Source organism: Corallibacter sp., assembly GCF_048381695.1.
Taxonomy (GTDB): Bacteria; Bacteroidota; Bacteroidia; order Flavobacteriales; family Flavobacteriaceae; genus Corallibacter; species Corallibacter vietnamensis.
The window spans coordinates 158,573-216,243 of the sequence record NZ_JBLXHI010000002.1 but is presented as its reverse complement, the minus strand read 5'-3'; the positions used below and the strand labels follow the sequence as shown (position 1 = coordinate 216,243).

The 57,671-nt window shown below is 32.7% G+C and carries 48 protein-coding genes and 2 tRNA genes (1 of these 50 cut by a window edge); 33 read left to right on the top strand and 17 right to left on the bottom strand.

The window, feature by feature from the left end:
• Window positions 1-3,553, bottom strand: partial view of a GreA/GreB family elongation factor gene (locus ACN5J3_RS04790; RefSeq protein ID WP_418510954.1) — the 5' portion only. It extends 1,274 nt beyond the left edge of the window; 3,553 of the gene's 4,827 nt are visible here — the first part of the coding sequence; the start codon lies at window positions 3,551-3,553; the stop codon falls past the left edge of the window.
• Window positions 3,554-3,848: 295 nt separating this feature from the next.
• On the opposite strand from ACN5J3_RS04790, the gene ACN5J3_RS04785 reads away from it, so the two are divergent.
• The 3 genes from ACN5J3_RS04785 to ACN5J3_RS04775 are packed head-to-tail and all read left to right on the top strand — an operon-like array spanning window position 3,849 to window position 6,298.
• Window positions 3,849-5,114 (top strand): Y-family DNA polymerase, encoded by a 1,266-nt coding sequence (locus ACN5J3_RS04785; RefSeq protein ID WP_418510953.1) that lies wholly within the window; start codon window positions 3,849-3,851, stop codon window positions 5,112-5,114.
• Window positions 5,111-5,560 (top strand): hypothetical protein, encoded by a 450-nt coding sequence (locus ACN5J3_RS04780; RefSeq protein WP_418510952.1) that lies wholly within the window; start codon window positions 5,111-5,113, stop codon window positions 5,558-5,560. Before ACN5J3_RS04785 ends, ACN5J3_RS04780 begins: the two co-directional genes overlap by 4 nt.
• Entirely contained in the window at window positions 5,561-6,298 is a 738-nt protein-coding gene (locus tag ACN5J3_RS04775; protein WP_418510951.1) for an SOS response-associated peptidase, read from the top strand. It abuts the gene before it with no gap.
• Between the two features lie 70 nt (window positions 6,299-6,368).
• Here ACN5J3_RS04775 and ACN5J3_RS04770 read toward each other — a convergent pair.
• Window positions 6,369-6,444 (bottom strand) — tRNA-Phe (locus ACN5J3_RS04770).
• Between the two features lie 100 nt (window positions 6,445-6,544).
• On the opposite strand from ACN5J3_RS04770, the gene ACN5J3_RS04765 reads away from it, so the two are divergent.
• The 7 genes from ACN5J3_RS04765 (at window position 6,545) to ACN5J3_RS04735 (ending at window position 14,346) form a co-directional block, all read left to right on the top strand.
• Window positions 6,545-7,276 (top strand): type III pantothenate kinase, encoded by a 732-nt coding sequence (locus ACN5J3_RS04765; RefSeq protein ID WP_418510950.1) that lies wholly within the window; start codon window positions 6,545-6,547, stop codon window positions 7,274-7,276.
• Window positions 7,273-8,580 carry an outer membrane protein transport protein gene (locus ACN5J3_RS04760; protein ID WP_417290364.1) on the top strand — a complete coding sequence of 436 codons (1,308 nt, stop codon included), beginning with the start codon at window positions 7,273-7,275 and terminating at the stop codon, window positions 8,578-8,580. The genes ACN5J3_RS04765 and ACN5J3_RS04760 overlap by 4 nt, the downstream gene beginning before the upstream one ends.
• Before the next feature lie 19 nt (window positions 8,581-8,599).
• On the top strand, window positions 8,600-9,979 hold the full coding sequence (locus ACN5J3_RS04755) for a hypothetical protein (RefSeq protein WP_418510949.1): 1,380 nt from the start codon (window positions 8,600-8,602) through the stop codon (window positions 9,977-9,979).
• Window positions 9,979-10,536, top strand: coding sequence for an LPS export ABC transporter periplasmic protein LptC (gene lptC / locus ACN5J3_RS04750; RefSeq protein ID WP_417290362.1), 558 nt, complete (start codon window positions 9,979-9,981; stop codon window positions 10,534-10,536). Before ACN5J3_RS04755 ends, lptC begins: the two co-directional genes overlap by 1 nt.
• 105 nt (window positions 10,537-10,641) lie before the next feature.
• Window positions 10,642-10,827: a hypothetical protein gene (locus ACN5J3_RS04745; protein ID WP_417290361.1), complete on the top strand. Its 186-nt coding sequence runs from the start codon at window positions 10,642-10,644 to the stop codon at window positions 10,825-10,827.
• 9 nt (window positions 10,828-10,836) lie between these two features.
• Window positions 10,837-12,126 (top strand): hemolysin family protein, encoded by a 1,290-nt coding sequence (locus tag ACN5J3_RS04740; RefSeq protein WP_417290360.1) that lies wholly within the window; start codon window positions 10,837-10,839, stop codon window positions 12,124-12,126.
• A 99-nt stretch (window positions 12,127-12,225) separates the two neighbouring features.
• The gene (locus tag ACN5J3_RS04735) at window positions 12,226-14,346 is read left to right on the top strand and encodes a peptidylprolyl isomerase (protein ID WP_417290359.1); all 2,121 of its coding nucleotides are present in this window, start codon (window positions 12,226-12,228) and stop codon (window positions 14,344-14,346) included.
• Window positions 14,347-14,404: 58 nt separating this feature from the next.
• Here the strand turns inward: ACN5J3_RS04735 and ACN5J3_RS04730 are convergent, their stop codons facing one another.
• Together ACN5J3_RS04730 and ACN5J3_RS04725 are read right to left on the bottom strand one after the other, a co-directional pair.
• Complete coding sequence (locus ACN5J3_RS04730; RefSeq protein WP_418510948.1) at window positions 14,405-15,316, bottom strand: GYDIA family GHMP kinase; 912 nt, start codon at window positions 15,314-15,316, stop codon at window positions 14,405-14,407.
• The gene (locus ACN5J3_RS04725; protein WP_418510947.1) at window positions 15,316-16,632 is read right to left on the bottom strand and encodes a hydroxymethylglutaryl-CoA reductase, degradative; all 1,317 of its coding nucleotides are present in this window, start codon (window positions 16,630-16,632) and stop codon (window positions 15,316-15,318) included. Before ACN5J3_RS04725 ends, ACN5J3_RS04730 begins: the two co-directional genes overlap by 1 nt.
• A 137-nt stretch (window positions 16,633-16,769) precedes the next feature.
• Here ACN5J3_RS04725 and ACN5J3_RS04720 point away from each other — a divergent pair, with 137 nt between their 5' ends.
• From ACN5J3_RS04720 to ACN5J3_RS04705, 4 genes are all read left to right on the top strand, one after another.
• Window positions 16,770-19,001 (top strand): S9 family peptidase, encoded by a 2,232-nt coding sequence (locus tag ACN5J3_RS04720; protein WP_418510946.1) that lies wholly within the window; start codon window positions 16,770-16,772, stop codon window positions 18,999-19,001.
• Between the two features lie 20 nt (window positions 19,002-19,021).
• The gene (locus tag ACN5J3_RS04715; RefSeq protein ID WP_417290355.1) at window positions 19,022-20,386 is read left to right on the top strand and encodes a peptide MFS transporter; all 1,365 of its coding nucleotides are present in this window, start codon (window positions 19,022-19,024) and stop codon (window positions 20,384-20,386) included.
• A 46-nt stretch (window positions 20,387-20,432) separates the two neighbouring features.
• Complete coding sequence (locus tag ACN5J3_RS04710) at window positions 20,433-22,214, top strand: peptide MFS transporter (RefSeq protein ID WP_418510945.1); 1,782 nt, start codon at window positions 20,433-20,435, stop codon at window positions 22,212-22,214.
• A 125-nt stretch (window positions 22,215-22,339) separates the two neighbouring features.
• On the top strand, window positions 22,340-22,888 hold the full coding sequence (locus ACN5J3_RS04705) for a thioredoxin family protein (RefSeq protein ID WP_418510944.1): 549 nt from the start codon (window positions 22,340-22,342) through the stop codon (window positions 22,886-22,888).
• 4 nt (window positions 22,889-22,892) lie between these two features.
• Here ACN5J3_RS04705 and ACN5J3_RS04700 read toward each other — a convergent pair whose 3' ends face one another.
• Window positions 22,893-24,935, bottom strand: a complete 2,043-nt coding sequence (locus ACN5J3_RS04700; RefSeq protein ID WP_418510943.1) for a ComEC/Rec2 family competence protein — start codon at window positions 24,933-24,935, stop codon at window positions 22,893-22,895.
• A 22-nt stretch (window positions 24,936-24,957) separates the two neighbouring features.
• Complete coding sequence (locus ACN5J3_RS04695) at window positions 24,958-25,479, bottom strand: C40 family peptidase (RefSeq protein WP_417290351.1); 522 nt, start codon at window positions 25,477-25,479, stop codon at window positions 24,958-24,960.
• Between the two features lie 110 nt (window positions 25,480-25,589).
• On the opposite strand from ACN5J3_RS04695, the gene ACN5J3_RS04690 reads away from it, so the two are divergent.
• The gene (locus ACN5J3_RS04690; RefSeq protein WP_418510942.1) at window positions 25,590-26,774 is read left to right on the top strand and encodes a DNA cytosine methyltransferase; all 1,185 of its coding nucleotides are present in this window, start codon (window positions 25,590-25,592) and stop codon (window positions 26,772-26,774) included.
• Here the strand turns inward: ACN5J3_RS04690 and lpxB are convergent.
• From lpxB to surE, 3 genes are read right to left on the bottom strand one after another with little or no spacing between them, the layout of a single operon-like run.
• Window positions 26,751-27,860 carry a lipid-A-disaccharide synthase gene (gene lpxB / locus ACN5J3_RS04685; RefSeq protein ID WP_417290349.1) on the bottom strand — a complete coding sequence of 370 codons (1,110 nt, stop codon included), beginning with the start codon at window positions 27,858-27,860 and terminating at the stop codon, window positions 26,751-26,753. The genes ACN5J3_RS04690 and lpxB overlap by 24 nt on opposite strands.
• Before the next feature lie 14 nt (window positions 27,861-27,874).
• Window positions 27,875-28,159, bottom strand: a complete 285-nt coding sequence (locus ACN5J3_RS04680) for a hypothetical protein (protein ID WP_418508483.1) — start codon at window positions 28,157-28,159, stop codon at window positions 27,875-27,877.
• Window positions 28,152-28,928 (bottom strand): 5'/3'-nucleotidase SurE, encoded by a 777-nt coding sequence (surE, locus tag ACN5J3_RS04675; RefSeq protein ID WP_344726120.1) that lies wholly within the window; start codon window positions 28,926-28,928, stop codon window positions 28,152-28,154. Before surE ends, ACN5J3_RS04680 begins: the two co-directional genes overlap by 8 nt.
• 154 nt (window positions 28,929-29,082) lie before the next feature.
• On the opposite strand from surE, the gene ACN5J3_RS04670 reads away from it, so the two are divergent.
• A complete protein-coding gene (locus tag ACN5J3_RS04670; RefSeq protein WP_418510941.1) occupies window positions 29,083-31,233 on the top strand; it encodes a carboxy terminal-processing peptidase in 2,151 nt (716 codons plus the stop codon).
• Between the two features lie 8 nt (window positions 31,234-31,241).
• Window positions 31,242-32,330 carry an ABC transporter permease gene (locus ACN5J3_RS04665; RefSeq protein WP_418510940.1) on the top strand — a complete coding sequence of 363 codons (1,089 nt, stop codon included), beginning with the start codon at window positions 31,242-31,244 and terminating at the stop codon, window positions 32,328-32,330.
• 48 nt (window positions 32,331-32,378) lie between these two features.
• Here ACN5J3_RS04665 and yihA read toward each other — a convergent pair whose 3' ends face one another.
• Both yihA and ACN5J3_RS04655 read right to left on the bottom strand, forming a co-directional pair.
• Window positions 32,379-32,978 (bottom strand): ribosome biogenesis GTP-binding protein YihA/YsxC, encoded by a 600-nt coding sequence (gene yihA, locus ACN5J3_RS04660; RefSeq protein WP_417290345.1) that lies wholly within the window; start codon window positions 32,976-32,978, stop codon window positions 32,379-32,381.
• Window positions 32,979-33,000: 22 nt separating this feature from the next.
• Entirely contained in the window at window positions 33,001-33,765 is a 765-nt protein-coding gene (locus tag ACN5J3_RS04655) for an alpha/beta fold hydrolase (RefSeq protein ID WP_418510939.1), read from the bottom strand.
• A 296-nt stretch (window positions 33,766-34,061) separates the two neighbouring features.
• On the opposite strand from ACN5J3_RS04655, the gene mraZ reads away from it, so the two are divergent.
• The 16 genes from mraZ (at window position 34,062) to ACN5J3_RS04575 (ending at window position 51,088) form a co-directional block, all read left to right on the top strand.
• Window positions 34,062-34,529 carry a division/cell wall cluster transcriptional repressor MraZ gene (gene mraZ / locus ACN5J3_RS04650; protein ID WP_418510938.1) on the top strand — a complete coding sequence of 156 codons (468 nt, stop codon included), beginning with the start codon at window positions 34,062-34,064 and terminating at the stop codon, window positions 34,527-34,529.
• Complete coding sequence (gene rsmH, locus ACN5J3_RS04645; protein WP_418510937.1) at window positions 34,516-35,412, top strand: 16S rRNA (cytosine(1402)-N(4))-methyltransferase RsmH; 897 nt, start codon at window positions 34,516-34,518, stop codon at window positions 35,410-35,412. Before mraZ ends, rsmH begins: the two co-directional genes overlap by 14 nt.
• Complete coding sequence (locus ACN5J3_RS04640; RefSeq protein ID WP_417290341.1) at window positions 35,413-35,730, top strand: FtsL-like putative cell division protein; 318 nt, start codon at window positions 35,413-35,415, stop codon at window positions 35,728-35,730.
• A 61-nt stretch (window positions 35,731-35,791) separates the two neighbouring features.
• Window positions 35,792-37,750: a penicillin-binding protein gene (locus ACN5J3_RS04635; protein WP_417290456.1), complete on the top strand. Its 1,959-nt coding sequence runs from the start codon at window positions 35,792-35,794 to the stop codon at window positions 37,748-37,750.
• On the top strand, window positions 37,747-39,210 hold the full coding sequence (locus tag ACN5J3_RS04630; RefSeq protein ID WP_418510936.1) for a UDP-N-acetylmuramoyl-L-alanyl-D-glutamate--2,6-diaminopimelate ligase: 1,464 nt from the start codon (window positions 37,747-37,749) through the stop codon (window positions 39,208-39,210). The genes ACN5J3_RS04635 and ACN5J3_RS04630 overlap by 4 nt, the downstream gene beginning before the upstream one ends.
• Window position 39,211: 1 nt before the next feature.
• Window positions 39,212-40,453 carry a phospho-N-acetylmuramoyl-pentapeptide-transferase gene (mraY, locus tag ACN5J3_RS04625; protein ID WP_417290339.1) on the top strand — a complete coding sequence of 414 codons (1,242 nt, stop codon included), beginning with the start codon at window positions 39,212-39,214 and terminating at the stop codon, window positions 40,451-40,453.
• Window positions 40,454-41,785 carry a UDP-N-acetylmuramoyl-L-alanine--D-glutamate ligase gene (gene murD / locus ACN5J3_RS04620; RefSeq protein WP_418510935.1) on the top strand — a complete coding sequence of 444 codons (1,332 nt, stop codon included), beginning with the start codon at window positions 40,454-40,456 and terminating at the stop codon, window positions 41,783-41,785.
• A gap of 14 nt (window positions 41,786-41,799) precedes the next feature.
• The gene (locus tag ACN5J3_RS04615) at window positions 41,800-42,993 is read left to right on the top strand and encodes an FtsW/RodA/SpoVE family cell cycle protein (RefSeq protein WP_418510934.1); all 1,194 of its coding nucleotides are present in this window, start codon (window positions 41,800-41,802) and stop codon (window positions 42,991-42,993) included.
• Window positions 42,993-44,087: an undecaprenyldiphospho-muramoylpentapeptide beta-N-acetylglucosaminyltransferase gene (murG, locus tag ACN5J3_RS04610; protein ID WP_418510933.1), complete on the top strand. Its 1,095-nt coding sequence runs from the start codon at window positions 42,993-42,995 to the stop codon at window positions 44,085-44,087. Before ACN5J3_RS04615 ends, murG begins: the two co-directional genes overlap by 1 nt.
• Window positions 44,088-45,440, top strand: a complete 1,353-nt coding sequence (gene murC / locus ACN5J3_RS04605; protein ID WP_418510932.1) for a UDP-N-acetylmuramate--L-alanine ligase — start codon at window positions 44,088-44,090, stop codon at window positions 45,438-45,440.
• 16 nt (window positions 45,441-45,456) lie between these two features.
• Window positions 45,457-46,149, top strand: coding sequence for a cell division protein FtsQ/DivIB (locus ACN5J3_RS04600; RefSeq protein ID WP_418510931.1), 693 nt, complete (start codon window positions 45,457-45,459; stop codon window positions 46,147-46,149).
• Between the two features lie 3 nt (window positions 46,150-46,152).
• Window positions 46,153-47,481, top strand: coding sequence for a cell division protein FtsA (ftsA, locus tag ACN5J3_RS04595; RefSeq protein ID WP_418510930.1), 1,329 nt, complete (start codon window positions 46,153-46,155; stop codon window positions 47,479-47,481).
• A 41-nt stretch (window positions 47,482-47,522) separates the two neighbouring features.
• Window positions 47,523-49,487: a cell division protein FtsZ gene (ftsZ, locus tag ACN5J3_RS04590; RefSeq protein ID WP_418510929.1), complete on the top strand. Its 1,965-nt coding sequence runs from the start codon at window positions 47,523-47,525 to the stop codon at window positions 49,485-49,487.
• A 103-nt stretch (window positions 49,488-49,590) separates the two neighbouring features.
• On the top strand, window positions 49,591-50,040 hold the full coding sequence (locus tag ACN5J3_RS04585; RefSeq protein ID WP_418510928.1) for a GatB/YqeY domain-containing protein: 450 nt from the start codon (window positions 49,591-49,593) through the stop codon (window positions 50,038-50,040).
• A gap of 40 nt (window positions 50,041-50,080) precedes the next feature.
• Window positions 50,081-50,154, top strand: a tRNA-Arg gene (locus ACN5J3_RS04580).
• A gap of 91 nt (window positions 50,155-50,245) precedes the next feature.
• Window positions 50,246-51,088: a zinc-dependent peptidase gene (locus ACN5J3_RS04575; RefSeq protein ID WP_418510927.1), complete on the top strand. Its 843-nt coding sequence runs from the start codon at window positions 50,246-50,248 to the stop codon at window positions 51,086-51,088.
• Window positions 51,089-51,091: 3 nt separating this feature from the next.
• On the opposite strand, the gene rpe is transcribed toward ACN5J3_RS04575, so the two are convergent.
• The 6 genes from rpe to ACN5J3_RS04545 form a co-directional block, all read right to left on the bottom strand.
• Window positions 51,092-51,751: a ribulose-phosphate 3-epimerase gene (gene rpe, locus ACN5J3_RS04570; RefSeq protein ID WP_418510926.1), complete on the bottom strand. Its 660-nt coding sequence runs from the start codon at window positions 51,749-51,751 to the stop codon at window positions 51,092-51,094.
• A gap of 232 nt (window positions 51,752-51,983) precedes the next feature.
• Complete coding sequence (locus ACN5J3_RS04565) at window positions 51,984-52,847, bottom strand: sigma-70 family RNA polymerase sigma factor (RefSeq protein WP_053971370.1); 864 nt, start codon at window positions 52,845-52,847, stop codon at window positions 51,984-51,986.
• A gap of 202 nt (window positions 52,848-53,049) precedes the next feature.
• Window positions 53,050-54,249 (bottom strand): glutamate-5-semialdehyde dehydrogenase, encoded by a 1,200-nt coding sequence (locus tag ACN5J3_RS04560; RefSeq protein ID WP_418510925.1) that lies wholly within the window; start codon window positions 54,247-54,249, stop codon window positions 53,050-53,052.
• A gap of 10 nt (window positions 54,250-54,259) precedes the next feature.
• On the bottom strand, window positions 54,260-55,036 hold the full coding sequence (proB, locus tag ACN5J3_RS04555; RefSeq protein WP_417290313.1) for a glutamate 5-kinase: 777 nt from the start codon (window positions 55,034-55,036) through the stop codon (window positions 54,260-54,262).
• Window position 55,037: 1 nt separating this feature from the next.
• Window positions 55,038-55,844, bottom strand: a complete 807-nt coding sequence (proC, locus tag ACN5J3_RS04550; protein ID WP_418510924.1) for a pyrroline-5-carboxylate reductase — start codon at window positions 55,842-55,844, stop codon at window positions 55,038-55,040.
• 288 nt (window positions 55,845-56,132) lie between these two features.
• Window positions 56,133-57,671 (bottom strand): polyribonucleotide nucleotidyltransferase (locus ACN5J3_RS04545; protein WP_418510923.1); only part of this gene is annotated, 1,539 nt, incomplete at its 5' end.

Here is a 57,671-nt window from a genome sequence, read left to right as displayed (position 1 = left end):
TTTTTTCAATAATTGATAAAATAGTCTCTGCTTCTGAATCGTTTGAAGTGTTAGAATAAGTGCCATTTACATTAATATATTTTATTGGAACGTAGTCAAATTTATTTGGAAGCGGTTTAAGTCTTTGATTATAAAAAGCATAATTCGAGTAATCAATCAAATAAGGATGACACGAACGATAGTGAAAATCTAAATGTCTTTTGTCAAATCCAAGCTCAGAAGCAAAATCTAATAACGACTCACAATCTAATAACGAATTACTAGCATCACTTTTAATTCTGTCTATCTCATCTTCAAATTCATCTTCGTCATCAATTGTACCGTCAAAAATTTTGCTGAAATAGTTTGAAGGTGGCATTTGGTGTTCATCACCTGCAATGACAATTTGTTTACCTTTTAGTAAGGCAGGAAGGTTATCTTCAAGCTTTAATTGACTTGCTTCATCAAACATTACAATATCAAAATATTTGTTTTTTCCTTTAAAAAGATTACTTGCAACATCTGGTGTTGTTAAGATTATAGGGAAAAACGTAGTAAATAATTCAATATCCAACTTCACGATTTCGCGTAAGGAAAGCCTTTTATGTTTTTTACTAGCTCTTTTGTTATAAAGGTTTTCTACTGCAATATTTGGATTATTAATATCAAAATTTCTTGTTGCATCAATTTGTTTTGAAAACCAATATTCTCTTATGTATTTAATTTGTTCTTTTTCGAGTTGTGATAATGATTGAGTTAATTCAATATGGTCTTTATCATCTGTAGGTAAATCTATATTAGCAGAATTAACAAGTAATGAATTTAGATAGTAAATTAAAAATGTTTTACGCCAATCTTTTCTTGAGCTTAATTGCTCAATAATCTCCTTTTCACCTTTTGATAAAGAATTATAAAATTGAAACCATTTAAATTCTATTGAAAATAAGTCATTATCATTGTTAAAATAGGTGTTTTTAGTTTTGAATAAATTTGATATTGATTCTCTAAAAACTTGTTCGCTATTGTATTTTATTCTTTTTTGAATCCAGTTATCCTTATTAACCTTTAGACTTAATTCTAAAGATTCTTCCTTTAGTGTTTTATAGGTTTTAGTTATGTATTTATCCTCAACAGACTTTAAAATATCTATGTTTTCAATTTCATTTTTGATAGCATCAATAAAACCTTTATGTGACTGTTCTAAGAACTCAAAATAATTATCAAAGTCGTTTCTAATAGAATTCAAAGTATTTGATAAAGTTAGAGAAGGTAAATCGTTACTAGATTCTATGAATTCAACAACTTTATTTCTTTTATTTTTTAGGTCAGATTGAACTTCAATTAAATTGTATATAATTGAAGCAATTAAACTGTTAAATTCATTTGTACGAGAAGAACTAATGTTTTTAAGTCTATCGACACACATTTGAGAATCAATGTTTTCAGTTGTAAATGTATCTAGTTGTAATTCGTTTAGTTCATTAGTTATTTTGTCATTGAACTTTTGATTTGTCTGAATAAGTGATTCTTTTAAGCCAAAAAATGTTTTTTTATTATCCTTAATATCTGAATTGAATTCGATTTTAGGTAAATCTTTACATTCAATTAGGATAGATTCAATTTCTAAAAGTCTTTTAGATACTGTATTTCTTTCGTTTTTCAGTTTCTTTAAGCCTTTTGAAAAAAGCGATTTTAGTTTAAAACTAAATGAGTTAATGGTTTCATTATCTAAAAACAAGTTGTTAGATGAATATTCTTTGAATATTAAGTCAGCTTCATCTACTTTATTTTTAATTTTATCTAGTTCATTTTGGTATTCTGTTGTTCTAACATCTTTGTAGTTTTGTTTAAACTGTGTTAGGATGGTTTGAATTAAATCTAACGAAGAATTATAATCATTAGCTAACTCACCACAATGTTCAATTTCGTCGGCTATTTCATTTTTTCTTATATCAAAATATTCTTTGTGATAGGTTTCGGTTTTTTTCTCAATTCTTGAATAAGCCTCTTCATATTGCTTAAAATCTTCATTAATTTGTTGTTCTATTAAAAAAGGATTATCACCAACTAATTTTGAAGGGTTAAGAAATGATAACTCTTTGAAAGGTAAATAATCAGTATTTAGATTTTGTCCTTTTCTAATTATTTCTAGTAAGTTAGTTAGTTCAGATGATTTATAAGAAAAGATGTCTTTCCTTAAGTTTAGATTATAATCTTCTGAATTATCTTTTAATTCAGCTAAAAGCGAACCTACAACATTTGTCCAATTTTTATTTCCGATGAGTTTCTCGTCTAATTTTTGATGTTTTTTATTTATTGAATCAATTAATGTTTTTGATTTTTCAATAATGTTGTCTAAAGTCTCTTTTGAATGCGTATATCTATATCTTCGATATGCAGAGTTATCTATGCGTTCACGTACTGAATAAACAGCATCATGTCGTCCTTTTTTCTGAACATCAAATAATAAAACATTAAGAAAATTTAGTCCTCTTTTATCTAGTGCTTTCTTCAAAACATCTAATGCGGTTTTCTTTTCACAAACAACTATAGTTTTCTTTTTGTTTTCTAGAGCATTTACAAGAATAGCGGTAAGTGATTGGCTTTTTCCTGTTCCTGGTGGACCTTGAATTAGTATATTTCTTGAAGAATTTAACGAGTGTAAAATACCTTGTTGTGAAGGGTCTGTTTCTACTGAGGATATTGGTTGGAAAGAATGTTCTTCCATATCATCAAGGTCAATTTCAGTTCCTTTTAATTCTAAAAGATTACCGTAATCATTGATGATATTTTGCTTTTGCACCTCAAATATTGAAAATAAACCACCAAAATCAATAAAGGAATTGTTAGATGTTAATGGCAATTTTTCGTAGTGTTTCTTGTCTGAAATTGGTTTTATTTCATCCAATTTCTTTTCAAATGTTTCTCTAAGGTCACTTGGTATAGAAGTGTTAATGGATTCTATAAGATTAACACAAATATCTAAAAGCTCGTTTTTATCTATTAAACCATCATCCATATATTCACTCGAAACTTGGTTGATTTCGATTTTAGAATCGCTTTGTAAATGGTTAATTAATACTTCGTTGATGTAAATTGGGTCTTCATCATTTCTTAGAATCTCCCAAGTGTTAAAATCCTTTGTTCTTTTGATACGTAGTGACCAAATCAGAATTGGTGCAACTGTCAATTTGTTGTCAGATTGGTCTCTACGAACAAGAACTGGGAAACCGAAGCCAAAAGTATTTATTCCTTTCTCCGATTCAATTGCATCTGTTTGGTTGATTAGATTTTCGAATGATTTTGTAATCTTTACTAATTGTGTTTGGTCTTCTTCAAACAAAGAATTTAGGTCAGGAACGTTGTCTTTCCAACTTACTTTAAATTTTAATGGAAGTTCAGAAAGCAAAGAATTGATGAAATTTTGAGGAAGGTTTTCGTCAATATGCGAAAGTCTAGTTATGTCAAATTTGTATCTTGAACGACCTGTAATTGCATTTAAGTGAACACCTCTTCGGCTACCAACTTTTAGTCGGTTTTGTAATTCGGTTAGTAGCTTTTCGGTTATCTTCATATTCTATGTTTGTTTTTCCGTTTAAAATACTCCCTTTGTTTTAATTTCAGTTACGGTTTTCCTTATTTAATTCAATTTAAAAAAAACAACTTTTATACTTTTTCATTTACAGAATTTTAAAAATAAGAACTAAATTACAGTTTATACCGTTGTCTATGTGAGCTCTAATATACATCCTTTTAAGAATATTTGAATGTATTTGAATTTTTTTATCTTGTTATTAAGGTTTTAATTTTGTTAAAAAGTTTCGTTAATCTATGAAATCAGGTAAGTATTTATGAGATAATTTTGCTTCATGTTCGCACTTGTAGACTGCAATAACTTTTACGCTTCCTGTGAGCGTGTTTTTAATCCATCGTTAAACAATAAACCTATTGTAGTATTGTCCAATAATGATGGCTGTGTAATTGCGCGTTCTAATGAAGCAAAGGCATTAGGTGTTCCAATGGGTGCGCCAGCATTTGAATATGCTAAAACATTTGAAAAACAAAACGTAAACGTTTTTTCTTCAAATTACGCTTTATATGGAGATATGAGTAGTAGAGTGATGAATCTACTTTCAGAGTTTACACCAGAAGTAGAAATATACAGTATCGACGAAGCATTTTTAAAGTTTATAGGTTTTGAACTTTTTAGCCTTCAAGAAATTGGAGAAACAATGCGTAATCGTGTAACAAAAGGTACAGGTATTCCAATTAGTATTGGCTTTGCACCAACAAAAGCATTATCTAAAGTAGCCAATAAAATAGCAAAGAAGTTTCCAGAACGTACAAACAATGTTTATGTGATAAATAATGAAGAAAAGCGCATAAAAGCCTTAAAGTGGTTACCAATCGAAGATGTTTGGGGTATTGGTAGGCAACATACCAAAAGATTAAAAAACTTAAATATTCATAATGCTTATCAATTTTCTCAACTTTCAGATGATTGGGTGCGTAAAAATATGTCTGTTGTTGGTTTACGTCTAAAACACGATTTAGAGGGTAAACCTACTTTAGATTTAGAAACTACTGCAAACAAGAAAGTGATAGCAACAACACGCTCATTTGAAGGTATGCTAACATCATACCAAGATATTAGAGAACGTGTATCTACGTTTGCTGTGTCTTGTGCAGAAAAACTTCGTAATCAAAAATCACAATGCAATATGCTTATGGTATTTTTGCATACCAACGGTTTCCGAAAAGATTTACCTCAATATGGTAGAAACATAGTTGTAAAAACGCACTATCCAACCAATTCGAGCATAGATTTAGTTAAATATGCAGAAGCAGGGTTGCAAGCAATTTATAGAGATGGATTTCATTATAAAAAAGCAGGTGTTATTGTAATGGGATTGACACCAAGCAACCAAAAGCAGTTTACCATGTTTACAGCCGAAAACCCCAAGCATAAACCGATAATGGATATTGTAGATAGGCTCAATATGGCTTATGGGAACAATAAGCTTAAATTTGGGAGTCAGTCATTGGGCAGACAATGGAAGATGAAACAAGAACGATTATCTCCACGTTATTCAACAAACATAAATGAAATAATTAGTGTAAATTGTAAAACATGAAAATTAAGCAATTGAATATTCTGATTGTTGTGTTGCTCTTAAGCGCGCAGTTTAGCTTTTCTCAAATCAGAGAGAAAATCACGGTTAATGGTATTGACTTGGATTTACCACCAAGATATTTAACAGAAGTTGTTGAAATGGATGACAAGTCCAATTATTTAAGGTATGTATATTTCATGGATCTTGCACGAGAATCACTATTGAAAAAAGAATACCATAAAACACTTTATTACTTACAATATACAAGAAATCTTGATTCACCTGAATATTGGTTTTATTTGGGTATAACAGTTTTGCATGAAGGAAGTGAGGATGCTTGTAAAAAATACTTAAAAAAAGGTTTTATGGATTTAGGTTGTTGGGAATGTGGGGAAGCTCACGAAAAGCTATTTGGAGAGAAACTTAAGTTTATGAATAAATTAGAGAATGATTTTAAAATAGATTAAATGTGTTTCCATACTTCTCAAACTAAAAAAACAACTGAATTAGAAAACAGGTTCGATGTAAGTCTTGTAGATGATTCAATACGTGAATACTTCGATGTACCACGCTATCATATGAATGGTTTTTCTCACCCAAATATGTTAGTTATACCTCAAGAGAAATCCAATGTTTTAGCACCAGGCGTATGGGGTATCGTTCCAAATAATAAATCTAAAGAGGAAATTAAACCTTATTTTAAAGAGGCTGTTAAATATGGTGGTGGTTTAAATGCGCGTTCAGAGAAGGTATTTCAACATTTTATTTATAGAAGCTCTATAATGGAAAATAGATGTATTATTCCAGTTTCAGGTTTTTTTGAGCCACACGACTACAAGGGTGTTAAATATCCTTTCCATTTCAAGGATAAAGAAAACAAGCCTTTAGCTTTAGCAGGTCTGTATACAGTAATAGATGCATTTATTACGTTTACAATTTTAACAAAAGACGCATCCCCATTATTTGCTAAAGTTCACAATAAAAAAAACAGACAACCTGTAATTCTTGATGATGAGAATACCCATAATTGGCTATCAACAGATTTAAACGAAAACGACATTAAAGACATTTTGAAATTTACATACCCTGAAGACTCATTAGATGCATATTCTGTTAGTAGAGATTTATTTAGTCCAAAAGTTGATAGTAATGTTCCGGGTATAATTGAGCGAGAGGTCTATGATGATTTACAGTTTAAAATATAAACTCGGTTGTCCCTTTTGTTGTCCCTATAAAAAACAAAAACCCTGAAAAACAGTGTTTTGCAGGGTTTTCTGGTGGTGCCTCCAGGAATCGAACCAGGGACACAAGGATTTTCAGTCCTTTGCTCTACCAACTGAGCTAAGGCACCAGTCGCTTAATTGCGGATGCAAATATATATTCATTTTTATTATCCGCCAAAGAAAATTTATAAAAAATCGTTTTGTAAATTTATCGCTCAAATTAAAATTATGAATTTAATCATAGATGCAGGAAATACTTTTGTGAAACTAGCTGTTTTTCAAGGTGATGAAATGGTGAGTAAAATATCGTGCGAGATTAAAGATTTTGAAAAAAAATTTAATTCAATCTTAAAATCGCATAAAAAAATTAATAAATCTATTATTTCATCGGTTGGATTTCTTAATTCAAAGCAATTTGATTTAGTAAAAAAAGCTTTGCCAACATTAATTTTAGACTCAAAAACTAAATTGCCTTTTGATAATTTGTATAAAACACCTAAAACATTAGGTGTAGATCGCATAGCTTTAGTGTGTGCCTCTGTAAAAGAATATCCTAATAATGATGTGCTTATTATAGATGCAGGTACTTGTATAACCTACGATTTTATTACTCAAAAAAATGAATATTTAGGTGGAGCCATTTCTCCTGGTATTAGGTTGCGATATAAAACGTTGAATAATTTAACGGCCAACTTACCGTTATTAGAAACAGAACAACCCGAAAACATAATTGGAGATTCAACAAATAATGCAATTCATTCTGGAGTTGTTAATGGTGTTTTAGCTGAAATTGATGGTGTTATCAGCCAATACAAGTTAAAATTTCCACATTTAACAATTATTTTAACAGGAGGAGACGCCAATTTTTTGTCTAAACAATTAAAAAGTAGCATATTTGCCAACTCTAATTTCCTTTTGTTAGGATTGAATTATATTTTACAATTTAACTTAAACGAATGATTAAAAAACTTGTATTAGTTTTTATTGCTGTATTTGCAATTCAAAGTTACGCTCAAGAAGGTTCTGCTTCACCATATTCTTTCTACGGAATAGGTAGTTTAAAATTTAAAGGAACTGTTGAGAATCAAAGTATGGGAGGAATAGGAGTTTATATGGATAGTATTCACGTAAACTTAAAAAACCCAGCATCATACGGAGGTGATAATTTAGCTCTATATAATAATGAAGGAAGACCTGTAAAGTTTTCTGTTGGAGGCTCTCACTCAAGAACAACATTAAAAAGTAACACGAGCTCTGATAAAGTATCGTCATCAACATTTGATTACATAGCGTTATCTATACCTATGGGTAAATTAGGTATTGGTGTTGGACTTATTCCTTACACTTCTGTAGGGTACAAGTTAGAAACACTAAATGCAGCTGGAGCTTTAAGTGATAGATTTAGAGGTGAAGGCGGCGTTAATAGAACATATTTATCTGCAGGATATAAAATAAACGATAATTTTAGTGTAGGTGTTGATGCAAGGTATAACTTCGGTAAAATAAAAAATAGCACTATAGAGTTTTTATATAATAATGACGAAGCTCTTACACAATATCAATCTCGAGAAAATAACATATCAGATTTAAGTGGTTTATCATTTAATTTAGGTTTGTCTTACAAAAAAATGATTACTGATAAGTTAGAGTTAATGTCATCATTAACATACTCGCCAAAAAGTAACCTTAACTCCAGAAACGAAAGATATTTCAATACAATTGTTATTGATGCATCAGGAAGAGAATTAATTGTAAATACATTAAATGCAAATCTAGAAGCTCGCGGATTGAAAGAAACAGAGTTGACACTTCCGTCTACTTGGTCTTTAGGAGCAGGCGTTGGACAACCTAGAAAATGGTTTGTAGGTGCAGAATACACAGCGCAAAAAACAAGTGACTTTTCAAATGCATTATATGCATCAACAAACACAAAATTTGAAGATGCTACAACCTTTTCTTTAGGAGGTTTTTTTATACCTAATTACAATTCCTTTAGTTACTTAAGTCGTGTGGTTTACAGGGCTGGAGTACGTTTTGAAAAGACAGGCTTAAATATAAACAATCAGTCTATAAAAGAGTTTGGCATATCTTTTGGAGTAGGAATACCAGTTGGAAGTTTAAGAGCTTTTTCAAATGCTAATTTTGGTGTAGAAATTGGTAACAGAGGAACAACAAATAGTAACTTAATACAAGAGAATTTTGTTAATTTCAACTTAAGTTTGTCGTTAAACGATAGATGGTTTCAAAAACAAAAATATGATTAAACGCGAAAAATTTAATATTATGAAAACGAGAATTACATTAGCAGCTTTAATGCTATTTTTAGGCTTTAATTTATCACATGCTCAAAATGAACAAGATATAAATTCATTGTCTTTAATGACTGAAGCGGCTAAAGCAGATAAATGTGACGAAGGTTATAAGCACTTTATGGAGCTTAGACAAAGAAACCCAAAATTTCACTTAGGTATATATAAATACGGAGAAGATATTTTAGAATGTAAAATTGATAAATCTTCTGGAGCTGAAAAAACAGCTTTTATAAATGATTTAGTAAAGCTTTGGGAAGAAAGAGCTATTCATTTTGCAAGTAAAACTCCAAAAGGCGAATATGCTGCAAAAGCTTGCCAGTTACAATATGATAATAGAGAGTTGTTAAATAAATCTACAGAAGAATTATACGCTTGCTTTGATGCAGCTTATAAGTTAGATTCAGAAACATTTACAAACCCTAAATCATTATATACGTACTTTTCTTTAATGGTAGATTTATATGATGCAGATAAAAAACCAGCAGAAGATTTATTTAATAAGTATGATGATGTTGTAGAAAAAGTAGAATCTGAAGTAGGTAACTATTCTGAAAAATTAAACAAGCTTATTGAAAAAGAAGATGCAGGAACAGCATTGACTAAAAAAGATAATAGCTACAAGAAATATTATGAAAGTTATTTAAAAGCTTATGATCAAATTTTAGGAGGTATCGATCAAAAATTAGGTGAGCGTGCAAATTGCGAGACTTTAATTCCTCTTTACCAAAAAGGATTTGAGCAGAACAAAGGAAACGCAGAATGGTTACAACGTGCAGCTGGTAAAATGTCTTCTAAAGAATGTACAGACGACCCGTTATTCTTTAAGTTGGTAAATGCTTACCATGAGTTAAGCCCATCTGCTAATTCAGCTTACTATTTAGGTATCTTAAAAGATAAAGAAGGTAAATCTTCTGAAGCAATTAAGTTTTACGAGCAAGCAATTAGTTTAGAAACTGATAACATCAAAAAAGCTAGGCTTAATGAGAAAATTGGTGATAAACTAAAAGGAAGAGGAAGTTATGGTAGTGCAAGAAATTTCTATTCTCAAGCATTAAAATTAAACCCATCAAACGGAAGACCTCACTTAAGAATAGCAGCAATGTATAATGCTAGTGCAAATAACTGTGGAGATTCTAACTTTAATAAGCGTGCTGTTTTCTGGTTAGCTGCTAGTGAAGCTGAAAAAGCAGGACGTGTGGATCCTACTTTAACGAAAGTTGCAGCTCAAACGGCTGCTAGCTATAGAGCAAAAGCTCCAACTAAAACAGAGATTTTCCAAGCTGGTAAGCAAGGTCAAACTATTAGCGTTGGATGTTGGATAAGCAGAAGCGTTTCTGTACCAAAAATATAATGAGAAAAACGTTTTTACATAATATATCAAACATAGTCACAGTTATTACTGTGGCTATGTTTTTTTCATGTAACAACAATTACAATGAAGTAAAAAAAATAGGCATTTCTGAAAATGAACCTATTGGAGAAGCTGAACAAATAGATTTAAAATATACCGATTCAGGACGAGTAACAGCCAATCTTATTAGTCCTAAAATGATTGACTACACAAATAGATCTTTCGCATTTAGAGAGTTTCCTAATGGTGTGCACTTAAACTTATTTGATAAGCAGAACAAAAAAAGTACAATCATTGCCGATTATGCTATAGTATATGAGAAAACAGGTCTCATAGATTTACAAGGAAACGTAGTGCTTGCTTCTCATGAAAAAGATACACTTTTTGCAGAGCAACTATATTTTGATGAAGCAAACGAGTGGCTTTTTACTAACAAACCAGTTACTTTCAAATCTAAAGGCGATTTAGCTAAAGGAAACGTTTTTGATACCGATAAAGATTTTTCTCAAGTAAGCCTTATAGAGATGAACAACTCTGTAATGACAGTAAAAGAATAATAAACCTAGATTTTTATTCTTGCTAAATTCTTTCAAAATAAAATAAAAAAGAATACCCTCTTTTTTTTATTTATCTTTACCTAATTAATTTTTTAGATTTTTTTAATGAAACTATTTAAGTTTTTCCAATACGCCTATTTAATTTTTGGTGTTGTATTTGCTTTTGACGCAGTAAACAGGTATATACAAACCGAAACAATTGCTTACACATCTATTCTTCTTGCAGCTACAGCTATATTTATGTTTTTCTTCAGAAGAAAATTCAATAAAAGATTTGATAATAAAGACTAGCAAAGACAAATGAGTTTAGAGCTGCTTATCATAATTTTATCCTTATTGCTATCAGCCTTTTTCTCGGGTATGGAAATTGCCTATGTCTCATCAAACAAAATACACATTGAGATAGAGAAAAAACAGAGCGGTATTTTAGCAAAAGTTTTATCAAAACTAACGGCAAGACCATCAAAGTTTATTGCAACCATGCTTATTGGTAACAATATAGCATTGGTAATTTATGGCTTGTTTATGGGTGAGCTTTTGGTAGCTTGGTTTTTATCAATGTTGCCTTCAAATTATGACATGGTAAATTACCTTTTGGTAGATTTAAGCTTGCTTTCTCAAACTATTATATCAACATTAGTAATACTTATTACAGCCGAGTTTTTACCTAAAGTGTTTTTTCAAATTTATGCAAACACTTTACTTAAGCTTTTAGCTATTCCAGCATATATGTTTTATATGCTGTTTACCTTTATTTCAGACTTTGTAATCTGGATTTCAGACTTTGTGTTAAAAAAGTTTTTTAAAACCGAAGGAGATCAAATTCAATTAGCATTTACCAAAGTAGAATTAGGTAACTACATAAGTGAGCAAATGGAGTCTGTTGAAGAGCATGATGATATTGATAGCGAAATACAAATATTTCAAAATGCGCTAGAGTTTTCTGAAGTAAAAGCGCGTGAAGTAATGGTTCCTAGAACAGAAATTATAGCTGTTGAGATTAAAGAAACTACAAAAACACTTAATGCCTTGTTTACAGAAACAGGTTGTTCAAAAATATTGGTTTATAAAGAAAATATAGATGATATTTTAGGTTATGTGCACTCATTTGAGTTGTTTAAAAAGCCTAAAACAATAAAATCTGTAGTCATGCCGGTTGAGTTTGTTCCCGAAACAATGCTTATAAAAGATGTTTTAAATATTTTAACCAAAAAGCGTAAAAGTATAGCAGTTGTTCTTGATGAATATGGTGGTACTTCAGGAATTATGACCGTTGAAGATATCATGGAGGAACTCTTTGGTGAAATTGAAGATGAGCATGATACAGTAGTACTTCATGAAGAAAAAATAGATGATGAAACCTACTTGTTATCAGCTAGACTGGAAGTAGACTATCTAAATGAAACCTATAAATTAAACCTACCTGAAAATGAAAATTATGAAACTTTAGGAGGCTTAATAGTCGATCAAACCGAAGGTATTCCTGAACAAAATGAAGTTATTGTAGCAGACGGATATCAATACACTATTATTGAAGTGTCTAACACAAAAATAGATTTAGTAAAACTAAAAATCCTACAAGAAGATTAATTTCCTAATAATTAAACTAATTAATGCGACTATCTACTTTTATTATTAAATAGAAAATGGTATTTTCGCGCACTATATTGTAAAAAATTTAAATGACAGATGGCAGTTTTAAATAAAATTAGACAACGCTCACTTTTCTTAATCCTAATCATTGCATTAGCTTTATTTTCATTCGTATTAGCCGATTTATTTAGAAATGGAAGTGCGCTTACATCAAAATCTCAAAACATTGTAGCAACAATCAATGGTAAAGATATTACCAGAGAAGACTTTATGCAAAAAGTTGAAATTGCTCAACAACAAACACCTTCAGCAACTAGCAACCAAATCATGAATCGTGTTTGGGATCAAGAGGTTAGACAAGCTGTAATGCAAACACAATTTGACCATCTTGAAATATCTATTGAGAAAGATCAGGTAAAAGAGTTGCTTAAAGGAGCGCTTTCAAACAACCCTAACTTTTTAAATGAAGATGGTATTTTTGATGAAGCAAAATTATCAGAATACATTGCTAATCTAAAAGCGACTTCAGCTCAAGCGTACCAACAATGGAAAGACTATGAAAACAGCTTGGCATTAAACGCTATGCAACAAGATTATTTTAATATGGTAAAGTCAGGAATGACTGGAACATTGGCAGAAGGAGAATTAGAGCATAAACTAGAAGGAGACAAAGTAGATATAAAGTTTGTACAAATACCTTACACATCTATTCCTGATAGTACAGTCACTGTATCAAAATCTGAAATAAACAATTACATAAACGCTCACAAAAAACAATACGAAGTTGAAGCTTCAAGAAGTATTCGTTATGTAGAGTTTAAAGAAGTAGCATCTGTTGAAGATGAAAATGCAATCAAAAACGAATTAGCAGAGCTGTTAAAAGATCGTGTTGTTTACAATGAGGTTGCAAAAACAAATGATACTATCATTGGTTTTCAAAAAGTAACAAACTACCAAGAATATATAAATGCTAATTCTGATCAAAAATTTGATGACCGTTTTGTTTTCAAATCAAGCTTACCATCTGTAGCTGCTGATAGCATTTTTAACTTAAATGTAGGTGAAGTTTATGGTCCTTATAAAGATAATAACCAGTTTAAAATAACAAAAATGGCAGCTGTAACACAGCTACCAGATTCTGTTAAAGCTAGACATATTTTAATACCTTTTGTAGGAGCTTCTAGCGCACCAGAAGATGCGCAAGTTAAAACTGATGCTAAAAAAACAGCTGATAGCTTATTGGCAATACTTAAAAACGATACATCAAAATTTGGTGAGTTTGTAACAGAATTTTCATCAGACCAAGGAAGTGTAAACAATGGTGGTAGTTATGATTATTTTCCATACAACAGAATGGTTCCAGCATTTAGAGACTTCACGTTTGAAAATAACACAGGAGATTTAGGTGTTGTTGAAACGCCTTACGGATTTCATATCATAGAAATTGAAGGTCAGAAAAACAAGCAACGCGCTGTAAAGGTAGCTACTATAGCAAGAACAATAGAGCCTTCAGACGCAACAATAGATAACGTGTTTAGAGACGCATCAAGTTTTGAAATAGCTGTTGAAAAATCTGAATTTCCAACAGTAGCTGAAGAAAAAGGATATGTAATTCGTCCAGTTAGTAAAATGAAAGTATTAGACGAAAACATACCAGGTTTAGGAAACCAAAGAGGTATTGTTCGTTGGGCTTTTGAAGAAGGTACAGATATAGGTGATGTAAAACGTTTTACGACACCAACAGGTTATGCAATTGTGCAATTAACTGAAATAAATGTAGCAGGTATGATGAATACTGAAGATGCTTCAGTAACAGCATTACCAATTATCAGAAAACAGAAAAAAGCTGAAATAATAAAGAATAGAGTTTCTGCTACAACATTAGATGCTTTGGCTTCAGCTGAAGGACAAACAGTAAGATCATCATTAGCAATTAACATGAAAAACCCAACAATATCTGGAGCAGGAAAAGAAGGCGTTGTTGTTGGTACTGCTTTTGGTCTTGAAGAAGGTGAAACTTCTGGTCTTATTGAAGGAGAAAAAGGCGTATATATGGTTCAAGTAACTAAAAAGACTCCAGCAACTGCACTTGATAACTATCAAGGTTTTGCAAATCAAGTGTCAAATACTAAAGCAACTACAGTAAATAGTAAGTTATATAACGCACTTAAAGATGCTGCAGAAATAGAAGATAATAGAGCTGCTACAGTTCAATAAAGTTAACTTAACTAACCAAAGAAATTAGCCTCGCATTTTGTGAGGCTTTTTTTATGAATTACATTAGCATGTCTTGATACGAAACAATAGTATTAAAACCTTTTGAGCTAAAATAAGAAGCAGGATTTTCTTTTGAAGTAACTAAAATAAAATCACCGCCCCAAGCACCAAGACTTTTTATTTGTCCGTTAAAATCAGAAAACAACTTTTCCTTAATAGGAACTTGTTGTGTTACCTTTGAAATAATAGTTTCGTGTTGTAAAATAAGAGATTCAAAATCACTTAATGTGTTACTGTTTATAATCTCTGAAGTAAGTTTGCTAATCGCTAAAACAGCGTTTGGGATGTTTACTGCGTTAGCTTTGTAATGAGCAATACCTTCACGGCTATTTTGTTTTTTGTTGAGGTAAACAAAATACAGACAGTCTTTATATGTGGGGTTAAAATTGATTTGTTTAACGTGTCTTTTTGTGTCTTCGTTCTTTAATAATTTATAGGTTATTGCAGTGCTGTTTTGAGCACAGGCAATATCATAGCCGCTTCCTCCAAAAGTTAGTTCTAAAAGCTCATAAGCATCAACTTTAGCCCAATTGGCAATATTGTTTATTAACGTAGATGATGTTCCTAATCCCCAGTTTTTTGGGAATGTTAATGTATTTTTTACATCAAATCCGGTAGTTAAAAAATCAGGATTAAGATTTTTTGTAGCTTTTAGTATTTGTATTAATTTTTGAGTTATAGGGTTGTCAAGGTCACCTTTGTTTATAGTTTTTAGGGTGTTTACATCAATACTTGTGTCATACCAGATATTGCCATTTTCATCAAAATTCTTCCAGTTTAGTCTAGATTCGTTATTGCCCTCTGTAGAAAGTGATTGTCCAAACTTGGTAGGTATTGATAATGCTAAAGCACCATCAAGAACAACATATTCTCCTGTAATTAATAATTTACCATGACTAAAAGTATTCATTAAGCTCTTATTTTTTCTATGGCTTCAACCACAGCGCTATGTGTTACGGTGTGAGTTTTAAAATGATTAACCAGAAGTTCTTTCTCTTTATTAGTGGCTTCAAATTGATTTAAAATATTCATTAAATGCATTTTCATGTGACCTTCTTGAATGCCAGTGGTTGTTAATGAACGTAATGCTGCAAAATTTTGTGCTAAACCAGCAACAGCAACTATTTGCATAAGTTCTTTAGCTGTAGGTTTATGTAATAATTCTAATGCCAATTTTACCAATGGGTGTAAACTGGTTAAACCGCCAACGGTTCCTAGTGCTAGAGGAATTTCAATCCAAAATTTAAAAATACCATCGTTTATAGAAGCATGCGTTAAGCTAGAGTATTTGCCTTTTTTTGAGGCGTATGCATGAACACCAGCTTCAACAGCCCTAAAATCATTTCCTGTAGCCAAAACAACAGCATCAATACCATTCATGATTCCTTTGTTATGCGTTACAGCTCTATAAGGTTCTACTTCGGCAATATTAACAGCTTGAACAAATTTTCTAGCAAATTCATCGGCGTTCATATTATCATTTTCTGTCAAATCAGTAACAGGGCAACTTACTTCAGCACGAACTAGACATTCAGGAACATAGTTAGAGAGTATGCTCATAACAACATCTATTTGTTTTTCAGATTCAGAAAAATCTTTAAATACAAGAGCTTCTTCTTTAAATGTTTTAGCAAACTGCTCTAAACATGAATTTATAAAATTGGCACCCATGGCGTCAAGCGTTTCAAAAGTGGCATGAAGCTGATAATATCCTTCAATATCGTGAGATTTGTCACGTAGTTCAATATCTATAATGCCACCACCACGTTTTTCCATGTTTTTAGTGATAGGCTTCGCGTCTTCAATAAGTTTAGATTTTATTGTAGAAAAGAAGTTTTTAAGTGACTCAAAACTACCTTGAAACATAAAATGTACTTGTCCTATTTTGGTAGTCGATAAAACTTCTGCTTTAAAACCACCACGATCCATCCAGAATTTTGCAGCCTTGCTAGCTGCAGCAACAACAGAACTTTCCTCAATAGCCATTGGTATTGTGTACAGTTTATCATTGATTAAAAAATTAGGGGCAACACCTAGTGGTAAATAATAATTGGTAATAGTATTCTCTATAAACTCGTCATGAAGTTGTTGAAGTTTATCATCAGAATTCCAATATTGTTTAAGTATGTGTTTCGCGTTTTTATTATTAGAAAAATATGTATCTACAATCCAATCAATTTTTTTGGATTTAGACAGTTTTGAAAAACCAGAAATAGATTTACTCATACAATATAATTTAAAAAAGCAAAGATACTATTCTTGATTGCAATGTCCTACAAATGCTTATTTAACTGTTAATAAATACGGTTTTTTGCATAATTTTTAGTAAACTTGACATCATTTTGTATAAAAGATATTATTTAATGAAAATTATAAAACACATCTTCATCTTTTGCTTTTTAGCAACTACTTTAACATCAGCTCAAAATAAAGAAATTACATTAGAAGATATATGGCAAGGAGCCTTTAGAACAGAACGTATGGATGCATTGCATTCTATGAAAAATGGCCAACAATATTCTGTTTTAAACTTTGACAGAGCTTCAGGCTCAACAACGGTTGACGTATATGATTACAAAACTTTGAAAAAAGTAAAAACATTAGTTAGTTCAAAAGATATTGAAGCTATAAAATATTTCACGGACTATACATTTAGTAATGATGAAACTCAAATATTACTAGCTACAGATGTTGAGTCTATTTTCAGACGCTCAACACTTGGTAAATACTACATTTATAACACAAAAAATAATCAAGTTACACTGGTTGCAGAAGAGAAAATTCAAGAGCCAACCTTTTCTCCTGATGGCACAAAAGTAGCTTACGGTTATGATAATAATTTGTTTGTAAAAGATTTAGAGTCAGGAAAGACTACGCAAATTACATCAGACGGAGAGAAGAATAAAATAATCAATGGTATTACAGACTGGGTTTACGAAGAAGAATTTGGTTTTGTTCGTGCTTTTGAATGGAATGCAGCAAGCAATAAAATAGCCTTTATACGCTTTGATGAAACAAATGTACCAGAGTTTTCTATGGATGTTTACGGTGAGGCTTTATACCAGACGCAACATGTTTTCAAATACCCAAAGGCAGGAGAAGCTAATGCGGTTGTTTCGTTACATATATACGATGTGAAATCTGATAAATCTGCCGAAGTAAAAGTAGATAAAGCTTATAATGATTTTTACATTCCTAGAATAAAATGGACAAATGATGCTGATGTATTAAGTGCTCATTACATGAATCGTCATCAAAATGCATTAGATTTATGGATGATAAATGCTAATACCAATACTGCAAAATTAGCTTTAGCCGAAACCGATAAAGCCTATATTGATGTTACAGATAATTTAACCTTCTTAAAGGATAATAGCTTTATTTGGACAAGTGAAAAAGATGGTTACAATCACATATACCATTATGATAAAGATGGTGAGTTAATTAATCAGGTTACCAAAGGTAACTGGGAAGTAACTAGCTACTATGGTTATGATGATAAATCACACAGAATTTTTTATCAATCTACAGAAAACGGTTCTATAAACAGAGATGTTTACTCTATAAAACTAAATGGACGTGACAAAGAGCGTTTAACAAAAAGTGACGGAACCAATAGAGCATCTTTTAGTGCTGATTTCTCTTATTTTATAAATACATTTTCAAGTGCTTCAACACCACCAGAATATACTTTAAACAGTGCTAAATCAGGTAACTTAATAAAGAGTATAAAAGACAACGATAAGCTGTCAGAGAAATTATTAGACTACAATACATCAAAAAAAGAGTTTAGTACCATTCATGTAAACGGAAACGATTTAAATATGTGGATGATTAAACCAGCTGATTTTGACGAATCAAAGCAGTATCCATTGTTCATGTACCAATACTCTGGTCCAGGCTCTCAAAGTGTTGCAAATAGTTGGAATAGTGCAAACGATTATTGGTATCAATATTTAGCTCAAAAAGGTTATGTTGTAGTGTGTGTAGATGGCCGCGGAACAGGATTTAAAGGTGCTGACTTTAAAAAAGTAACACAAAAAGAATTAGGAAAATACGAAGTAGAAGATCAAATACAAGCTGCAAAACAATTAGGAGAGCTTCCTTACATTGATGCTTCTAGAATTGGAATTTGGGGTTGGAGCTATGGTGGCTTTATGAGTAGTAACGCTTTGTTTAAAGGTAATGATGTTTTTAAAATGGCTATCGCTGTAGCGCCGGTAACAAGCTGGAGATTTTATGACTCTATTTACACAGAACGATACATGACTACGCCACAAGAAAACCCGAGTGGTTATGATGAAAATTCACCAATTAATCATGTTGATAAATTAAAAGGAGATTTTTTACTAATTCATGGTACAGGTGATGATAACGTACACTTACAAAATACTATGCGAATGGTTGAGGCTTTAATTCAAGCTGATAAACAATTTGAGTGGATGATTTACCCAGATAAAAATCACGGTATTTACGGAGGTAACACAAGATTACATTTGTATAAAAAAATGTCAAATTTTATAGATAAAACTTTAGGTGATAAAATAGAAAAACCTAAAACGAAAGAATCTGTAAAATCTCAAATAAAAGGATAATACTAACTAATAATTAACTTATGTCGACAACTGTTAAACAAGCGCACCAAAGAGAACTATTTGGTCATCCTGTAGGATTATTTATTCTATTTTTTACTGAAATGTGGGAACGATTCTCCTACTATGGAATGCGAGCTATTTTAGTTTTATATCTAGTAGCGCAAGCAAAAGGAGAAAATGCAGGATTAGGTTGGAGTAACGCTGATGCCTTATCGCTTTACGGAACTTACACAATGTTAGTTTACGTAATGTCAATTCCTGGAGGATGGATAGCAGATAAATTTTTAGGGCAAAAAAAATCAGTGCTTTATGGAGGTATTCTTTTAGTAGCTGGTCATAGTATATTGGCTATAGAGCAAATGTGGGCATTCTATACAGGTTTAGGCTTAATTATAGCAGGAGTTGGAATGCTAAAACCAAACATCTCTACGATGGTTGGTGGTTTATACAAGCAAGGGGATATCAGAAGAGATAAAGGATTTACTATTTTTTATATAGGGATTAATGTTGGAGCTTTCTTATCAAGTTTAATAGTTGGTTATGTAGGAGAAGTTCACGGATGGCATTATGGCTTTGGACTTGCAGGAATAGGTATGGCACTTGGTTTAATTCAATATGTTGTAGGACAAAAATATCTAAAGCATGTTGGGAATTTTAGCGGAACTTCTGAAAACGAAGAAGAAAAAGAAGCAATGAAAAGACCATTAACCAAAATTGAAAAAGATCGTGTTGTTGTACTTTTTATTTCTTTTTTACTGGTTATTGTTTTTTGGGGGGCATTTGAACAAGCCGGTGGCTTAATGAATATTTATGCAATGGACAATACCAATAGAATGCTTATGGGATGGGAAGTTCCTGCGTCTTGGTTTCAGTCATTAAACGCTATGTTTATTATATTTTTAGGAACCGCTGTTGCTGCTTTTTGGGCTAGAAGAAAATTACGAGGTAAAGTATCTACATCATTGTTTAAAATGATTATAGGTTTAATTATCATGGGTACTGGTTTTTTCTTTATGTCAGCTGCTTCAACACAGTTTGAAAGCACAGGCTCTTCTGCAATGTATTGGTTAGTTTTAGCTTACTTATTTCATACAGTTGGAGAATTATGTATTTCTCCAGTTGCATTGTCATATATTACAAAATTAGCACCATTAAAATATGCGTCTTTAATGATGGGTGTTTATTTTGCAATGACAGGATTTGGAAATAAACTAGCTGGATTATTAGGAGAATCAGCATCAAAGTTAGGAGAATTTACTGTGTTTACAGGAATTGCTGTTTTTTGTGTTGTTTTTGGATTACTTGTTATGGTATTCAGAAAAAAATTAGAAAACCTTACTCATGGCGCTGAAGATAATGAGCGTGAAATGAGTGATGAAATATAATCTGATATTAAAAGAATTAGATAAACTAACTAACGACTAAATTTATATGAATACGGATATTGAAAATTTATTTAAAGATAAAGTTATAGGACACCCAGCAGGGTTATTCGTTCTGTTTTTTACTGAAATGTGGGAGCGATTTTCATTCTACGGAATGAGAATTCTTTTGGTGCTTTTTTTAACGGCGCCGATGTTGAGTGAAAATCCTGGTTGGGATTGGCCAAGAGAGCATGCATTAGCATTAATAGGTACTTATGCATCACTTTTATATTTAACACCAATTTTAGGTGGTTGGATAGCTGATAAAATTACAGGTTATAGAATAGCAGTCGTAATAGGGTGTGTAATTATGACACTTGGGCATGTTGCAATGGCTTTTGAAACAACTGCTTCATTTTATTTTGGTTTGGCATTATTGGTAATAGGTACAGGTTTTTTTAAGCCAAATATTACATCTATTATCTCTACTATGTATAAAGGGAAAGAGTCTAAAAAAGATGGCGCTTATACAATATTTTACATGGGAGTTAATGCGGGTGCATTTTTTGGTATGATGCTATGTGGCTATTTAGCTGAAAACTTTGGATGGTCTTATGGTTTTGGACTTGCAGGTGTTTTCATGCTATTAGGTATGTTGCAGTTTTGGTTAGCCGGTAGCCTTTTTGGAAGTATAGGTGCTAAACCAACAAAAGTTCACGAAGTAGAATTACCACAAAATATTAATGAAGAAGCTCCTAAAGCACATGATGCAGAGTCTGAAGAAAAATTAAACCCTTTTACTATGTTTGATAAAGTGTTAATGACTTTATCTGCAATTGGAGGTTTATTATATTTATTCAATGATCCAATGGAAAAAATTGGAGACCTTAATATGTTGCCTTTTGAAATAGGTGGATTAAGTGGCTCTAATGTGGTTGTGTTAGCGGCTTTAGTTTTGTTTTTAGTGCTATTAGTTACCAGAATTGCTAGGTATATACCTGTTGTTAGAGATCGTATTATTGCGGTGTCTATTTTTGGTGTTTTTACAGTGTTTTTCTTCGCCTTTTTTGAGCAATCGTTAGGATCTATGACATTATTTGCACGCGACTACACAGATAGAACTCTAGTTGGTAGTTCGGCTATGGTGTTTAAGATAATAGACGCATTATTAACGACAGTTCCTTTAATAATTATATCATGGGTATTAATACTTTTAGCTAAAAAAACATTCTCACGAATTGGTTTGTCAAACATTATTTTGGCAGTAGCTTTTATTGGTTTATGGGCTTTAGTTTTATACCGATTGAATGATAAATTTTCACAAGATGGAAATGAGGTTGAAGCAACTTGGTTCGGGATATTAAATTCATTTTTTATCATTACACTTGCGCCATTATTCTCAAGATGGTGGGAAAGTAAATACAATCCTAGCGCAGCAATGAAATACGGTATAGGGTTAATATTATTAGGTCTAGGATTTGCATTCTTATCTTATGGAGCAGGCGATATTCCTTCAGGAGCAAAAACGGCATCTGTGAGTATGATATTTTTAATAATGGCCTATTTATTTCATACTATGGGAGAGCTTTGTATTTCGCCTGTAGGACTATCATATTTAAGTAAACTAGTACCGGCACGAATGATTGGTTTTATGTTTGGAGTATGGTATTTAGCCATTGCAGTAGGGCAAAAAGCAGCCGGAACTATGGGAGGTATGATTGATAAGATTTCTGCAACATATTCGTTGAGTACCTTTTTCTTAATATTTACATTAGTGCCAATAGGCGCAGGATTAGTTGCTATAGTGTTAAATCCGTTGCTTAAACGCTTAATGCATGGTGTACGTTAATCAATGTATATTTTTTAAATTAACTTAAACACTCCATTTTTTGGAGTGTTTTTTGTAAGTTAGGCATAGGTTTTGCAACCAATAGTGAAGCTAATAATTTTTAATTGCTTATAAATTCAAACCGCATGAAAAACATACTTTATATTATAACATTAGTTTTTTTAATTCCTGTTAGCAACATTGCTCAAGAGATAAATTGGGTGACTTTAGAAGAGGCTGTGAAGCTTCAAAAGAAACATCCTAAAAAGATTATGATGGATGCTTATACAAATTGGTGTGGACCTTGTAAAATGCTAGACAAAAACACGTTTAAAAATAAAGATGTAGTGGCTTATGTAAATAAGCATTACTACGCAGTAAAGTTTAACGCTGAAGGAAATGAAACTATAAACTTTAAAGATAGAACATTCAAAAATCCAGGTTACGATCCTGCAAAAGAAAACAGGCGTAATTCTCCGCATGAGATGTCAAGATATTTTGGAATTAGATCGTACCCAACAATTTTATTCTTGGATGAAAAAGGCGACCTTCTGGCACCAATTATAGGATACAGAACGCCACAACAGTTAGAGTTATATCTGAAATTGTTTAAAAATGATGACCACGTAAATTTCAAGACACAAAATGATTTTTCTGCTTATGCCGATGATTTTAAGCCTGAATTCTCAAATTAGATATTTAGTTTAACTTAAAAATATAAGCTCCCTTTTCATAAGTAGAATGAAATGGGAGTTTTTCTTTTCTACACGTTTCCTTCCATCTAGTTACATACGATTTATAATTGCTTCCATCAGCAATGATCGTTTTGGGTTTTAATGAATCTATGACGCGTTTTAAGTGTATTTTAGGAGAGTTTCTTAATAGTAAATAATCTGCCGTAAAAGATTTTATTTGGTAAGTGTTAAGGCTGTCTATGACTAATAAGGTTTTATTGTTTATTGAGTAAACATTCTTTAAAGAATCTGCCTTTACAGTTGTTATAAAATTACTTACAGCATATTTTGTTAGCATAGTTTCTTTTGTAATGGGCGGTTTTAAGTTAGAATAAATGTATAACTGTTTTCCTTTTTGAAAGCCAAGTATGCTTTTTTTGCTTTTTTGGAAAATGATATATTCATCGCTTGTTTCATGCTGAAATTTGTTGAATATAAGGGTAGATTGAAATAGGATGATTGCAATAAGGCATATTACTAAACGCTTAAATGTCTTTATTGTCAAATACCTAACAAAAGCTATAATGAGTAAATAACAAACAAAGAGTAAAATTCCGTTTATTGAGATGTCTTTAAATAAAAACGACTCTTGTTGTGCTACCCATTTAAAGAATAGGTTCATAGCGTCTATAATGTCTCCATAAAAATTTGTGATAATGTTTTTGGGTATGTTTAATGTAGCCATTATTATAACAATGAATCCATACCCTAAAATAAAACCCAAAAAGGGAATGATTACCATATTAGTCAATAAGAATAAACCAGGAAATTGATGAAAATAATATAAACTTATAGGTAAAACACCTATTTGAGCAGCTATAGAAACCGTAGCATAATTAAACACCTTATTTGGTAACCAAAATCTTGTTTTTATAGGGTTGTAGAGCAAGGGTTGTATGGTGACAATACCAATAACAGCAAGGTAACTCATTTGAAAACCTACTTCAAATAAAAACATAGGTTTAAACAATAGCAAAACAAACACCGATATAGCAAGAGTGTTGAAAATATTATGCGGTCTATTCAAGTTAATGGCAATAGCAACTGCGGTAAACATAGTCACGGCTCGAACCACTGATGGTGACAGTCCTGCAATGATTGCAAACAGCCAAAGAATAGTAACAATTAAAAAAGCTTTAATTAGTTTGCTATGCTTACCTCTGTTCAAAAAAGAAAAAAGAAACTCAAGCATAAACAGGATAATACCAATGTGAAGTCCTGAAATTGCTAAAATATGAATAGCGCCAGCATTAGCATAATCCTGATAAAGCGCTTTGTCAATGTTTTGTCTTTGACCCAGTAATAGCGCATTAATTACGGCTAATTCATTTTTAGAAAAATCAAGTGTTTCTAATTTTTTATTAACAAACAGTCTTATTCTATTTGCATATCCTAAAATAGAGAATGTATTATGACTTATAGTAAGAGTGTGATTATTGTTACTATATATTTGAGCGTAAACATATTGCTTTTTTAAATAGGCTTTGTAATTAAATTGATCCGGATTTTTAGGAGGTTTTAGGTTCTGTAAATTGGCATTAATAATGAGTTTGTCATCTACATTTAGTGTGTTTTTACTGCTGTCAAGAGCGATGTTTAAAAGTATTTTGCCAACTGCTTTAGTTGTATCTATTCTATTGATTTTAGCAATGTATCTAGCATTGTAAGTGTTAGGTTTTAAAACCTCTCGTATAGTTACATAAATGTTTGATGTACTAGTTTTAGAAAAATCATAAATACTTGTGTAGTGGTTTTTATAAAGCTTTTGATTATGGATGTTTACAGTGAGTATGCCTAGGGATAACATAGCAAGATATGACACTAATCCAAACCAAACAGTTGGTTTAAAGGTACGCAAACTTGTTTGATAGATAACAAAAAGTAAGATGACAAGAGTGATTGATAATAGCAAAGAAACACCAAGCGAGATAGTTAAATAATATCCCACTAAAATACCAGCAATTAACCAAAAAGCTAGTTTAACTATTGCAAAATCAAGAAGTTTCACAATAGTAAGTTACAGAAAAAAATTATAATACGCGGCGTGCCTGTACAAAAGCAAAATACCAGTAACGTTCTGATAATGAAGAAATCATAACGCCTTTGCTTGTTGAAGCATGAATAAACTCAACATAACCAGTACGTGTGCTAGTAACAATGCCAACATGGTTTACTGATCGACTATTTTTTCTTGTAGCAAAAAACACCAAGTCACCTTTTCTAACTTCTTTTAAATCTATCCAGTTGCCATGAGTAGCAAGACTTCCGGTGGTTCTAGGTAACAAAATATTTTCACTTTTATAGGCAGTATTTACCAGTCCAGAACAATCCATACCTTTTTTAGTAGTGCCACCATATTTATATTTTACACCTTCAAACTGTTTAGCGTACTTAACAATTTTATCAGCTTCAGCTGAACTTGAATAGTGCTTTGTGGTAGGTTTGGTAACTGTTTTTGTTGTCCTTGTTTTAGAAGTTGATTTACCTTGTTTTGTAGACTTACAAGACGATAAACATAAACAGAAAAATAATAATAAAACCAGTTTTTGCATGGCTCGAAAATAAACAATTTTGTTATTAAAAATGATATAACATTATAAAAAGTTGATTGGGTTTATTTTAAAAAACAATTACATTTACCTCATAAAATGTATTGATGTTTATGAATGTTATTGACTTGTTTTCTGGATGTGGCGGATTGGGATTAGGTTTTAAATGGGCAAATTACAACACAGTATTAGCAAGTGATATAGATGAAAATTGCGAAAAAACATATACGCATAACTTTCCCAATGTTCCTTTTATTCAAAAGGATTTAAGAGAAATATCAACCAAGCAAATACAGGATATTGTTTCAGGAAAATCTATCGATGTTGTGGTTGGAGGACCTCCATGCCAAGGCTTTTCTCTAGCTAATAAAAACAGAAATAAAGTTGAGGACGACCCGAGAAATGAGCTTTTTTATGAGTTTGTTAGAGTGGTAAAAGATTTACAGCCTAAAGCATTTATTATGGAGAATGTAAGAGGTTTGTTATCTATGAAAAAAGGTCAAGTTATTAAACTAATGAAAGAAGCATTTGAAAATGCTGGAATAGGTTATGAGGTAGATTATAAAATTTTATTAGCTTCAGATTATGGTGTGCCTCAAAATAGGCAACGTGTTATTATGATGGGAATAAGAAAAGACTTAAATATCAAGCCGGAATTCCCTAACAAATCTTATTCAAGGCCTGTTACAGTTTGGGAAGCTATCTCTGATTTACCTCAAATTAAAGCATCTGAAGGAGATGAGAAAATGTCTTATCCAATTGAAGAAGCAAATACTTACCAATCATTTATGAGAACCAAAAGCAAGTCTGTTTTTAATCATGTTGCTATGCGTCATACTCAAAGGTTAATTAACAGGTTTCAGGTAATTAAGGCAGGCGAATCTTTAGCTCATGTTTCGCACGAGCATGCGGCTGTGAAGCGAGGTAATCCAAAAGAAAAATCAAAAATTGTGTTTTCTCAAAACAATCAACGGTTGCATGCAAACAAACCTGCGCCTACCATTGCTGCATCTTTTCAGAGTAATTTCATACATCCTTTTTTACATAGAAACTTTACAGCAAGAGAAGGTGCAAGGCTTCAATCTTTTCCAGATACATTTATTTTTAAAGGAATGCGAACCAAAATGAGTTGGGAAAAAGGTTTGAGTCAGTACCAGCAAATAGGAAATGCTGTGCCGCCTTTATTAGGATTTGCAATTGCAAAAAAACTTCACGAGTTGTTAGAAGGTTCTAAATCTAAAGAGTCAGATTTTAGGCTGTTTGAAGCGCCTGAATTACTGGAGGCTTTTAAAGATTAACTCGGCTGTTTTTTTACTAGCACCTTTACCACCAAGTTTCTTTTCAAGCTCATAATAATTCATGAAAAATTTTGTACGTTGATATTCGTCAAGTATTTTGTCAAGTTCTTTTTTTAGATTTTTAGAGTTGAAATCATCTTGAATAAGTTCTGTAACAACCTCTTTATTCATAATTAAGTTTACTAACGATATAAACTTTAAGTTGACAATACGTTTTCCTATTTGATAAGATATCCAGCTACCTTTATAGCAAACTACTTGAGGTACTTTGAACAAGGCTGTTTCTAGTGTGGCAGTTCCTGAAGTAACTAATGCAGCTGTTGAAACACTTAATAAGTCATATGTTTTATTTGATATAAAGTGTACGTTGGAGTTTTTTATAAATTGTTTGTAAAAGCTATATTCTTGACTTGGAGCTCCTGCAATTACAAACTGATAATTAGGATAATCATTTACTAAACTTAACATTACAGAAAGCATTTTTGAAATCTCCTGTTTTCTACTACCTGGTAGTAAAGCAATAATAGGTTTTTCACTCAATTCATGTTCTGCTCTAAAAGTGTATTCATCAACTTGTGTTCTACCTGCAATAGCATCAATTAAAGGGTGTCCAACAAAAGTAACATCATAATCATAGGTTTTGTAAAAGTCTTTCACAAAAGGTAAAATCACATACATAGCATCAATGTCATGTTTTATGGCTTTTACTCTTCCAGCTCTTGAAGCCCAAACTTGTGGAGAAATATAGTAATTGGTTTTAAAGTTTTGTTGTTTTGCCCATTTGGCAATGCGTAAATTAAAACCAGAATTATCAATGAAGATAATAACATCAGGTTGGTAGTTTTGAATATCAGTTTTACAAAACGAGATATCTTTAAATATTTTAGAAAGATTCATGATAACTTCAGCAAAACCCATAAAAGCACGCTCTTTATAGTGTTTTACTAAAGTGCCTCCAACTGCTTGCATAAGATCACCACCCCAAAATCTAAAATCAGCATTAACATCTTCTTTGTGTAATGCTTTCATTAAATTAGATCCATGTAAATCTCCAGATGCTTCTCCTGCAATAATGTAGTATTTCATGTGTTATTTAAATCTTACAAAAACTTAATTATAAATGTTGCTATAGCTATTAGAACGGTTGCCAAAAGCACACCACGCGCACGATAGTCTTGTTTCTTTTTTATAAAGATAAAGAAAGCACCTAAATTTAAAATAGCACCAAGGCTAACAAGTTTTCCTAGGAAACCTTCAGCAGAAGCTGATTTTAAAACCGAAATAAAGCCTTCGCCATTCCCTAATATCATACTGGCTAAAAACAACCCGATAGTATTGGCTACAATACCTATGATAAACCCTGTTAAAACTTCTTTTTTAATCATTAAAATCCCAAGTGTTTAATTGTTGAATACTGTGATGCGCAGTTAAATCAAATTGTACCGGAACTACAGAAACATAGCCGTTTTCTAGCGCCCATTCATCTGTATCTTTTCCTTTATCTAAATTTACAAATTTTCCAGTAAGCCAATAATAGTCTTTGCCATGAGGTGTTTGGCGTTTGTCAAACTCTTCTTTCCAGTTGGCTCTAGCTTGCCTACATACTTTAATGCCTTTTATGTCTTTTTTACTAATATTAGGAATGTTTACGTTAAGAACAATGTCATTAGGAATTCCGTGTTTTAACGCGTTTTTTAATACCGTTTTAGCTACTTTTTTTGCCGCAGTAAAATCAGCATTATAATTATAATCTAATAAAGAAAAACCAATAGCAGGAATTCCTTCTATGCCTGCCTCAATAGCAGCACTCATTGTTCCTGAATAAATAACATTTATAGAGGAATTAGATCCGTGGTTAATTCCTGAAATACAAATATCTGGTTTACGGTCTAAAATTTCATTAATAGCTAGTTTAACACAATCAGCAGGAGTTCCAGAGCAACTATATTCGTTTTTAGAATCATCGTCAATATGCACATGATCTAAATGTAATGTAGAATTTATTGTAATAGCATGACCCATGCCGCTTTGCGGACTATCAGGAGCTACAACAACAACATCTCCAATTTCCTTTGCAACACTTATTAAAGCTCTAATTCCAGGAGCGGTTATGCCATCATCATTAGTTACTAAAATCAAAGGTTTTTTTGCCATTTTTATGTTCTTTTTTTAGTCTTGCTAAAATACGTATTTTATGTTTGAAACACCTAAATTCTTTGGTTTAACAAAAAATTAGTAGCATTTGGTTTTATTGGCATGGTTTTTTCTTTAATTTAGTGAAAAATAACCCATGCTTTTTTTAAGAATTATGAAAAGGAATTATAAGATATTGCTGCTTGTGTTATTGCTAGCATTTGCATCCTGTAGTTTTACTGCAAAAACTTTTGAAAATCCAGATAAAGATAAATTGTTGGTTCAAGTGATAACCTATGTTTTAGAACGAGGTCATTTTGATCCTAAAGATTTGAATGATGATTTTTCAGAGCAAGTTTACTCTCATTATTTAGATCAAATAGACCCGCTTAAGCGTTACTTTTACAAGTCAGATATAGAAGAGTTTGAAAAATATAAAAATCAGTTAGATGATCAATTAAAGGTTTATGACATTTCTTTTTTCAATATAACTCATGAGCGTTTAATTCAGAGAATTGAAGAAGCAAAAGAAATTTATAAAGAGGTTTTAGAAAAGCCTTTTGATTATACTGTTGATGAAGATTTTAATTCTGATTATGAAAAAACAGATTATGTAAAAAACAAAAGGCAAATGAAAGACCGTTGGAGACAACAGCTTAAGTTTACCAATTTACCTAATTATGACGCCTTAATGGAAGAACAAAAAGCTCTAAAGGATGGGACGTTAAAAAATGATTCAGAAAATAAAACTGTTTCAAAAACAACAGAAGAAATAGAAAAGGAAGCGCGAGCAGAAACTTTAAAGTCAATAAACATGTACTTTAATGATTATGTAGATGACCTTGAGCGTAAAGATTGGTTTTCTATGTTTGTAAATGCTGTTGTTGAAGAATTTGATCCACATACATTTTATTTTGCGCCAGAGGACAAAGATAGATTTGATCAACAAATGTCCGGTAAGCTAGAAGGAATTGGAGCGCGTTTGCAAAAGCGTATGGATAACACCAAGATTGTAGAACTTATTTCTGGAGGTCCAGCTTGGAGAGGTAAAGAACTAGAAGTAGGAGATATTATTATGAAAGTTCGTCAAGAAGATGAAGAACAACCTGTAAATATTGTTGGTATGCGTCTTGATGATGCAATCAAATTAATCAAAGGACCAAAAGGAACAAATGTTATTCTTACTGTAAAGAAAGTAGATGGTAGCGTAAAAGACATTCAAATCACAAGAGATGTTGTTGAGCTTGAAGAAACGTATGCAAAGTCTTCTACAGTTGAAAAAGATGGAAAACGTTTTGGTGTTATTGATTTACCAAAGTTTTATGTAGATTTTACTGACTATAAAAAACGAAATGCTGCATCAGATATCAAAAAAGAGATAGAGCGCCTAAAAGAAGAAAACATTGAAGGGCTTGTGCTGGATTTAAGAAATAACGGAGGTGGCTCATTGCAAACTGTGGTTGATATTGCAGGATTGTTTATAAAAGATGGACCTGTGGTTCAAGTACGTTCTACTGGCGAACCAAAAGAGGTTTTAAAAGACACTGATAAGTCTATAGTTTGGGATGGACCATTGGTAATTATGGTAAATGAGTTGTCGGCATCTGCTTCAGAAATTTTAGCTGCTGCGATGCAAGATTACAAACGTGCTATTATTATCGGAAGTAAGCAAACCTACGGTAAAGGAACTGTTCAAAATGTGCTAGATCTTAACCGAATGGTAAGAAATAATAAAGATGGCGATTTAGGAGCTTTAAAGTTAACAACGCAAAAGTTCTATAGAATTAACGGAGGCTCAACACAGCTTGAAGGTGTAAAAAGTGATGTGGTTGTTCCAGATAGATATAGCTACATTAATGTAGGCGAGAAAGACCAGGATAACCCGTTACCTTGGGATAAAATAGATGCTGTAGATTATACCAATTGGGAAAATTACTACGACTATGATAAGGCTATTCAAAATAGTAAAAACAGAATGAGTAAAAATAAGCAGCTTAAGCTTATTGATGAAAATGCTAAATGGGTAAAAACTAGAATAGATGAAACAAATCATTCTTTAAATTACTCAAAATATAAAGCTTCATTAAAGCTAAATGAAGAAGAAGCTGAACGTTTTGATAAGATTTCTGACTATAAAACAAATCTTACTTTTGAATCTTTGCCTTACGAAAAAGACCTATTTGTTCAAGACACAATTCTTAAAGAAAAAAGAACACGTTGGCACCAGAGCTTAAGTCAAGATGTTTATATAGAAGAAGCCTTAAATGTGCTTAACGATTTAAAAATGTCTTATACTATAAAAAAAGTAGCAAACATCAAAGATTAATAATATCAATGAGTCATACATCAAACTCATTAGGCCAATTAGCGCTCCTGAAGTTCAAACAAAACTTCTGGGGCGTTTTTAGTTTTGGTTTTATTGCTGTTGTTGGATTAATATCAATATTTGCTTATGCATTTGCTCCAGACGATTCACAGCATGCAAACCAGATGCACTTGTCTATACATTCTAAAAAGCCAGGGTTTACGGTGAATATGCTAACTATGCCTGCAATGATTGAATCTAATCAGTCAAGTATTAGCAAATTATTTTTTGGAAAAAAACATGTTCAAACCGAAATTCCAATTTCAGATTATCGCCTTGAAGGAGATAATCTTTTTTATACGGAATTTACTTCAGATGGATTGCAAGGTATTGAGAAACATATAGTTTTGAATAAGACAGAGAAAGCTAATGATTTCATTAAAGAAAAAACCTTTTGGTTTGGTACAGATAAGTATGGTCGAGATATGTTAAGCCGAATTTTAGTAGGAGTTAGAATTTCTTTTTTTATAGGGTTTGTGGCGGTTTTTATCTCATTAGTAGTTGGTGTTTTTATGGGGAGTTTAGCAGGTTATTATGGTGGAAAATGGGACGCATTTATTATGTGGATTATAAATGTAACTTGGTCTATACCTACCTTGTTATTGGTTATAGCAATTACATTAGCTCTAGGAAAAGGGTTTTGGCAGGTTTTTATTGCAGTGGGTTTAACAATGTGGGTTGAAGTAGCAAGAGTGGTTCGCGGACAAATTATTAGCGTTAAAGAAATGCAATATGTTACTGCGGCAAGAGCTTTAGGGTACACAGATTTTAGAATTATCACAAAGCATATACTGCCTAATATTTTAGCGCCAGTTATTGTGATTTCAGCAGCCAATTTTGCTGCGGCTATATTGATAGAAAGCGGGTTGAGTTTTTTAGGAATTGGGGCACAACCACCTATGGCTAGTTGGGGCGCTATGATAAAAGATCACTACAACTATATTATTTTAGGAAAACCATATTTAGCACTTATCCCAGGTTTTTGTATTATGAGTTTGGTAATGGCTTTTATGCTAATTGGTAATGCTTTAAGAGATGCGCTAGATGTGAAGCATTGAGAATGTAATTCTAAAAATAAAAAAGCAATTATTAGAATAGGAAATTTGTTAGTTTATGTTTTGATTAATGTCAGAAATGTAATTTAAAACATCATCTTTTCCAATGTTTTTAGAAGATGAGGTTACAAAATAATTTGGCATTTCAAACCATGTTTCAAGCATGATGTTCCTGTAGTCTTCTATATGGCGTTCAATAGCTTGAGGCTTTAATTTATCGGCTTTAGTAAATATAATAGAGAAAGGAATATTGTTTTCTCCCATCCAAGCCATAAATTCTAAATCAATAGGTTGTGGTTTGTGTCTGATATCAACTAAAACAAACGCAGAAACTAATTGTTCGCGTTTGCTGAAATACTCGGTGATAAACTTTTGAAATGTTTTTTTTGAGCTTTTAGAAACACGTGCATATCCATAACCAGGTAAGTCAACCAAATACCAGTTTTTGTTTATTATAAAATGATTTATAAGTTGAGTTTTCCCCGGTTTTCCAGAGGTTTTAGCTAGGCTTTTTCGGCTAGTTAACATGTTTATTAATGATGATTTTCCAACGTTGCTTCGTCCTATAAACGCATATTCAGGTAATGCATTTTTAGGGCATTTTTCTACGTCAGAATTACTCATTACAAATTCAGCCGATTTTATTTCCATGAAGATTTCTTTTTTTTACGTTTTAAAAACCTCTTTTAGAGAGCCAGTTTTCTAATAAATTATTAAATTCTTCAGGATGTTCCATCATTGCGGCATGTCCACATTTGTCAATCCAGTATAAGTCAGAATCTGGTAAAAGCTCGTTAAATTCTTCAGCGACTTCAGGAGGAGTTACTGTGTCATTTTTTCCCCAAATAATACAGGTTGGTGTATTCATTTTAGGTAAATCAGAAGCCATGTTATGACGAATAGCACTTTTTGCAATGGCTAATGTTTTTATTAATTTGTTTCTGTCATTTACTGTTTCATAAACTTCATCTACAATTTCTTTTGTAGCTACTTCCGGGTCATAAAAAACATCTTGTGCTTTCTTTTTTATAACTTCATAATCACTGCGTTTGGTATAACCGCTGCCCATTGCACTTTCATAAAGTCCAGAGCTTCCTGTTATAATTAATGCTTTAACTTTTTCAGGAAAAAGCTTTGTGTGGTATAAGCCTATGTGTCCGCCTAATGAGTTTCCTAAAAGAATAACTTGGTCAAAGCCTTTAAATTCAATGAAGTCGTGTAGATATTTAGCAAAACTCTTAACATTGGTTTTAAGTAAAGACATGGTGTAGATTGGTAATTCAGGAACCAAAATCTTGTAGCCCTTCTCGCTAAAATTTCTTGTAACAGAATCAAAGTTGCTTAATCCGCCCATTAATCCATGTAAAACAATGATTGGTGTGCCTTCTCCAACTTCAATATAACTAAAGTTTTTCTCTTTTTTTAAACGATGCGTCATTAACTAATTAGTCTATTTCATTAAAAACAAATATAGGTAAATCATTGTTAATATTTCGATAATAATTAAGCGGCATTTTAAAGAATTAAATTATACATGTTAATAAGTAATTGGTAGAAAGAACTTCTTTGTTTAATCTCTTGATTTGTAGTGTTTAACTGTGTTCTCAACTTTTTTGCATGTTGCGTTTCCTTGTTTTGAGTAAAAATTTATCAACAAAGTGGTATAATGTGGTAAAAAGTGGTATATTTTTCAATATATTTGAAACTTAATCGTTATAACTATATAAAATCGCTTTGAGCTCATTAATAGGAACATACGAATGTAAGGTTGATGCAAAAGGAAGGCTAATGCTTCCTGCTGCGCTAAAAAAGCAACTTGCTCCTGTGCTTCAAAATGGATTTGTATTAAAGCGAGCTGTTTTTCAACCGTGTCTAGAATTGTATCCTATGGAGCAATGGGAAACGCTTATGCAGCGAGTGAATAAGTTGAACAGATTTAAGAAAAAGAACAATGATTTTATTCGTCGTTTTACAGCGGGAGTAAAAATAATTGAGGTAGATGTTGCTGGTCGTGTTTTGATTCCAAAAGACTTAATTGGGTTTGCTGGTATTTCAAAAGAGATTGTGGTGTCATCCTCTATTGATATCCTTGAAATATGGGATAAAGATAAGTATGAGCAGGCTATTGATGATGCTATGGGAGATTTTGCAGATTTAGCTGAAGAAGTAATGGGACAAGACGATGACGATGGAATATCATAATCCAGTATTATTAAAAGAAACCGTTGATGGTTTAAATATAAATCCTGATGGTGTTTATGTAGATGTGACTTTTGGTGGTGGCGGACACAGTAGGGAGATATTAAGTAGGTTGAGTGAGAAAGGACGATTGTTTGCTTTTGATCAGGATCCAGATGCGTTACAAAATAAGGTGGATGATGAGCGTTTTACGCTTATACATGAAAACTTTAGATACTTAAAAAGGTTTTTAAGGTTTTATGGTATTAAAGAAGTTGATGGTGTTTTAGGTGATTTTGGAGTTTCGTCGCATCAATTTGATGTGGCAGAACGAGGATTTTCTACCAGATTTGAGGCGAATCTTGATATGAGAATGAATCAACAAAGTGCTTTGTCGGCATATCATGTGGTAAACGATTATGCTGAAGAGCAAATTCGTGAGGTTTTGTGGCAGTATGGTGAGTTGAGGCAGGCACCTGCGATGGCGAGAGTTATTGTTGAGTCTAGGGAAAATGAGCCAATAAAAACTAGTGAGCAGTTAAAGGATGTTTTAAAGCGCTTTTTGCAGCACAAAAAAGAAAATAAAGTGTTGGCGCAGATTTATCAGGCTATTCGTATAGAGGTGAATCAGGAAATAGAAGTTTTAAAGGAGTTTTTATTGCAAACGCCAGAGGTGTTGAAAAAAGGAGGGAGATTAAGTGTTATATCATACCATTCTCTAGAAGATAGATTGGTAAAACGATTTATAAGAAACGGTATGTTTGAGGGAGAGCCAGAAAGAGATGTGTTTGGGAATTTTGAAGTGCCATTAAAGAAGGTTGGAGGATTAATTGTGCCAACCAGCGATGAGATAAAAATAAATAATAGAGCAAGAAGTGCAAAACTTCGAATTGCTGAAAAGCTATAAATGAAGCGTAGTATCTATAACATATTAAAAGGAACATTTTTAGTAAGTGATGATGCTTTTAAAAACTGGCGAATGATTTTGTTTATTTCAGTTTTAGCAATTGTTATGATAGCGAGCTCGCATAGCGCTGACAGAAAGGTGCATTTGATAGCAAAGCTTAACAATGAGGTGAAAGAACTTCGTTCGGCATTTGTTGAGGGAAGAGGAAAGTTGATGCAGCTTAAAAAAGAATCAACGGTGGAAATTAAGATGAAAGAAAAAGGAATTGTTCTTTCTGAAATACCGCCAACAAAAATTAAAGTAAAATCTAAAAATTGAGTTCAACTTGGCAGTAAACGAGAAGAACATATTAAACCGATTGTATTTTGTGGCAGGATGTATGTTCATCTTCGCGCTTCTCGTTGTGTTTAAATTATTGTCTATTCAGTTTGTTCAAGGAGATAAGTATCGAAAATTAGCAGATAAGCGTTTGGTTAAAGATGTGGTTATCCCAGCTAATAGAGGTAATGTGTATTCGGTGGGAGGTAATTTGTTGGCAACATCAATTCCAAAATATGATATTCGTATTGATGCCTTGACACCATCAGCAGAAACTTTTGAGAAATATTTAAAACCGCTTTCAGATTCTTTGGCTGCCTACAGTGGTAAGTCTAGCTCTTATTATCAAAAGCAAATAAGGAAAGCGCGAGCTTATAAAAATAGATATCATCTGTTAGCAAGAAATATAGGGTATTCAGATTACTTGCGTATCCGAAATTTTCCGTTGCTAAATCTTGGTGCTTATAAAGGAGGTTTGATAGTTGAGCAAACAACCAAGCGAGAATATCCAATGGGAGGTGTTGCTCATAGATCTATAGGTTATGAGCGTTTTGATGATAAAGGGAATGTGACCAGAGCAGGTATTGATGGTGCTTTTGGCGATAAGTATTTGCGAGGTAAAGATGGTAAGAGGTTAAAGCAAAGTATTGGCAAAGGACAATGGAAGCCAATCGCAGATTATAATCAAGTAGAGCCAAAAGATGGTTATGATGTGTATACAACTATAAGTACAAATATTCAAGATATAGCGCATAATTCATTGTTGCAGCAGTTGGAGTATTATGAGGCTGAACATGGGTGTGTGGTTGTTATGGAAGTGGCTACAGGAGAGATTAGAGCTATTTCAAATTTAGGAAGAACAAGTAAGGGAACTTATTATGAAAAATTGAATTATGCTGTAGGTGAATCTCATGAGCCTGGTTCTACATTTAAAACTATGGCGCTAATGGCGGCTTTAGAGGATAAAATTGTAGATACAGCAACAGTTATAGATACAAAAAAAGGAAGAAAGCATTTTTACGGACGTACTATTACAGATTCCAAACATGGCGGTTATGGAAAAATATCTGTGGCTAGGGCTTTAGAGGTGTCTTCAAATATAGGGTTGGCAACTATTATAGATGAAGGATATTCAAAACAACCTGAAAAATTTATAAACCGTCTTAAAGCTTGGAAGCTTAATGAGGTGTTAGGGGTTTCTATTCTAGGAGAAGGCAAGCCAGTTATACCGGAACCAGGCCATAAAATATGGAGTAAAAATGCATTACCGTCTATGGCTTATGGGTATAATATGGAGTTGACACCGCTTCAAACATTAGCTTTTTATAATGCTATAGCTAATAATGGAGTTTTGGTAAAGCCTAGGTTTATTAAAGAAGTAAAAGAACTGAATAAGGAGATTGAGATTTTTGATAGAGAGATAATTAATGAAAAAATATGTTCTGATAAGACTCTAAAAGAGATTCAGGAGATATTAAAAAATGTGGTTGAGCGTGGTACTGGAAAGTCTTTGTATTCACCATATTTTTCAATGGCTGGTAAAACAGGAACTGCAAAGTCCGAATATTGGATGAGTGATTGGGAGGACAAACCGAGATATGTTTCCTCTTTTGCAGGATATTTTCCTGCGGACAATCCTAAATATTCTTGTATTGTGGTTATTCATAAGCCAAGTATAAAGAAAGGATATTATGGAGCAGATGTATCTGGTCCTGTTTTTAAGCGTGTGGCTCAAAAAATATTTACAGATACGCCAATAATTGATGAGGTGAAATCATTAGAGGTTAATAATGATGATGTAAGTAAGGAGTTTGATGGGTATTATGAAACAGCGCAAACTTACAGAACCATTATGCCTAATGTAACAGGATTACCACTTATGGATGCAATAACATTGTTAGAAAACATGCAAGTTGATGTAAAGGTAAAAGTGTTAGGGAATGGAGTGGTAACATCTCAATCTGTAGATAAAGGAGTTAAGTTGAAAGATAAGCAAACCGTTGTGTTAAAAGCATCATGATGAATTTAAAAGACATATTATACAAAGTAACCTTAAACGCAGTTGTAGGGAATACATCGGTGTCTATTAATGACATCCATTTTGACTCTAGAAAAATTGTTGAAAATGATGTGTTTGTTGCTGTAAGAGGAACTGTGTCTGATGGTCATGAATTTATAGATACAGCAATTTCTCAAGGAGCAACTGTGATTGTTTGTGAGGTTTTGCCTAAAAATAATGTTGCTGGAGTTACGTATGTAGAAGTAGAAAACTCATCTATGGCTTTGGCTATAATGGCTTCAAATTATTACGGTAACCCATCTGAAAATTTAAAGTTAATTGGTGTTACAGGAACAAATGGAAAAACAACCATTGCATCTTTATTATATCAGTTGTTTAAAAACGCTGGTTATAAAGTTGGGCTTTTGTCTACTGTAAAAATTATGGTTGATAATAAAACATATCAAGCTACTCATACAACGCCAGATTCTTTAACTATAAACAGGTATTTAAAAGAAATGAATGATGAAGGTGTTGAGTTTTGCTTTATGGAGGTAAGCTCACATGGAATTCATCAAAATAGAACAGAAGGATTGCATTTTGAAGGCGGTATTTTTACAAATCTATCACATGATCATTTAGATTATCATGAAACATTTGCTGAATACCGGGATGTGAAAAAACGTTTTTTTGATCAGTTGCCAACAACTGCTTTTGCATTAGTAAATACTGATGATAAAAATGGTGAGATTATGGTGCAAAACACCAAAGCAAAAAAAGTCACCTATGCATTAAAAGGCTATGCAAATTACAAAGCGCAAATTTTAGAAAATCAGTTTAGTGGTTTGCTTCTTAAGGTAAATGATAGTGAGGTTTGGACGCGATTAATAGGAAATTTTAATGCGTATAATATCTTGGCGATTTTTGCAACAGCAGAACTTTTAGGTCTGGAAAAGGTTGAGGTTTTAAGGTTGATAAGTGAGCTTGAAAGCGTTGCAGGGCGTTTTCAGTATGTTATTTCTGATGACAAAATCACAGCCATAGTTGATTATGCTCATACTCCAGATGCGCTTAAAAATGTTCTTGAAACCATTAATAGTATCCGTACAAAAAACGAAGAATTAATTACGGTAGTAGGTTGTGGAGGAAATAGAGATAAAACCAAGCGTCCTAAAATGGGACACATTGCATCGGCATTAAGTACAAAAGTCATTTTCACAAGTGATAACCCTAGAAATGAACACCCTGAAGCTATTATAGAAGATGTAGAAGCTGGTGTTGAACCTCAAAATTTCAAAAAAGTTATATCAATCACTGATAGAAAACAAGCTATAAAAACAGCTTGTCAAATGGCGCAATCAAATGATATTATTCTAATAGCTGGAAAAGGGCATGAGACGTATCAAGAGATTAGCGGTGAGCGTTTTGATTTTGACGATTTTAAAATAGTAAGAGAATTTTTAAAGCAATTACAAAAATAATATGCTGTATTACGTATTCGAATATTTAGAAAAACATTACCAATTTCCAGGGGCATCGCTTTTTGGGTTTTTAACCTTTAGGGCGGCTATGGCAATTATATTGTCGTTATTGATTTCAACCATATTTGGGCGTCGTATCATTCGTTTTTTACAAAAACAACAAGTAGGAGAGACTATTAGGGATTTAGGTTTAGAAGGGCAAGTAGAGAAAGCAGGCACACCTACTATGGGTGGTATCATAATTATTTTGGCAACCCTAATTCCTGTATTGCTTTTTGCAAAACTTGAAAACATTTACATCATTTTATTGGTTGTAACCACCGTTTGGATGGGTATTATTGGTTTTATAGATGATTACATTAAAAAATTTAAAAACGATAAAGAAGGTTTAAAAGGGAGGTTTAAAGTATTAGGGCAAGTTGGTTTAGGAATTATTGTAGGAGCAACTCTTTATTTTAATCAAGATGTTACTATCAAGGAGAAATTACCTGTAGCGCAACAGCAAGAAATATTGGCTCAAAACCCAGATGTTGAGGCGTCAAAGTTATTTAAACCAGAAGAAAAGTCAACCAAAACAACCATTCCTTTTGTTAAGTCAAATGAGTTTGACTATGCAAACTTGATTACTTGGATTAGTCCAGATTTGGCAAAGTATGCATGGGTTATTTTCATTTTAGCGGCTATATTCATAATAACCGCAGTGTCTAATGGCGCTAACTTAACAGATGGTATAGATGGCTTGGCAGCAGGAACATCAGCTATTATAGTACTTACGTTAGGGATTTTTGCTTGGGTTTCAGGTAATATTATTTTTTCAGAATACCTAAATATAATGTACATACCAAGGGTTGAGGAAATCACAATTTATATTGCAGCATTTGTAGGTGCGTTAATAGGTTTTTTATGGTACAACACATATCCAGCTCAAGTGTTTATGGGAGATACAGGGAGTTTAACAATTGGTGGTGTTATTGCGGTTATCGCCATTGCGGTACGAAAAGAATGGTTGATACCTGTGTTGTGTGGTATTTTTCTAGCAGAAAACCTATCGGTAGTTATGCAGGTAAGCTACTTTAAATACACTAAAAAGAAATATGGCGAAGGTAAGCGTATTTTTAAAATGTCGCCTTTGCATCATCATTATCAAAAATCTGGATATCATGAAAGTAAAATTGTTACCAGGTTTTGGATTGTAGGCATCCTATTGGCCATATTAACAATAGTGACATTGAAAATAAGATAGATGAAACAATTAGTGGTTTTAGGAGGTGGAGAAAGTGGCATTGGTACTGCGCTTTTAGGAAAGGCAAAAGGCTACAATGTATTTGTTTCTGATAAAGGAAAAATTAAACAGAAATATAAAGAAGTTCTTATACATAATGAGATTGAATGGGAAGAAGAAATGCATACAGAAGCACGTATTCTTGATGCTGATTTAATCATGAAAAGTCCAGGTATTCCTGAAAAGGTACCTATGGTGAAACGTATCAGAGAATGCGGTATTGAGGTGGTTTCAGAGATTGAATTCGCATCAAAATATACCAATGCAACCATAGTAGGTATTACAGGAAGTAATGGAAAAACAACAACAGCTAGCTTAACACATCATATTCTTAAACAAGAACTTGAAGTCGGTTTAGCAGGTAATATTGGGGATAGTTTTGCCAAGCAAGTACTTGATAGTGATTATAAAAACTATGTGCTAGAGATAAGTAGTTTTCAGCTAGATGACATTGCTACTTTTAAGCCTAATATCGCTATCATAACCAATATCACGCCTGATCATTTGGATAGATATAATTACCAATTTGAAAACTATATCGCTTCAAAATTCCGAATAGCGATGAATCAAACAAAAGAAGACTATTTGATTTATGATGCTGACGACGAAGTGATAACCAATTGGCTAAAGGCTAACCCAGTAAAATCAACATTATTGCCATTTTCATTAACCAAAAAGGTTGATAATGGTGCGTATTTAGAAGATAAAATAATTAAAATAACAATAGATAATAACCAAATAGATATGCCAACATCAAATTTAGCATTAGAAGGTAAACACAATGTAAAGAATGCTATGGCTGCTTCAACGGTAGCGCATTTATTAAAAATAAGAAAGCAAACAATTAGAGAAAGTCTAGAAAACTTTCACGGCGTAGAACATCGTTTAGAGCCTGTATTAAAAATTAATAAAGTGCAGTATATAAACGATTCTAAAGCAACCAATGTCAATGCTACGTATTATGCTTTAGAAAGCATGGATAGACCAACAGTATGGATTGTTGGAGGTGAAGACAAAGGGAATAATTATCAAGAGTTGTTTTCTTTTGTAAACGAAAAAGTAAAGGCAATTATTTGTCTTGGAGTAAATAACGAAAAGCTTTTAGAGAACTTTAGCTCTATGGTTGATGTTATTGTTGAAACACAATTCATGACTGAAGCTGTTAAAATAGCATACAAACTAGCTGAAGCAGGTGATAATGTTTTATTATCTCCAGCTTGTGCAAGTTTTGATTTGTTTGAAAATTATGAAGATAGAGGGCGTCAATTTAAAGATGCTGTTAGAAACTTATAAGAAATTAAAATTTCATGCAATCTGTTTTTAAAAACATAAAGGGTGATCGATTAATATGGGCTATTGCTGCGTTGTTGGCAATATTCTCATTTCTTCCTGTTTATAGTGCGGCTAGTAATTTGGCGTATGTAGGAGGTAATACTAGTACCTTTAGTTTTTTTGCAAAACATTTTATGCATTTGTTTTTAGGGTTTGCTATTATGTTTGGTGTTCATAAAATACCTTACAGATATTTTAGAGGGCTGTCTATGGTTATGATTCCTGTGGTTTTGGTTTTGTTGGTGTTAACCATGTTGCAAGGAACAACAATAGAAGGCGCTAATGCTAGTAGATGGATTCAAATTCCTATTGTAAATATGTCTTTTCAAACATCAACGTTGGCATCTGTGGTGCTAATGGTTTATGTGGCAAGATATATGTCTAAAATTAAAGATGAAAAAATAACTTTTAAAGAGTCTATTTTGCCGCTTTGGTTGCCTGTGTTTTTGGTGTTAATTATGATATTGCCCGCAAACTTTTCTACAGCTGCAATTATCTTTTTAATGGTGTTGATGTTAGTTTTTTTAGGAGGATATCCAATACGATATTTAGCAGTAATTATAGGAGCAGGCGTTTTAGGTTTAACAATGTTTATGTTGGTAGCAAAGGCTTTTCCGGATGCTATGCCAAACAGGGTTGATACTTGGATGAGTAGAATTGAAAACTTTTCTAATGGTCAAGATACTGAAGAAGACTATCAAATAGAAAAAGCTAAAATAGCTATTGCATCTGGACAAATACGAGGTTTAGGACCAGGAAAAAGTCTTCAGAAAAACTATTTGCCACAATCTTCTTCTGATTTCATTTTTGCGATTATAGTAGAAGAATACGGATTAATAGGAGGCTTTATATTAATGCTTTTTTATCTCTGGCTACTGTTTAGAATTGTTATAGTGTCTCAAAAAGCTGATACCATTTTTGGTAAATTGTTAGTATTGGGAGTTGGTTTGCCTATTGTATTTCAGGCATTGATAAATATGGCTGTTGCGGTAGAGTTGTTTCCTGTAACAGGGCAAACCTTGCCGTTAATAAGTAGTGGAGGGACATCTATTTGGATGACGTGTTTGTCAATAGGCATAATATTGAGCGTTAGTGCCAAACGAGAAGAAATTAAAGAACAAAAAACACAAGAAGACAATCCGTTAGAAGTATTGTCTGAAACAATATAATGAGCGCATATAAAATCATATTATCAGGAGGTGGAACAGGTGGTCATATCTATCCGGCTATTGCGATTGCTAATGAGTTAAAGTCGCGATTCCCTGATGCCAAGTTTTTATTTGTTGGAGCCAAGGATAAAATGGAGATGGAGAAAGTTCCACAGGCAGGTTATCAAATAGAAGGGCTTTGGATTTCTGGTATTCAGCGTGAGTTAACACTGAAAAATTTAAGTTTCCCATTTAAGCTAGTAAGTAGTTTATTGAGAGCGAGAAAAATTGTAAACTATTTTAAGCCTGATATAGCAATAGGTACTGGCGGATTTGCTAGCGGACCATTATTGCAAATTGCAACTACAAAAAAAATTCCTAGTTTAATTCAGGAGCAGAATTCTTATCCAGGAATTACAAACAAGTTGCTTTCTAAAAAGGCTAATAAAATATGTGTTGCTTATGATGGGCTTGAGCGCTTTTTTCCTGAAAACAAGATTGTAAAAACAGGAAACCCTGTAAGGCAGGATTTACTAGATGTAGATACAAAAAGAGAAGAAGCTATTAAAGCTTTTTCTTTAAAAAGTGACAAGAAAACGTTGCTTGTTTTAGGAGGTAGTTTAGGAGCGAGACAAATAAATAAGCTAATAAAAAAGGAGCTCGATTTTATACAAACTCATAATATGCAGGTTATTTGGCAATGCGGAAAACTGTATTATGATAAGTACAAAATTTATAACAATACAAAAGATGTTCAGGTGCATGCTTTTATAAATAATATGGATTATGCTTATGCAGCTGCAGATGTTATTATTTCTAGAGCAGGAGCTATTTCTGTTTCAGAATTATGTATTGTAGGAAAGCCAGTGATTTTTATTCCTTCGCCAAATGTGGCAGAGGATCATCAAACAAAAAATGCGCTTTCTGTTGTTGAAAAACAAGCAGGAATAATGATAAAAGAAGCTGATTTAGAGGTTGATTTTCAAAATAAATTTTCTCAATTAATGGCTTCGCCAGAGAAACAAGCTGAACTATCAAAAAATATTAAAAGTTTAGCATTGGTCAACGCTACAAAAGAAATTGTTGATGAAGTTGAAAAATTATTAAAAAAGTAAATGAATTTAAATAACATACATAACGTATATTTTATTGGAATTGGCGGTGTTGGTATGAGTGCATTGGCGCGATATTTCCATGCTAATAATAAGCGTGTGTCTGGTTATGATAAAACGCAAACAGAGATAACAAATGCACTTGTTGATATGGGTGTTTCTGTTCATTTTAATGATTCGATAAGTAATATAGATACGCAGCAATTACAGGTAGATAATACGTTAGTGGTGTTTACACCAGCGGTGCCAAATACCCATAAAGAGTTGAATTTCTTTTTAGATAATGGGTATCAAGTTATGAAGCGATCTAAAGTATTAGGTCTAATAACTGAAAACACCTTTTGTTTAGCTGTTGCGGGTACGCATGGTAAAACAACTACAACAAGTATTCTAGGGCATTTAATGAATTGTTGTGATGTGCCTGTTACGGCATTTTTAGGAGGAATAAGTGAGAATTACAATTCTAATTTAATTTTGAAAGGAACCGATGTTTCAGTAGTTGAGGCTGATGAATTTGATCGTTCATTCTTAACATTGTCTCCGGATATTGCTTGTATAACTTCTATGGATGCTGATCATTTAGATATTTATGGTGACGCTTCAGAATTAAAAAAATCATTTCAAGATTTTGCTGGAAAAATAAAGCCTAACGGAAAATTATTCGTTAAAAATGGGTTGCCATTACAAGGTGTTACTTACGGCATTGAGGACGACGCAGATTATAGCGTGCAAAATATTAAAATTGAAAATGGAGCCTATGTTTTTGATGTTAAAACACCAAAAACAATAATAAAAGATATTCAATTTAACCTACCAGGTAGACATAATTTGTCAAACGCGTTAATAGCCTTGGCAATGGCTGCTGAATATGGCTGCCCTCACTCACAGCTTGCCAAGGCATTAGCGTCTTACAAAGGGGTAAAGAGGCGATTTTCATATCATATTAAAACTGATGATTTGGTTTATATAGATGATTATGCACATCATCCGGAAGAGATAAATGCTGTTTATCAGGCTGTTCGCGAAATGTATCCAGGTAAAAAGGTGCTAGCTATATTTCAGCCTCATTTGTTTAGTAGAACAAGAGATTTTGTAGATGAGTTTGCAGCTAGTTTATCGCAGTTTGATGAGTTAATGTTGTTAGATATATATCCGGCGAGAGAACCTGCAATTGATGGCGTGACCTCGCAATGGTTATTGGGTAAAATTAATAATGAAACAAAAAAAATAATCTCTAAAAAAGAGCTTATTAATGAAATAAAGAAAAGCAAAGCACAAGTTGTTTTAACAATAGGTGCTGGAGATATAGGAGAGGAAGTAAAACATATAAAACAAGCTTTACAAGTTGCAAGTTAATTGGAATTACATAAAAATGTTTTTACTACTAGTACTAGTAGTGTTTCTTTTTGCATTTGCATCAGGTAGGAATAATGTAAGAAAAATTTCTAATCCTAATGTAGAATTTAAAGGAGATAACAATCTATTTATAACGCAAGAGGCTGTTAGTAAATTGTTAATACAAAATCAACAAGAGGCTAAAAACACATCTAAAGAAACCTTAGATTTGAATGATTTAGAAGCTGCCCTAAATTCTAATCCAATGATAAAGTCTGCTGATGTCTATGTATCTGTAAACGGGATGCTTAAGGCAGAAGTGGAGCAAAAAAAACCAATAGCACGTGTGCACTCTGAAGCATCATATTATATCGATGAGCAGGGAGGCTACATGCCATTGTCATCAAATTATTCAGCCAGAGTTCCGCTTGTAACAGGTGCTGTTGATAAAAATAATTTATCAGATGTTTTTAAAGTGGCGCAAAAAATTCAAAATGATGCGTTTTTAAAAACACATGTAATAGAGGTTTATCAAGATGAATCAAAAGGTATTTTTTTAAAATTAAGACAATATCGTTTTACAGTGCAATTAGGAAATCTAAATAATTTAGATAAAAAAATAAATAACTTAAAAGCATTCTATAAAAAGGCATTAAAAGATAAAAAGCTTAATGCTTATTCAAATGTGAATTTGAAATTTGATAGTCAAGTTGTCTGTACTAAAGCGTAAACTATGGAAAATAATATAGCAATAGGATTAGATATAGGTACCACAAAAATTGTGGCTATGATTGGTAGGAAAAATGAGTACGGAAAGGTAGAGATTTTAGGAATAGGAAAATCTAAAAGCCTTGGTGTACATCGTGGTGTTGTAAATAATATAACCCAAACCATTCAATCTATACAACTAGCAGTTCAAGAAGCTGAAGCTGCATCTCAAGTTAAAATAGAAGAAGTAACAGTAGGAATTGCAGGACAACACATACGCAGTTTACAACATAGTGATTATATAACAAGGCCAAACTCTGAATTAGTAATAGATGAGAATGATATAGAACGTCTTATTAATCAAGTACACAAACTTGTTATGTTACCTGGTGAAGAAATTATACATGTACTACCTCAAGAACATAAAATAGATGGTCAAGCCGAAATAAAAGAACCAGTAGGTATGTACGGCGGAAGGCTAGAAGCTAATTTCCACGTCGTAGTTGGGCAAGTTTCATCTATTAGAAACATAGGTCGTTGTGTGAAAAGTGCAGGCTTAAACCTTGAAGGTATCACACTAGAGCCGCTAGCATCTGCCAATGCTGTTTTAAGTCAAGAAGAAAAAGAAGCAGGTGTTGCATTAGTTGACATTGGTGGTGGGACTACCGATTTAGCAATTTTTAAAGACGGAATTATTCGCCATACGGCTGTAATTCCTTTTGGAGGAAATGTTATAACAGAAGATATAAAAGAAGGGTGTTCTATTATAGAAAAACAAGCAGAACTATTAAAAATTAAATTCGGTTCCGCTTGGCCTGGAGAAAACAAAGAAAACGAAATTGTATCAATACCAGGGTTGCGAGGGCGTGAACCAAAAGAGATTACTCTAAAAAATCTGTCAAAAATAATTCATGCGCGTGTTGTAGAAATTATTGAACAAGTATACGTTGAAATAAAAAATTACGGACACGAAGAGCAAAAAAAGAAGCTTATAGCTGGTATTGTACTTACTGGAGGTGGAGCTCAATTAAAACATTTAAAACAACTTGTAGAATATATTACAGGTATGGATACCAGAATTGGATATCCAAATGAGCATTTAGCAGGTGATAGTGATGATGAAATAACAAGTCCGCTATATGCTACAGCAGTTGGTTTGGTTATGGATGGTTTAAAACGTCAAGAACGAAAAAAACTAGAAATAATAGAAGAAGAGCAACAAGCTACAATAGAAGAAGAAACCAATGATGAAACCGTGCAGGAAGAGGAAATAGTTAAACCAAAACCTAAACGACAATCATTTTTAGATAAACTTACAGAGCGTGTAAAAGATTTTCTTGATAACGCAGAATAAACAAAATAGAATAAAAAGTAAAAACCGATAAATTAGAATTTATGAGCAGCAACGAAGAATTCGAAACCAATATTTCATTTGATTTGCCAAAAAATCAATCAAATGTTATTAAAGTTATTGGTGTTGGCGGTGGTGGTAGCAACGCTATCAATCACATGTTTCAACAAGGCATAAAAGGTGTAGATTTTGTCATTTGTAATACAGATGCACAAGCACTTCAAAATAGTGGTGTACCAAATAAAATACAGTTAGGTGTTAATTTAACTGAAGGTTTGGGTGCAGGAGCAAATCCAGAAATTGGAGAAAAATCAGCCGTAGAAAGCGTAGAGGACATTCAGCGTATGTTAGACACAAACACTAAAATGGTGTTTATCACAGCTGGAATGGGTGGTGGAACCGGAACCGGAGCTGCACCTATAATTGCTAAAATGGCTAAAGATTTAGATATCCTAACTGTAGGTATTGTAACAATGCCATTTCAGTTTGAAGGAAAAATGCGAAATCAACAAGCCCAAATAGGTATTGAAAAACTACGTGATGTTGTAGATTCTTTGGTTGTGATTAATAATAATAAACTTCGAGAAGTTTATGGAAACCTTGGTTTTAAAGCAGGATTCTCAAAAGCAGACGAAGTGTTATCTACCGCTGCTCGTGGTATTGCAGAAGTTATTACACATCACTACACACAAAACATCGATTTACGTGATGCTAAAACTGTATTAAGTAATAGCGGAACTGCAATTATGGGATCTTCTACTGCAGCAGGACAAAATAGAGCGCATGAAGCTATTAGAAAAGCATTAGATTCACCATTACTTAATGATAATAAAATTACTGGAGCTAAAAACGTATTGTTGCTTATCGTTTCTGGTACCCAAGAAATTACTATTGATGAAATAGGAGAAATTAACGATCATATTCAAGATGAAGCCGGTCATGGAGCTAACATTATTATGGGTGTTGGTGAAGATGAGTCTTTAGAAGAATCTATAGCTGTTACAATTATTGCAACGGGTTTTGACATAGATCAACAAGACGAAATTTCTAATACTGAAATAAAAAAGGTGATTCACGCGTTAGAAGATGACAAGCCATTAGAGCAAGACCTAACAAAAAAAGAAAGTGATCCAGTTATTATAACACCAAACATTGAGTTAGAGAAAAAGGAAGAAGTTCCAGTAGTAAAACATACATTAGATATTGATGACTACGAAGAGCTTCAAAGCCCGAAAGACACTGTTGTGACACCAGAAAAACCATCTGATATTGTAAAAACAACCGAAACAATAAAAGATATCAATGTTGTTTATGATGAAGTGTTAAATGTAAATGAAGATGATTTTGTTATAACACCTGCAAAACATGAAAATACTGTTGATAACACTAATGAAATTCAAGAGGAAGAACAGCAAATCACATTAACGTTTGATATGCCAATCCATGAAGATACAATAGAGGAAAAAACAGAAAAAGAAGACTTTGTAATTCATGATTTAGACGAAAGTATAAAAAAGCTTCCTGTTAATGATCATGTAGAGGTTATACCAGTAACAGAATCTAACAAATCAGGAGAGATTCGTTATGCTTTAGATGATTATGAAGAGACATCACAATCTCATAACGCTAGCAGAAAGCAAGAGAAAACAATTGAAATAGAGCAGAATCTAGATAAAGAAATTGTTTTTGAAAAGAAAGTAGTTGCTCCTGAAGTTGTTGAAGATGCAGCCAGTGAAGAAATAGACCCAATGAATAGTCCTATTTCTGACATGCTTAAAGAACGAGCAGAAGAACGTAGGCGTAAAATGAAAGACTTTAACTATAAGTTCAACAATTCAAAAATTGATGACATAGAAAAAGTTCCAGCATATAAACGCCAAGGAGTAAACCTTGATCAAGTTCAGCATTCATCAGAAGCAAATATGTCTGGTACAAGCATTAGTGTTGATGATAATGATGATATTCAATTAAGAAATAACAACTCTTTTTTACATGATAATGTAGACTAGAATTTACAAGTAAGTTTAGTGTTTAAGCTTCATGAAATCCCGAATAGCTAATTACAGTTTATTCGGGTTTTCTTTTTTATCTTCGCATAATAAATTACAAGTTATGAGTTTACAACAAGATGTTATGACAGCTATGAAAGCTGCAATGAAAGATAAAAATCAAACGGCATTAACAGCTTTAAGAGCTGTGAAATCTGCTATTTTACTAGCGCAAACAGAAAATGGTGCATCAGGTGACTTAACAGAAGAAAATGAGCTTAAAATGCTTCAAAAACTAGTAAAGCAAAGAAAAGATAGCGCTGCAATATATTTAGAACAAGGTCGTGAAGATTTAGCCCAACCAGAACTTGATGAAGCAGAAGTGATTAGTCAGTTTTTACCTGAAGCTTTAAGCGAAGAAGAAATTGAAAAAGTAGTTGTATCAGCCATTGATAATTCTGGAGCAGATGGCATGAAAGATATGGGGAAAGTTATGGGAATAGTAAGTAAAGAGCTTGCTGGAAAAGCAGATGGAAAAACTATTTCATCAATAGTAAAAGCAAAATTATCTTAATAAATCTATAAGGTGAATTTCTAATAAATTAGAAATTTGAGGCCTCGTAGTTCAACTGGATAGAATATCAGATTTCGGCTCTGAGGGTTAGGGGTTCGAATCCCTTCGAGGTCACGAATGAATATTAAAGCTGCATATTAAAAATCATGCAGCTTTAATGTTTTTTATAAATAGTTTTAGCAAGATGTTAGTATGTGTTTAATTTATGATAGAACTCCCAGATTTACCTAACGAAACATTAATAATGTTAGCTATTTTGCTAATAGCTTTGGTGTTTTTAGTTTTTTATGCCATTGTTAATATGATTGATATGGCTTATGTTATGTATGCTAAAAGACCACTTTATAGGTTTTTGATACCTCCTTTTAGCAAACTTTCAAAACCTCACTTAAAAGTTTTAGAGACGCAATTTCCTTTTTATAGTAAACTTTCTCATAAGAATAAACGTGTATTTCAACACCGCTTAGCAAAATTTATAAAACATAAAAATATTGTAGGGCGTGATGGATTAGTTGTAAATGATGATATGATTGTTTTAATATCTGCAACATCAATTATGCTAACACTAGGGTTTAGAGATTATACTTTAAGAGGTGTAAAGCATATAATAGTTTATCCATCAATATTTTATTCAAACACTAATGAATCGCATCATAAAGGTGAATACAATCCTAAACTAGAGACGCTTGTTTTTTCTTGGGAACATTTTTTAGAAGGATATGATGTAACCAATGATAATTTAAATTTAGGAATTCATGAGTTTGCTCATGCAATTCATTTAAATAGCTTAAAAAATAAAGATGTAAGTGCTACTATATTTGTAGATGGTTTTAGTAAGCTTACAGCGATGTTATCAGACAATAAGTCCTTAAAAAACAGATTGATTAGTTCAGAGTATTTTAGAGACTATGCCTTTACTAATCAATTTGAATTCATTGCGGTTCTTATTGAAAATTTTATAGAGACACCGCAAGAATTCAAAAGTCAGTTTCCAAGCATTTACCTTAGTATAAAGCAAATGCTCAATTTTAATTTTAAAGGATATTAAGTTTTACGAATTAGCTATTTCTCGTAAATCTTTAATAGTTTCTATTTGGTTGTCACTTTTAAATACATAACTACCAGCAACTAAAACGTCAGCGCCAGCATCAACAAGCGCTTTTGCATTTTTGTTAGTTACACCACCATCAATTTCTATTTTGGTAGAGGCACCTTTTCTTTCAATCAAGGCTTTTAGTTGCTTCACTTTTTCGTAAGTGTTTTCAATAAAACTTTGACCGCCAAATCCTGGGTTTACACTCATTAAGCATACCAAGTCTATATTGTTTATAGTATCTTCAAGAACATTAATGTTTGTATGCGGATTAAGAGCTACGCCAGCTTGCATGCCTTCAGCTTTTATAGCTTGTAAGGTTCTATGTAAATGTGTGCAAGCTTCATAATGCACAGTAAGTATGTTACTACCTAAACCGGCAAATGTTTTAATGTATCTGTCTGGATCTACAATCATTAAGTGAACATCAATGGTTTTTTTTGCATGTTTTGAAATCGCTTCAAGAACAGGCATTCCAAAAGAAATATTAGGAACAAAAACGCCATCCATAATATCAATGTGAAACCAATCGGCATCACTGTTATTAACCATTTCTATATCGCGTTGTAGGTTGGCAAAATCTGCCGCTAGAACTGAAGGTGCTATTAATTTACTCATTAGTGTGTTGTTGTTTTTTGCAAAAATAGTGCAAAAAAATGAACCCTCGGTAATCAGCCGAGGGTTCTTTCATCAATCAAAAAACGAACAGTTATGTTTTGTAACTGTTGTTACGGTTATTTAGTCGTAAAAACATTACGAACCTAAAAATATGTTTATGGAAATTTTTATTGTTTTATTTACACAAAGCCGAATATAAGAAATTAATTCAACTTTTGATAATCAAACAATATTATCCTAAATAAGTTTTCAGTATTTTACTTCTAGAAGTATGCTTTAATCTACGAATAGCTTTTTCTTTAATTTGTCTTACACGCTCACGTGTTAAATCAAAGGTTTCACCTATTTCTTCTAGAGTCATAGGGTGTTGGTTACCTAAACCAAAATATAAGCGAATCACATCAGCTTCACGAGGAGTTAAAGTCTCTAAAGCACGCTCTATTTCTGTGCGTAATGATTCGTGTAATAATTCCTTGTCAGGATTTGGAGATTCACCACTATTTAATACGTCGTATAAGTTAGAGTCTTCACCTTCAACAAGTGGTGCATCCATACTTACATGACGTCCAGAATTTTTCATAGACTCCTTAACATCGTTAATAGTCATGTCTAATTCTTTTGCAATTTCTTCAGCACTTGGCGGACGCTCATGCGCTTGCTCTAAAAATGCGAAAGTTTTATTAATTTTATTAATAGAACCAATTTTGTTTAATGGTAAACGTACAATACGCGATTGCTCTGCTAGCGCTTGTAAGATAGATTGACGAATCCACCAAACAGCGTAAGAGATAAATTTAAAACCACGAGTTTCATCAAAACGTTGTGCTGCTTTGATTAATCCTAAATTACCTTCATTAATTAAATCTGGTAATGTTAATCCTTGGTTTTGGTATTGCTTTGCTACCGATACAACGAAACGTAAGTTAGCTTTTGTCAACTTCTCTAAAGCTACTTGATCTCCAGCTTTAATGCGTTGTGCTAATTCTACTTCTTCGTCTGCAGTAATTAAGTCAACTTTACCAATTTCTTGTAAATATTTATCTAGCGAAGCTGTTTCTCTGTTAGTAACCTGCTTCGTAATTTTAAGTTGTCTCATTTAAAAATGCTCCTGTAAATAATTAAGTGAATATTACTTTGTCTATATGGTTATACGTAATAGGTTCTCTTTTTGTTACAAAAAACTTTAATTTTTTTTTCAGGGCATTCCTTTTCATGTTTAAAATAAACATGAAAAGTCGCGCTATTCGTTATATCTTTTGCTTTACAAAAGGATGTCACTACTATCGCTAATGCATTATTTACTCCCTAATATGGCCGTTACCAAAAACGTAATATTTATTTGTAACAAGTTGTTTTAATCCCAAAGGACCACGATGATGTAACTTATCCGTACTTATAGCTAATTCAGCACCAACACCCATTTGCCCACCATCAGTAAATCTGGTAGAGGCATTGTGGTAAACTGCAGCGCTATCAACTTGCTCCATGAATAGTTCAGCTTTTTGTTTATCTTCAGTTAAAATTGCTGATGAATGTCCGCCGGAATACGTGTTAATTTTATTTATGGCATCGTCAATAGTATTTGTTTCAGCTAAAACAATTTTTAAGGCTAAAAATTCTTCATACCACGTAGATTCATTTTTTATTGTATCTGCATTTGGTAATGTTTTGGCAACAGCATCATCAACTAAAATATCAACATTTACGCTTTGTAAAACTTGCTGTAGTTCTTTTAGTTTTGCTTCGTAATTTGGAATGTTATTGTTTATTAAAACTTTATCTAGCGCATTGCAACCAGAAATTTTATCGGTTTTAGCATTTATAATAACTTTTAAAGTTTTTTCCCAGTTAGCGTCCTGATCTACATATAAAAAGTTGTTACCACGACCACTTACAAGTACAGCGCAACTGGCATGATCTTTAACAAATTTGATAAGGCGTTCTCCACCACGAGGAACTATTAAATCTAGTTTTTCTGAAGGATTGCGTAAAAAATCTTGTGTTTCTTCACGCTTTAAATGCAGAAGCTTTATCCAGTCTTTAGATAAGTTGTTTTCAGTAAGTGCTTCATGCCAGCATTTTTCTAATATTAGGTTACTATTTATAGCTTCTTTTCCTCCTTTAAGTAAGATTTTGTTATTGGCTTTAAAAGCTAAAACAGCGGCTTCTATGGTTACATCTGGTCTTGATTCATAAATTATTAAAATGGTTCCAAATGGTGCTGTTTTGTTTGTGATTTTAAGTCCGCTTTCAAGCGTAGTATCAGAAATTGTTTTGCCAACAGGGTCTTCTTGATTCATAACTTCTTTTACGGCTTTAATCATGCCGTCTACTTTTGCGTTGTTTACAACCAATCTGTCGTATAGTGCTTGGTCGTCTTTATTAAAAGCTGCTAAATCTTTTTTGTTTGCTTCAATAATGTTTTTACGTTCTCTATCTATAATGGTTATCATAGATTGTAAAACATCATTTTTTATATTTGAATTTATAAGTTTCATTGTTGTTTTTTTAGTGAATAAATTTTGTTCCTACTTCTTTGTCATCAATAATATCTACAATCACGTTTTCACGTTTTCCATTTGCTATGTAAGTAGGAATGTCTTTTTTAGCGGTTCCTTTTGCTATACGTAGTTTTGATGCCATGCCTCCACGGCCTTCGCCTTCTTTTTTGCTAGATGCTTTTACATATTTTTCTACATTTTGATCAACTTTTACTTCATCTAATTTTTTTGAGTTTTCATCATCAGGATGTCCTGTAAATAAGCCGTCAGTGTCTGATAATATGATGAGTCTATCGGCGTCAAGTAGTTCTGCTACTAAACTTGCTAATTCATCATTATCAGAAAACATAGACATAGTTAGTGACACAGCATCATCTTCATTAGCGATAGGAATAACGCCTTCAGAAAGAAGCCCTTCATAACAGTTAATCATATTTTCTCTGTGCTTTCCAGGATCAAAATCGCGTTTTGTTGCTAATACTTGTGCGCAACGCATACCGTAATCATGAAATAAACTATAATAGTGCCGCATCATTCTTGGTTGCCCAACAGATGAATATACTTGGCGTCTCACAGATTTATCAGTGATTTTTGTATCTCCTAATATTTCTTTACCTGCAATTGCAGATCCCGATGAGACAAGGATTACCATAATGTCTCTCTCGTATAAAACAGAAATTTGTCTAACAAGCTCTCTTAAAACAGGGCCTAAAATTCTATTGTCTTTGTTTGTTAAAACGTTGGTTCCAACTTTAACAACAATTCTTTTTATTGTGTCTTGCATGTTATTTGTCTTTACCAAGTTCTACAGCTCTATCAAAAGCAGCATAAGCAGCGTCTTGAATAAGTTGTTTTACATTATTGTCTTCCATGCTATCAATTGCAGCTTGTGTTGTGCCGCCTTTAGACGCAACTTTATCAATCCAGCGTTCAGGAGAAATATTTGATTGATTAAATAGTTCAATAGCGCCTTCAAAGGTATTGCTTACTAGAATTTTTGAGTCGTAATCTGAAAATCCCATTTTTTGAGCTGCTTCTAGCATTGATTGCATAAAGTAAAAAACATAAGCAGGTCCGCTACCTGAAATACCAGTTGATGCATCAATAAATTTTTCTGAAGTAACATGTATTGACGTACCTGTTGTATCTAAAAGTTGTCTTACCATAAGTAGCTCTACTCGAGATACAGCATTTGCTTCTGTATATGACGTAACACCTTTACCAACCTTTGCAGGTAGATTAGGCATAGTTCTTATTACTTTTTGTATGCCAAGCCCTTTTTGTATAGTCTCTATACTGACACCTGCCATAAGTGATACAAAAATTTGTTCATCATTTATAAGCGGTTTCATATCCTTAAAAAGGTCTTCGCTGTGATAAGGTTTTACAGCTAAAAAGACAATGTCAGATTTTGGTAAGGCATCATCTAGAGATGTGTAGACATCAAATTTTTGTGTAGCTCTTAAGCTTTCAATTTTTTTTGGGTCGGTATCAAAGATTCTTAATTTTTGTTTTCCTAAAAGAACGGAATCTGCCATACCTTCGGAATAGGTTAAGCCCATATTACCGGCACCTATTACTAATACTTTCATAATTAAATTTTAATTAAACTTCTGTTGTCAGTATTATTAAGCCTCAAGGACTGTGCGATAGTGCCAAAAATTAAAATTGATTTAAAAAATCACGAATATGATAATGATTGGTGAAATGATTATGAGTATCTTAATTTTTAGGAGGTTTTATTGATAACCTCTAAATATGAGATTTTTTTTATGTGTGACATCTTGTCTTGAAAGTGAGATAATGTCAGTGTATTTTATAAAAAAAACCTATCCAAAATGGATAGGTTTTTAGTTATTTGAGTAAGAGAAAAAGGATTTTTATTTATCTTCTCTTGGTTTGTCACGACGATTATCTCGGTTACGGTTATCACGTCCTTTATTATCGCGATTTCCACCTTTGTTGTCTCTTGGAGCTCTTTCTTTATAACCTTCTGGTTTTGGTAAAAGTGCTTTACGAGATACTTTGTCTTTTTTAGTTCTTGGATCTACTCCAAAGTATTTTACATCAAAAACGTCACCCATGTTTACAACATCAGATACATTTTCTGTACGTTCCCAAGCTAATTCGCTTACGTGTAATAATACTTCGTTTCCTGGTGCTTCCATATATTCTACAACAGCTCCAAAATCTAACATTTTAATAACTTTTACTTCGTAAACGCTACCAACTTGAGGCTTAAATAACATGGCATCAATACGCGCTAAAACAGCATCAATTCCTTCAGATCCTACACCTAAAACTTCAACAATACCTTCTTCTGTAACAGGATCTTCGTTAATAACGATAGTTGTTTCAGTTTCTTTTTGTAATTCTTGAATGTTTTTTCCGCCAGGACCAATTAAAGCACCAATAAACTCATTAGGTATACGTCTTGTTACCATTTTTGGCGCGTGACCTTTAACATCTGTGTTAGGTTCAGAAATAGTATCTGTTAATTTGCTTAAGATATGTAAACGACCATCACGAGCTTGTTTTAGTGCATTTACTAAAATCTCGTAAGATAATCCTTTAACTTTTATGTCCATTTGACAAGCTGTAATACCATCTGCAGTACCAGTTACTTTAAAGTCCATATCACCTAAATGATCTTCGTCACCTAAAATATCAGATAATACAGCGTATTTACCAGATTCCGTGTCGGTAATTAATCCCATTGCAATACCAGAAACAGGTTTTTTCATTTGTACACCTGCATCCATTAATGCCATAGTACCAGCACATACGGTTGCCATAGATGAAGAACCGTTAGATTCTAAAATCTCTGAAACTACACGTACTGTATAAGGACAGTCTTCTGGTACCATACCTTTTAATGCACGTTGCGCTAAATTACCATGTCCAACTTCACGTCTTGAAGTACCTCTAATTGGTCTTGCTTCTCCTGTTGAAAATGGAGGGAAATTATAATGTAAATAGAAACGCTCTTCTCCTTCAAAAGATGGCATGTCTATTTGGTTTGCTTCTCTACTTGTTCCTAAAGTTACGGTTGCTAATGCTTGTGTTTCACCACGAGAGAAAATAGAAGATCCGTGTGTAGATGGTAAATAATCTACTTCACACCAGATTGGTCTAATTTCGGTAGTTTTACGACCATCAAGACGTAATCCTTCGTTTAAAGTTAAATCACGTACAGCAGCTTTTTCTGCTTTGCTATAGTATTTAGAGATTAAGTCTCCATAATCTTCAACTTCTTCTTCAGAAAAAGTTGCGATTATTTCTTCTTTAATTTCGGCAAATGCAGCACCACGTTCTTGTTTAGAAGATCCTGCTTTAGCTACAGCATATACTTTATCGTATGCCATATCGTGGATCTTTTTAGCTAAATCTTCGTCTGCTCTTTCTGGTTCGTATTCTCT

What these genes read in the sequence shown, in the direction of transcription:
- surE (WP_344726120.1), bottom strand. Translation starts at nt 28,928, where the DNA reads ATGGCAAAAAAACCTTTGATTTTAGTAACTAATGATGATGGCATAACC.
- ACN5J3_RS04775 (WP_418510951.1), top strand. Translation starts at nt 5,561, where the DNA reads ATGTGTTTCCATACTTCTCAAACTAAAAAAACAACTGAATTAGAAAAC.
- ACN5J3_RS04695 (WP_417290351.1), bottom strand. Translation starts at nt 25,479, where the DNA reads ATGCAAAAACTGGTTTTATTATTATTTTTCTGTTTATGTTTATCGTCT.
- ACN5J3_RS04575 (WP_418510927.1), top strand. Translation starts at nt 50,246, where the DNA reads ATGATAGAACTCCCAGATTTACCTAACGAAACATTAATAATGTTAGCT.
- proB (WP_417290313.1), bottom strand. Translation starts at nt 55,036, where the DNA reads ATGCAAGACACAATAAAAAGAATTGTTGTTAAAGTTGGAACCAACGTT.
- mraY (WP_417290339.1), top strand. Translation starts at nt 39,212, where the DNA reads ATGCTGTATTACGTATTCGAATATTTAGAAAAACATTACCAATTTCCA.
- yihA (WP_417290345.1), bottom strand. Translation starts at nt 32,978, where the DNA reads ATGGAAATAAAATCGGCTGAATTTGTAATGAGTAATTCTGACGTAGAA.
- ACN5J3_RS04765 (WP_418510950.1), top strand. Translation starts at nt 6,545, where the DNA reads ATGAATTTAATCATAGATGCAGGAAATACTTTTGTGAAACTAGCTGTT.
- lpxB (WP_417290349.1), bottom strand. Translation starts at nt 27,860, where the DNA reads ATGAAATACTACATTATTGCAGGAGAAGCATCTGGAGATTTACATGGA.
- ACN5J3_RS04655 (WP_418510939.1), bottom strand. Translation starts at nt 33,765, where the DNA reads ATGACGCATCGTTTAAAAAAAGAGAAAAACTTTAGTTATATTGAAGTT.
- ACN5J3_RS04615 (WP_418510934.1), top strand. Translation starts at nt 41,800, where the DNA reads ATGCAATCTGTTTTTAAAAACATAAAGGGTGATCGATTAATATGGGCT.
- ACN5J3_RS04565 (WP_053971370.1), bottom strand. Translation starts at nt 52,847, where the DNA reads ATGAGACAACTTAAAATTACGAAGCAGGTTACTAACAGAGAAACAGCT.
- ACN5J3_RS04640 (WP_417290341.1), top strand. Translation starts at nt 35,413, where the DNA reads ATGAAGCGTAGTATCTATAACATATTAAAAGGAACATTTTTAGTAAGT.
- ftsZ (WP_418510929.1), top strand. Translation starts at nt 47,523, where the DNA reads ATGAGCAGCAACGAAGAATTCGAAACCAATATTTCATTTGATTTGCCA.
- ACN5J3_RS04585 (WP_418510928.1), top strand. Translation starts at nt 49,591, where the DNA reads ATGAGTTTACAACAAGATGTTATGACAGCTATGAAAGCTGCAATGAAA.
- ACN5J3_RS04730 (WP_418510948.1), bottom strand. Translation starts at nt 15,316, where the DNA reads ATGAATACTTTTAGTCATGGTAAATTATTAATTACAGGAGAATATGTT.
- ftsA (WP_418510930.1), top strand. Translation starts at nt 46,153, where the DNA reads ATGGAAAATAATATAGCAATAGGATTAGATATAGGTACCACAAAAATT.
- ACN5J3_RS04780 (WP_418510952.1), top strand. Translation starts at nt 5,111, where the DNA reads ATGAAAATTAAGCAATTGAATATTCTGATTGTTGTGTTGCTCTTAAGC.
- ACN5J3_RS04635 (WP_417290456.1), top strand. Translation starts at nt 35,792, where the DNA reads ATGTTCATCTTCGCGCTTCTCGTTGTGTTTAAATTATTGTCTATTCAG.
- ACN5J3_RS04670 (WP_418510941.1), top strand. Translation starts at nt 29,083, where the DNA reads ATGAAAAGGAATTATAAGATATTGCTGCTTGTGTTATTGCTAGCATTT.
- ACN5J3_RS04600 (WP_418510931.1), top strand. Translation starts at nt 45,457, where the DNA reads ATGTTTTTACTACTAGTACTAGTAGTGTTTCTTTTTGCATTTGCATCA.
- ACN5J3_RS04560 (WP_418510925.1), bottom strand. Translation starts at nt 54,249, where the DNA reads ATGAAACTTATAAATTCAAATATAAAAAATGATGTTTTACAATCTATG.
- ACN5J3_RS04710 (WP_418510945.1), top strand. Translation starts at nt 20,433, where the DNA reads ATGAATACGGATATTGAAAATTTATTTAAAGATAAAGTTATAGGACAC.
- ACN5J3_RS04735 (WP_417290359.1), top strand. Translation starts at nt 12,226, where the DNA reads ATGGCAGTTTTAAATAAAATTAGACAACGCTCACTTTTCTTAATCCTA.
- ACN5J3_RS04760 (WP_417290364.1), top strand. Translation starts at nt 7,273, where the DNA reads ATGATTAAAAAACTTGTATTAGTTTTTATTGCTGTATTTGCAATTCAA.
- ACN5J3_RS04785 (WP_418510953.1), top strand. Translation starts at nt 3,849, where the DNA reads ATGTTCGCACTTGTAGACTGCAATAACTTTTACGCTTCCTGTGAGCGT.
- ACN5J3_RS04630 (WP_418510936.1), top strand. Translation starts at nt 37,747, where the DNA reads ATGATGAATTTAAAAGACATATTATACAAAGTAACCTTAAACGCAGTT.
- ACN5J3_RS04665 (WP_418510940.1), top strand. Translation starts at nt 31,242, where the DNA reads ATGAGTCATACATCAAACTCATTAGGCCAATTAGCGCTCCTGAAGTTC.
- lptC (WP_417290362.1), top strand. Translation starts at nt 9,979, where the DNA reads ATGAGAAAAACGTTTTTACATAATATATCAAACATAGTCACAGTTATT.
- ACN5J3_RS04745 (WP_417290361.1), top strand. Translation starts at nt 10,642, where the DNA reads ATGAAACTATTTAAGTTTTTCCAATACGCCTATTTAATTTTTGGTGTT.
- proC (WP_418510924.1), bottom strand. Translation starts at nt 55,844, where the DNA reads ATGAAAGTATTAGTAATAGGTGCCGGTAATATGGGCTTAACCTATTCC.
- ACN5J3_RS04720 (WP_418510946.1), top strand. Translation starts at nt 16,770, where the DNA reads ATGAAAATTATAAAACACATCTTCATCTTTTGCTTTTTAGCAACTACT.
- murG (WP_418510933.1), top strand. Translation starts at nt 42,993, where the DNA reads ATGAGCGCATATAAAATCATATTATCAGGAGGTGGAACAGGTGGTCAT.
- ACN5J3_RS04715 (WP_417290355.1), top strand. Translation starts at nt 19,022, where the DNA reads ATGTCGACAACTGTTAAACAAGCGCACCAAAGAGAACTATTTGGTCAT.
- ACN5J3_RS04725 (WP_418510947.1), bottom strand. Translation starts at nt 16,632, where the DNA reads ATGAGTAAATCTATTTCTGGTTTTTCAAAACTGTCTAAATCCAAAAAA.
- murD (WP_418510935.1), top strand. Translation starts at nt 40,454, where the DNA reads ATGAAACAATTAGTGGTTTTAGGAGGTGGAGAAAGTGGCATTGGTACT.
- ACN5J3_RS04755 (WP_418510949.1), top strand. Translation starts at nt 8,600, where the DNA reads ATGAAAACGAGAATTACATTAGCAGCTTTAATGCTATTTTTAGGCTTT.
- ACN5J3_RS04705 (WP_418510944.1), top strand. Translation starts at nt 22,340, where the DNA reads ATGAAAAACATACTTTATATTATAACATTAGTTTTTTTAATTCCTGTT.
- ACN5J3_RS04740 (WP_417290360.1), top strand. Translation starts at nt 10,837, where the DNA reads ATGAGTTTAGAGCTGCTTATCATAATTTTATCCTTATTGCTATCAGCC.
- rpe (WP_418510926.1), bottom strand. Translation starts at nt 51,751, where the DNA reads ATGAGTAAATTAATAGCACCTTCAGTTCTAGCGGCAGATTTTGCCAAC.
- murC (WP_418510932.1), top strand. Translation starts at nt 44,088, where the DNA reads ATGAATTTAAATAACATACATAACGTATATTTTATTGGAATTGGCGGT.
- ACN5J3_RS04690 (WP_418510942.1), top strand. Translation starts at nt 25,590, where the DNA reads ATGAATGTTATTGACTTGTTTTCTGGATGTGGCGGATTGGGATTAGGT.
- rsmH (WP_418510937.1), top strand. Translation starts at nt 34,516, where the DNA reads ATGGAATATCATAATCCAGTATTATTAAAAGAAACCGTTGATGGTTTA.
- ACN5J3_RS04680 (WP_418508483.1), bottom strand. Translation starts at nt 28,159, where the DNA reads ATGATTAAAAAAGAAGTTTTAACAGGGTTTATCATAGGTATTGTAGCC.